The 57,671-nt window shown below is 43.5% G+C and carries 41 protein-coding genes; 17 read left to right on the top strand and 24 right to left on the bottom strand.

Going from position 1 to position 57,671, the window contains the following annotated elements:
• Window positions 1–313: 313 nt before the first annotated feature.
• The 7 genes from AHMF7605_RS17030 to AHMF7605_RS17065 form a co-directional block, all read right to left on the bottom strand.
• Window positions 314–3,379, bottom strand: coding sequence for an efflux RND transporter permease subunit (locus AHMF7605_RS17030; RefSeq protein WP_106931260.1), 3,066 nt, complete (start codon window positions 3,377–3,379; stop codon window positions 314–316).
• A gap of 6 nt (window positions 3,380–3,385) precedes the next feature.
• Window positions 3,386–4,441 carry an efflux RND transporter periplasmic adaptor subunit gene (locus tag AHMF7605_RS17035; protein WP_106931261.1) on the bottom strand — a complete coding sequence of 352 codons (1,056 nt, stop codon included), beginning with the start codon at window positions 4,439–4,441 and terminating at the stop codon, window positions 3,386–3,388.
• Between the two features lie 113 nt (window positions 4,442–4,554).
• Window positions 4,555–5,928 carry a TolC family protein gene (locus tag AHMF7605_RS17040; protein WP_106931262.1) on the bottom strand — a complete coding sequence of 458 codons (1,374 nt, stop codon included), beginning with the start codon at window positions 5,926–5,928 and terminating at the stop codon, window positions 4,555–4,557.
• A 42-nt stretch (window positions 5,929–5,970) separates the two neighbouring features.
• Window positions 5,971–6,591: a TetR/AcrR family transcriptional regulator gene (locus tag AHMF7605_RS17045; RefSeq protein WP_106931263.1), complete on the bottom strand. Its 621-nt coding sequence runs from the start codon at window positions 6,589–6,591 to the stop codon at window positions 5,971–5,973.
• Window positions 6,592–6,858: 267 nt separating this feature from the next.
• A complete protein-coding gene (locus AHMF7605_RS17050; protein ID WP_106931264.1) occupies window positions 6,859–7,587 on the bottom strand; it encodes a PD-(D/E)XK nuclease family transposase in 729 nt (242 codons plus the stop codon).
• Window positions 7,588–7,643: 56 nt separating this feature from the next.
• The gene (locus AHMF7605_RS17055) at window positions 7,644–8,030 is read right to left on the bottom strand and encodes a hypothetical protein (RefSeq protein WP_106931265.1); all 387 of its coding nucleotides are present in this window, start codon (window positions 8,028–8,030) and stop codon (window positions 7,644–7,646) included.
• Window positions 8,031–8,638: 608 nt separating this feature from the next.
• A complete protein-coding gene (locus AHMF7605_RS17065) occupies window positions 8,639–9,295 on the bottom strand; it encodes a DUF6000 family protein (protein ID WP_106931267.1) in 657 nt (218 codons plus the stop codon).
• Window positions 9,296–10,054: 759 nt separating this feature from the next.
• Between AHMF7605_RS17065 and AHMF7605_RS17075 the strand changes: the two genes are divergently transcribed.
• Window positions 10,055–12,427 (top strand): ABC transporter permease, encoded by a 2,373-nt coding sequence (locus AHMF7605_RS17075; RefSeq protein WP_106931269.1) that lies wholly within the window; start codon window positions 10,055–10,057, stop codon window positions 12,425–12,427.
• Between the two features lie 176 nt (window positions 12,428–12,603).
• Here AHMF7605_RS17075 and AHMF7605_RS17080 read toward each other — a convergent pair whose 3' ends face one another.
• The 5 genes from AHMF7605_RS17080 to AHMF7605_RS17100 form a co-directional block, all read right to left on the bottom strand.
• Window positions 12,604–13,365, bottom strand: coding sequence for a hypothetical protein (locus AHMF7605_RS17080; RefSeq protein ID WP_106931270.1), 762 nt, complete (start codon window positions 13,363–13,365; stop codon window positions 12,604–12,606).
• A gap of 9 nt (window positions 13,366–13,374) precedes the next feature.
• Entirely contained in the window at window positions 13,375–14,406 is a 1,032-nt protein-coding gene (locus tag AHMF7605_RS17085) for a hypothetical protein (RefSeq protein ID WP_106931271.1), read from the bottom strand.
• 480 nt (window positions 14,407–14,886) lie between these two features.
• Entirely contained in the window at window positions 14,887–16,440 is a 1,554-nt protein-coding gene (locus tag AHMF7605_RS17090) for a helix-hairpin-helix domain-containing protein (protein WP_199200256.1), read from the bottom strand.
• Between the two features lie 423 nt (window positions 16,441–16,863).
• On the bottom strand, window positions 16,864–18,270 hold the full coding sequence (locus AHMF7605_RS17095) for a PP2C family serine/threonine-protein phosphatase (protein WP_106931272.1): 1,407 nt from the start codon (window positions 18,268–18,270) through the stop codon (window positions 16,864–16,866).
• A 474-nt stretch (window positions 18,271–18,744) separates the two neighbouring features.
• Window positions 18,745–19,383 (bottom strand): vWA domain-containing protein, encoded by a 639-nt coding sequence (locus tag AHMF7605_RS17100; RefSeq protein WP_106931273.1) that lies wholly within the window; start codon window positions 19,381–19,383, stop codon window positions 18,745–18,747.
• A 511-nt stretch (window positions 19,384–19,894) separates the two neighbouring features.
• On the opposite strand from AHMF7605_RS17100, the gene AHMF7605_RS17105 reads away from it, so the two are divergent.
• The 3 genes from AHMF7605_RS17105 to AHMF7605_RS17115 all read left to right on the top strand — a co-directional run bounded on the left by AHMF7605_RS17105 (window position 19,895) and on the right by AHMF7605_RS17115 (window position 23,527).
• A complete protein-coding gene (locus AHMF7605_RS17105) occupies window positions 19,895–20,755 on the top strand; it encodes an NAD(P)-dependent oxidoreductase (RefSeq protein WP_106931274.1) in 861 nt (286 codons plus the stop codon).
• 1,012 nt (window positions 20,756–21,767) lie between these two features.
• Window positions 21,768–22,652, top strand: a complete 885-nt coding sequence (locus AHMF7605_RS17110) for an oxidoreductase (protein WP_106931275.1) — start codon at window positions 21,768–21,770, stop codon at window positions 22,650–22,652.
• 62 nt (window positions 22,653–22,714) lie between these two features.
• The gene (locus AHMF7605_RS17115) at window positions 22,715–23,527 is read left to right on the top strand and encodes a helix-turn-helix domain-containing protein (protein WP_106931276.1); all 813 of its coding nucleotides are present in this window, start codon (window positions 22,715–22,717) and stop codon (window positions 23,525–23,527) included.
• Between the two features lie 662 nt (window positions 23,528–24,189).
• Here AHMF7605_RS17115 and AHMF7605_RS17125 read toward each other — a convergent pair.
• From AHMF7605_RS17125 to AHMF7605_RS17140, 4 genes are all read right to left on the bottom strand, one after another.
• Entirely contained in the window at window positions 24,190–27,363 is a 3,174-nt protein-coding gene (locus AHMF7605_RS17125) for a TonB-dependent receptor (RefSeq protein ID WP_106931278.1), read from the bottom strand.
• A gap of 667 nt (window positions 27,364–28,030) precedes the next feature.
• Window positions 28,031–28,189 carry a hypothetical protein gene (locus AHMF7605_RS29820; RefSeq protein ID WP_158267541.1) on the bottom strand — a complete coding sequence of 53 codons (159 nt, stop codon included), beginning with the start codon at window positions 28,187–28,189 and terminating at the stop codon, window positions 28,031–28,033.
• 116 nt (window positions 28,190–28,305) lie between these two features.
• Window positions 28,306–28,800 carry a DUF4411 family protein gene (locus AHMF7605_RS17135; RefSeq protein ID WP_106931279.1) on the bottom strand — a complete coding sequence of 165 codons (495 nt, stop codon included), beginning with the start codon at window positions 28,798–28,800 and terminating at the stop codon, window positions 28,306–28,308.
• On the bottom strand, window positions 28,801–29,928 hold the full coding sequence (locus AHMF7605_RS17140; protein ID WP_106931280.1) for an ImmA/IrrE family metallo-endopeptidase: 1,128 nt from the start codon (window positions 29,926–29,928) through the stop codon (window positions 28,801–28,803). It lies immediately after the preceding gene.
• A gap of 596 nt (window positions 29,929–30,524) precedes the next feature.
• On the opposite strand from AHMF7605_RS17140, the gene AHMF7605_RS17145 reads away from it, so the two are divergent.
• From AHMF7605_RS17145 to AHMF7605_RS17155, 3 genes are all read left to right on the top strand, one after another.
• The gene (locus AHMF7605_RS17145) at window positions 30,525–31,154 is read left to right on the top strand and encodes a pyridoxamine 5'-phosphate oxidase family protein (protein WP_106931281.1); all 630 of its coding nucleotides are present in this window, start codon (window positions 30,525–30,527) and stop codon (window positions 31,152–31,154) included.
• Complete coding sequence (locus tag AHMF7605_RS17150) at window positions 31,151–31,420, top strand: hypothetical protein (RefSeq protein ID WP_106931282.1); 270 nt, start codon at window positions 31,151–31,153, stop codon at window positions 31,418–31,420. Before AHMF7605_RS17145 ends, AHMF7605_RS17150 begins: the two co-directional genes overlap by 4 nt.
• A gap of 816 nt (window positions 31,421–32,236) precedes the next feature.
• The gene (locus AHMF7605_RS17155) at window positions 32,237–33,358 is read left to right on the top strand and encodes a glycoside hydrolase family 43 protein (protein WP_233219173.1); all 1,122 of its coding nucleotides are present in this window, start codon (window positions 32,237–32,239) and stop codon (window positions 33,356–33,358) included.
• A 696-nt stretch (window positions 33,359–34,054) separates the two neighbouring features.
• Here the strand turns inward: AHMF7605_RS17155 and AHMF7605_RS17160 are convergent.
• A complete protein-coding gene (locus AHMF7605_RS17160) occupies window positions 34,055–34,981 on the bottom strand; it encodes an RraA family protein (protein WP_106931284.1) in 927 nt (308 codons plus the stop codon).
• A gap of 223 nt (window positions 34,982–35,204) precedes the next feature.
• Window positions 35,205–37,112 carry a vWA domain-containing protein gene (locus tag AHMF7605_RS17165; RefSeq protein WP_106931285.1) on the bottom strand — a complete coding sequence of 636 codons (1,908 nt, stop codon included), beginning with the start codon at window positions 37,110–37,112 and terminating at the stop codon, window positions 35,205–35,207.
• A gap of 115 nt (window positions 37,113–37,227) precedes the next feature.
• Here AHMF7605_RS17165 and AHMF7605_RS17170 point away from each other — a divergent pair, with 115 nt between their 5' ends.
• The 5 genes from AHMF7605_RS17170 to AHMF7605_RS17190 are packed head-to-tail and all read left to right on the top strand — an operon-like array spanning window position 37,228 to window position 40,090.
• Window positions 37,228–37,824, top strand: a complete 597-nt coding sequence (locus tag AHMF7605_RS17170) for an RNA polymerase sigma factor (protein WP_106931286.1) — start codon at window positions 37,228–37,230, stop codon at window positions 37,822–37,824.
• Entirely contained in the window at window positions 37,811–38,365 is a 555-nt protein-coding gene (locus AHMF7605_RS17175; protein WP_106931287.1) for a hypothetical protein, read from the top strand. Before AHMF7605_RS17170 ends, AHMF7605_RS17175 begins: the two co-directional genes overlap by 14 nt.
• A gap of 35 nt (window positions 38,366–38,400) precedes the next feature.
• Window positions 38,401–39,180 carry an energy transducer TonB gene (locus AHMF7605_RS17180; protein ID WP_106931288.1) on the top strand — a complete coding sequence of 260 codons (780 nt, stop codon included), beginning with the start codon at window positions 38,401–38,403 and terminating at the stop codon, window positions 39,178–39,180.
• Window positions 39,181–39,229: 49 nt separating this feature from the next.
• Window positions 39,230–39,604, top strand: a complete 375-nt coding sequence (locus AHMF7605_RS17185) for a TM2 domain-containing protein (RefSeq protein WP_106931289.1) — start codon at window positions 39,230–39,232, stop codon at window positions 39,602–39,604.
• A 6-nt stretch (window positions 39,605–39,610) separates the two neighbouring features.
• The gene (locus AHMF7605_RS17190) at window positions 39,611–40,090 is read left to right on the top strand and encodes a phospholipase D-like domain-containing protein (RefSeq protein WP_106931290.1); all 480 of its coding nucleotides are present in this window, start codon (window positions 39,611–39,613) and stop codon (window positions 40,088–40,090) included.
• 12 nt (window positions 40,091–40,102) lie between these two features.
• On the opposite strand, the gene AHMF7605_RS17195 is transcribed toward AHMF7605_RS17190, so the two are convergent.
• The 3 genes from AHMF7605_RS17195 to AHMF7605_RS17205 form a co-directional block, all read right to left on the bottom strand.
• Window positions 40,103–40,495 carry a VOC family protein gene (locus AHMF7605_RS17195; RefSeq protein WP_106931291.1) on the bottom strand — a complete coding sequence of 131 codons (393 nt, stop codon included), beginning with the start codon at window positions 40,493–40,495 and terminating at the stop codon, window positions 40,103–40,105.
• 76 nt (window positions 40,496–40,571) lie between these two features.
• Window positions 40,572–41,894, bottom strand: coding sequence for an amidohydrolase (locus AHMF7605_RS17200; RefSeq protein WP_106931292.1), 1,323 nt, complete (start codon window positions 41,892–41,894; stop codon window positions 40,572–40,574).
• 326 nt (window positions 41,895–42,220) lie between these two features.
• Window positions 42,221–43,492 carry a metal-dependent hydrolase family protein gene (locus tag AHMF7605_RS17205; RefSeq protein WP_106931293.1) on the bottom strand — a complete coding sequence of 424 codons (1,272 nt, stop codon included), beginning with the start codon at window positions 43,490–43,492 and terminating at the stop codon, window positions 42,221–42,223.
• Between the two features lie 739 nt (window positions 43,493–44,231).
• On the opposite strand from AHMF7605_RS17205, the gene AHMF7605_RS17210 reads away from it, so the two are divergent.
• The 3 genes from AHMF7605_RS17210 to AHMF7605_RS17220 all read left to right on the top strand — a co-directional run bounded on the left by AHMF7605_RS17210 (window position 44,232) and on the right by AHMF7605_RS17220 (window position 45,429).
• Window positions 44,232–44,495, top strand: coding sequence for a hypothetical protein (locus AHMF7605_RS17210; protein ID WP_106931294.1), 264 nt, complete (start codon window positions 44,232–44,234; stop codon window positions 44,493–44,495).
• 203 nt (window positions 44,496–44,698) lie between these two features.
• Complete coding sequence (locus tag AHMF7605_RS17215; protein WP_106931295.1) at window positions 44,699–45,193, top strand: DinB family protein; 495 nt, start codon at window positions 44,699–44,701, stop codon at window positions 45,191–45,193.
• On the top strand, window positions 45,181–45,429 hold the full coding sequence (locus tag AHMF7605_RS17220; protein WP_199200257.1) for a hypothetical protein: 249 nt from the start codon (window positions 45,181–45,183) through the stop codon (window positions 45,427–45,429). The genes AHMF7605_RS17215 and AHMF7605_RS17220 overlap by 13 nt, the downstream gene beginning before the upstream one ends.
• Window positions 45,430–45,485: 56 nt before the next feature.
• On the opposite strand, the gene AHMF7605_RS17225 is transcribed toward AHMF7605_RS17220, so the two are convergent.
• The 3 genes from AHMF7605_RS17225 to AHMF7605_RS17235 form a co-directional block, all read right to left on the bottom strand.
• Window positions 45,486–46,565: a formylglycine-generating enzyme family protein gene (locus AHMF7605_RS17225; protein WP_106933514.1), complete on the bottom strand. Its 1,080-nt coding sequence runs from the start codon at window positions 46,563–46,565 to the stop codon at window positions 45,486–45,488.
• Between the two features lie 381 nt (window positions 46,566–46,946).
• Window positions 46,947–48,380 carry a sulfatase family protein gene (locus AHMF7605_RS17230; protein ID WP_233219174.1) on the bottom strand — a complete coding sequence of 478 codons (1,434 nt, stop codon included), beginning with the start codon at window positions 48,378–48,380 and terminating at the stop codon, window positions 46,947–46,949.
• Window positions 48,381–48,794: 414 nt separating this feature from the next.
• Entirely contained in the window at window positions 48,795–49,238 is a 444-nt protein-coding gene (locus AHMF7605_RS17235; protein ID WP_106931298.1) for a RagB/SusD family nutrient uptake outer membrane protein, read from the bottom strand.
• Window positions 49,239–50,324: 1,086 nt separating this feature from the next.
• Between AHMF7605_RS17235 and AHMF7605_RS17240 the strand changes: the two genes are divergently transcribed.
• Both AHMF7605_RS17240 and AHMF7605_RS17245 read left to right on the top strand, forming a co-directional pair.
• Entirely contained in the window at window positions 50,325–56,441 is a 6,117-nt protein-coding gene (locus AHMF7605_RS17240) for a beta-xylosidase family glycoside hydrolase (RefSeq protein ID WP_158267542.1), read from the top strand.
• 670 nt (window positions 56,442–57,111) lie between these two features.
• Window positions 57,112–57,630, top strand: a complete 519-nt coding sequence (locus tag AHMF7605_RS17245; RefSeq protein WP_158267543.1) for an exodeoxyribonuclease X C-terminal domain-containing protein — start codon at window positions 57,112–57,114, stop codon at window positions 57,628–57,630.
• Window positions 57,631–57,671 lie beyond the last annotated feature (41 nt).

Genomic DNA, 57,671 nt, shown 5'->3' on the forward strand with positions numbered 1-57,671 from the left:
ATTACTGTGATTGTTCGTCGGAAGCGCAGATTTCACGGATTTCACGGATTATAAATTGTCAGAATCAGAAGGTAAAGCTTGGAGAGTAGTAGTAAAAAACGCCCTTCCTCAATTGAGGAAGGGCAGGGGTGATTTCTTTCCGGAAGAATTGTTTTCCCAAAACACAGTAACCATTCCAAGTTCATCTCACCTTTCTAAATCATCCGCTCTCTAATTTAACTATAATCTTGGCAATCCTTTAATCAAATAAATCAAGGTTCAGACAATAATCTGCGAAATCAGTGTTATCCGTTTAATCCGCGATTCAGACAAATCAGCTATACTGTAAAACCTGCTTTGTTTTTACTTTCGGCGGAATAAGCTTATAAATAACCGGCGTAACTACTCGGGAAAGTAAAGTCGAGCTTACCAGGCCACCAATTAATACAATCGCTAAAGGCGCAATCAGCGGGTTGGGCGAAATGGCAATGGGTAATAAACCGCCAATAGCGGTTAAAGAAGTTAGAATAATGGGCAAGAACCGCAATTCGCCGGCTTCCCGGATAGCTTCTTCTAAGGACCGGCCTTCTTCGCGTAACTGATTAGTAAAATCGACCAACAAAATAGAGTTTTTTACTTCTATTCCGGCCAGGGCAATTAAACCAATAATGGCCACGAAGGAGAGCGAATTACCCGTCAGCCACAGAGCTATTACGGCGCCCACAATACCCAGCGGAATAACCGATAATACAATTAAGGTACTTTTAAAGGTCTTAAATTCCAGAATCAGTACGGCAACGAATAAGAATACGGTGGCAATAATTACCGTACCGAAACCACCAAACGATTCATTCCGGGATTCTACTTCCCCACCCATGACGTAGCGGTAGCCATCGGGTAATTTTAGCTTATCCATTTGCCCCATTACCTCACTGATGACGTTATCGGCCAGAAAATCTTTTTGCAGAAAAGCGCTCACCGATACTACCCGGGTTTTATCCTGGTGATTGATGACCACCGGCGAGGCTTCCAGTTTAAAATCAGCCACTTGATTGAGTGGAATGGCCACGCCGGCGGCATTATTTACAAATAAGTTTTCCATTACCGCCAAGGTGGCCCGTTCGGCTTTCGGGACCGTCAGGACAATGGCATGGTCGTCGCCGTTTTCGTCGGAGAAATTACCGACGGTTAAGCCCGCTACCGCCATGCGCACGGTGCGGTCGATGTTTACCGTGGGAATACCCAACTGACTCGCTTTTTCTTTGTTAATGGCCACTTTAATGTCAGATTTTAGGTTACTGACTGGGTTATCCACGTAAATAGTGCCCTTGGTATTTTTCAGCAATACTTCTACCCGGCTGGCCAGTTGGCGGAGCGTATCCAGGTTATCGCCTTCCAGCCGTACTTCCACTGGCGCTACAATAGGCGGGCCTTGTTCAAAATTTTTCACTTCGATTTTGGCGCCGGCGTAGGTTAAAAACTTTTCCCGTAAAGTTTGGATAATTTGTAGCTTCTCGTCGGCTCCGGTTTCTTCATCTAGCTGCACAAAAATCTGGGCAAAATCGGTGCGTTCGTTTTCCGGAATAACATTATAGTAAATGCGCGGATTACCTTTCCCCACGTTGGTCGAGAAATAGGCCACATCCGGCTGTTGCTGTAATTCATTTTCCACGTAGCGGGTAACTTCATCGGTTTTAGTAGTATTGGTTTGCAGCGGCGTGCGAATATTTATCAAAAACTGCGGTTTTTCCGAAGCTGGAAATAAACTGAACCCAATGGCGGGCAAAAGCTGCAAAGAACTGATGAAAATTATTGCAGTTATCACCAAGGTAATTACCGGCCGGTCGAGCGCCCGGTTTAGTAAAGGCGCGTACGTTTGATGAATACCTTTCTGCAAGGCGCGTAAGAACAGGTTTCCGGCTACGTGGCCTTCGTGCTGTTTTAAAATCCGGCTCGCTAGAAATGGGATAATGGTGAGCGATACTACCATGGAAGCTAATACGCAGGCAATAACCGCCATGGGTAAACTCCGGATAAAATCACCGGCTCCTTCGGGCAAAAACACCAGGGGCATAAAGGCAATAATGAGCGTAGCGGTACAGCCCACCACGGCCAGTCCGATTTGCTTCGTTGCCAGCAGGGTAGCCTCCAAACGGGAGTAGCCATCGCGCAACCAGCGTTCAATATTTTCCACGACCACAATACTATCGTCCACGAGCAAGCCCAGCGCCACTACTAAACCCACAATACTCAACTGGTTTAAATTATAGCCCAGCAAATTCAGCATTACTAAACCAATAGCCAACGAAAGCGGAATGGAAATCATCACAATCAGAGCGGCGCGACCACCTAATGGTAAGAGGGTAATGGCTACCAGCAGAATAGCAATAATAAAGTCAATGCCTAAGCCACCCAAGCGCTTATTTACGTTTTCGGCCTGGTCGAAATTATGCACCAGGTCGATGTTTTGGGGGAGTTGTTGCTTAAATTTCTCGATTACCGGCAAGTATTTTTTTTGAGTTTCCGAAATATTAAAGCCAGGTTTTTGAGCCGCGGTAATATACACGCTTCGGTGCCCGTTCAAGCGGGTGATGTGTTTGTTTTCTTCGTAATCGGTGTGCACCTGCGCCACGTCTTGCAGCAGGATATTTTTGCCATTCTGGCTGAATACAATGGTTTGGGCAATTTCAGCGGGCGATTGATAATTGCCACTGGTTTTAATGTTAAACGACTTATTTCCCGCTTCTACGCTACCTCCCGGAATATTAGCCATTTCGCTTTGCAAACTCCCGGTAATGGCCGACAGCGGAATATGCATCTGGGCAATTTTTTCTAAGTGCAGGTCTACGCGCACAATCTGCTCCGGCAAACCGGCAATTTCTACGTTTTTCAGGGCCGTAACTTTTTCCAGTTGGTCCTGTAAGTCTTCGGCTTGCTTTTGCAATGCTTCCCGGGAAGCATTTTCCGAAACCAGGGCTAATTGCAAAATATTTACATCCGAAGGCAGCACTTTATTTACCTCGATGCTGAAAATATCAGCGGGCAATTCACTGCGCATGCCGTTTACTTCGCGCACCAGTTCCTGGTATTTATCGTTTACGTTGCTCTCGTATTTGTATTCGACGTTCAGCACCGCTACCCCGTCGTTGATAGAAGTTCGAATGCGTTTAATATCTTCCAGTTCCGTAATTTTTTTCTCCAAAGGTTCTACCACCAAATCTTCTAAATCCTGCGGACTCGTTCCTGGGTAAATAATTACAATCGGGAATTGCGGGGCTTTAATTTCGGGATCTTCGGATCGCGGCATGGTGAGCAAGGTTGTGATGCCGACCACAATGGCCATGAGAAAGAGTACCAGCGTAAACTGGTAGTTTTTAACGGCGTATTCGGATATTTTCATGGCAATTTATTTAATAATGGCGATGGGAGTATTATCGGTAAGGTAGGCACTGCCGGATACAATAAGGCTCGGTACGTTTTCCAAGCCCTGGCTGATAAGTAAGTTTTGATTTTGAATAGCAGCAATAGTAACCGGAATTTTGCGAGCCGTTTTATTATCCGTAGTTACAAATACAAAACCTTTATCGGCATTTCCGTCCAGCAAAGCCTCGTAAGGAATTTGCCATAACGGAGCGGGAGTGCTGGGGTAAATAATAGCTTTGCCAAACATGCCGGCTGCTACTTTTTGCTGCTCTTTAGTCGCAAGCTTAATTTCTATCTCAAAAGAACCGGTTGCTGGGTCGGCTCCCGCCGATTTATTGCTGACAAAACCCGTTAATTTACCCTGGGGAGCGGCATCAGTTTCGATAGTAGCTTTGTCCTGAAGTTTAATCCGGGCCCATTCTTTATCGCTCACGCCTACTTTTAAAATCCAGTTGCTGGTACCTGCTCCGTTCGTCTGCAAAATAGGGTCGCCAGGCTGCACTACCTGACCCGGATTCACAAACTTTTTCAGCACAATGCCATTTTCTACGGCTCTAATATTGGAATAGCTCTGGTTAAACTGAGCGGCTTTCAGTTGCTGCTGCGCTAATTCTAAAGCAGTTTTGGTATTCTGAAATTGCTCCAGGGTGTACACGCTGTCGCGGAATAAATTTTCAGCCCGGTTAAAATCGCGCTGGGCTTTTTCTAACCCGAGTTTGGCCTGGGTAACCTGGGCTTCTATTTCGGTTAAGTTTAAAGTGGCTAATAGTTGACCTTTCCGGACGGATTCGCCTTCCTTTACCAGGATGTTCTGCACGACACCGCCGGTTTTAAAGGAAAGTACGGCTTCGTCGTTGGTCGTAAATTGGCCGGAAACCGGAATAGCTTCCTGGTGGGTTGTTTTCTGGAGGGGCATTACTTTTACCGGCATGGGGCCATTACCCGCCAGGTTTACTTTTTCTTTTTTTTCCGTACTCTGGCAAGCGCCTAAAAGCGCCAGAACCAGAACAGCAACGGACAAATACATTTTCGTTTTCATAATTTAACTTTATTTAAGTACTTCGACGGAATTATCTTTAAATTTTTCTATTAATGGGCTGAATATTATTGCTTTATCTCACCAGCAACTAGCAATTAGCAACCAGCAACTACTTAGTTAGAGATTACATAGGCCGCAGTTTCCCGTTCCAGAGTGGCCGCATTTTGGAGCACTTTGTAGGTTTGCATATTTTTTTGCAGCTGGGCACTGGTTAATTGGTTGCGGGCATCAATAAACTCGATTAAGGAATAAATACCTTCCCGGAATCCAACCTCAATTAATCGGTAGTAGCTTTCGGCGGCTTTCAATTGCACTAATGCCGACTGGTACTCGCGCTGGGCGGCGCTTATATTATTTTGGGCCACCGTAATGGCTAATTGCAACTGTTGGGTTACCTGATTTTCCTGCAAGGTTATTTGCTTCAGGTCCAGGTCTGATTGCTGGATACGGTACTTGTTGCGGTTGCCCGTAAACACGGGAATATCTAATTGTACCCCACCTAAGTAGTAGCGGGCTTTATTATTAAATTTCCAGTCTTGGGTTTGAGTACCCACATCCAGGAACCCACTTACCTGGGGTACCCAGAATTGGCGGTTCATTTCGCACACCGTCTCCTGAATTTGCCGGCCCCGGCGGAGAGCCAGTAGCTCTTCTCGTTTTTCCACGCCGGTTAAGTCAGGAGTATCCGGAACAATCGCTACTGCTTCTGCTAGCTGGTAAGAAGTATCAATGTCAGCGTCGAGCGGTTTGTTTAACAGAAAGTTGAAGTAATGCTGCGCATTTTTAACCTGCGTTTGGGCGGTAGTGAGGGCGGCGTTTACTTTTTCTACTTCGCTGCGGGCCCTGATTAAATTAGCGGGCAAACCTTTCCCGTTTTTTACCAACGACTCATTAACCGCCAAATTTTTATTTACCAGGTTTAAGGTACTCTGGTATACATCTATCCCGGCCAAAGCAGTTAAATAGTTATAGTAAGCCAGCTTAATATCTTTAGTCAGTTCCCGCTTGTAGGTGTTTACTTCGTGTTCCTGTAATTCAATCCGTTGTTTCTGAATATCCCGGTTATAATGCAGGTTCGAATTAACGATGGGCAAAGAAGTCCGCACGTGCGCATCATAAAAGTTACTCGGATTTAAATAAGCCTCTACATTACTTACCTGCGAAAAATCTTTGCTGTCGGTTAACTGATTCAGGGTTTGGTAAACCGGGTTCAGCATATCGCCCAAGGGGAAATCAAAGTAACGTCCGCCCTGGCCGGTGATGTAGCTGGAATTTATTGCCACCGTCGGCAGAAAAGCGGCATTGGCTTCTTTTAAAGCCAGCAAGGCTTTCTCGATACCAACACTTTTTTGTTGTAGTACCAGATTATGCTGAAGCCCTTCTTTTACATAAATATCCAGTACCGTCTGGGCTTTTGCCGGATAAACAAGCGGTAGAAAAAGACAGACAACAAGAGTAAAGGTTAACAAGCTATAATTAGTTTTCATATAATTTTTACTTTACAGTGTTAAGTACAATGGTAAATTTTTTTATGTTTTGATGCTTCTTAACATTTTGCTGAAACCCGCAAAGCCTTTTTCTACAATATCTGCCCGGTTTTCATCGGAAATAACTTTGCAACGCGACCGGGTTTTCAGAGCGCACATGCCATGTAAAGTAGACCAGATAACAAAGGAAGCTACTTCTACATTCTCAAACTTAAAATACCCCTTCTCCATACAGTCCCGTATGGTGCTTTGGAGATTGTTAAAGGCACTTTGTCCTTCGTCCCAGCACAAATCATCGGCTTCAATAAAATCAATGGGGGCCTTTTCTAGGAACATTAAATCGTATAAATCGTAGTTTTTCATGGCGAAATCAATGTAAATGCGACCCATAGCAATTAACCGCTCGAAAGGATCTTCTACGTGCTGCAGCACCCGCATATCATTGTTCAGCAGGTAAAAGCCTTCTAAATGCAAGGCATGAAAAATGGCATCCTTGTCTTTGAAATACAAGTAAATAGTAGTCGGGCTGTATTCTATCCGGTCGGCAATATTCCGGATAGACGTGTTCATATATCCTTTCTCCAGGAATACCTCTTTCGCCGCCATTAAAATACGTTTACGTAAATCTTCTTTTTCTCTTTCTTTCCGCTCTATAATTCCCATTAGTATTTTTTCGTGTAAATATACTTAACAGTGTTAAGTATGCAAAAAAATTCCATAATTATTTTTATAAAAGTTTGGCAAGCCTTGCAATCAGATGATTGTAACATTGTTTTCTTTCCACCAATAGGCTTTAACTGTTAGTTTTATGAAACAGCTTCATGCCTTTTTTATAGTATTTTGTATTTCTTTTGGCACCATTGCTCAAAGTTTTAAACAAATGGCGGTGTCCCAAAATTAAGTAACAATGAATTTATATTATCTGAAACACTATTTCCATACGCAGGTTTTATTTGGTATAGCAAAAAGATAGATCTTCAAGAAGACTTTTTTTATTAAAGCCCAAATTTTCTTAGGATTTAATGCTGAAGAAGGTGGCGATGGAATCACCTTTGCTTTGCAACATTTCAAGTCCCGGTAATATTTCAAGCTATCTTCGTAAGAGCGAACTTGCTCGGGCGTAAATTTAGCTATTTCGGCGGTTTCAAACAGTTTCTCAAAGATGCGTTCTCTTAGTTTCTCTGGCACCTTATCTAGTCGGTTCAAGTTCCGGATCACATACAGCCATTTGTCAAACCGGGTCTCCAATTCGTCCACGGTCTTGTTGAACTTAGGCATTTCCAGGTAAATAAAAGTAAGCTTGTCGTAAAATATTTCTTTGGTTTCGGTGTCTGTTAATTTAATATCGTAACGGAACTTGGTTGGCTCCTTCTTATCCTCCTCAAACACGAAGTCCAGAATAGCGATGGTATAAATTGCTTTTAACTCATAGTTCCAGTCGGCTCGTTTTGCCTGTTCCCTTATCGGGAAAGTAGAATAATAAACGGTTCGGTCTTTAAAGAAATTCTGTTTGGTTTTTTGTAATTCAACGATGAACTTTTCGCCCTTTTCATTTTCACAATAAAGGTCAAAAATGGCTTTTCTATCCAGTTCTCCGGTTCCTAAATGTTCACTTTTCAGGTAAGTTAAATCTTTTATTTCTCCTTGTTCTTCTTTCAGGACTCCGGCCGATGCTGGCGTTTATACGAGACCATTTTTTTTAATTATTATTTTTCTCAATTTTCCACTCTATTAAAGAGATATGAGTATAGTGGCATTACTGCAAATCCAAGCAATATAAACATCCAAGCAAAAAATTTAAATATTTTTGAGTCATATTTTGAATCTTTCATCTCTTCATATATTTGGTTGTATTTTCTTTTGTTAAATAAAAGAAGAAATGCTGCAAAAAGGGCAATAACGCAGGCCAGATAGACAATCGGTTTACTCAATCGGTCCTCATTAACAAGATGGTTTATTAATGCGATGGCAAATAGAACTAAGCCAGCAAGTGAGCAACCTACTATTCCAAAAGCTGTCAAATGGGGAATGTCATTCGAGTAATATCCATCCTTGTAATAAGAATTGTAAATATGAAAGTATACAATTTTAAAAATTTTCATTCAATATATTATTTAATGCAAAGGTCTTAGCTATAAGGCGTTACTTAGCCTTTAGAATAAATTAATAAAGCAATGCCTTATAGCTTTTGCTAGCGGATAACCCTTTAATCACTTTGGTTTTCTGTTTGTTGCTTATTCATTGGAGGGTCCATTGGGTTGTTGATAAACGAAACCAAGATTAAAAACCCTGCTGTTGCTATTGTCACGACAGTTGAGAGAACGCCAAGACCTACTAGTCGCATCCAAACCATCCTCTTGTTTGAATTGTCAGGGAACAGTCGATTTGATAAATAGGTTAGGCAAGGAATACAAACTAACACTCCAAGAAAATTTGAGTAGTAAAGAAACGTAAACACCTCGAAAGAAAGCCAAGCCATAAATCCACCCCAAATAGCTGTCATTAAAGTCGACCAAAATATTATCCTCACTCTTGATAAGCCATTTAATATCAAAAATGTCAATGTCACTATAAAAACACAAATGGTTGGGAAAATTATAAAAGCCTTCATAAATAATCTCGTGTCTTCTTTTTCCTAATAGCTTGCCGCCAACGGTCTCGTGTAAACAGCGTGCGAGGCCGTCGGCCGTAGCACGATATTTATGCCTTTTTAGCTGGCGTATTTCTTTATTTCTTTTAATGCTGTTATATTTTTCTCAAAATGGTCAATGCTTCTTTTTAAGTCCCAATTCTCTTTGTCAGAAACAAAGTCATTCCATTTGTCGAGATGTTTCTTAAGTTCATCTGTTCCATTCTGCTTGTCAAGATAAGCAATTGCGCCCATTGCGGCTCCTTGGTCAAACCTCAGTTCATTTTGTGTTAAGTAATAAGCAAGATACTGGTTTAAATAGTCAATAGAGTTCTGGTTGTTAATATCAGCTAGAGTCAAGCAGTAACTTGTCCCTGCATAACATACTTCACTTTTTAATAATAACCGCCCTATTTCGTCCTGAAATTCTGTGAGATTCTTTATAGCCGCAAAAAAAGCACCAACACTTCTTGTCCTCCAATTGAAGTCTCCAAGTAGAGTTGAAACAACTTTGGAATTTATATCTTTGAATACTTCTTTTATTTCATTTTGAAGTATATCTTTTTTGTTTCCAAGTCCTTTTAAATTGAGGTATATTGGATTAACAAATTTATCGATAAAATCCTTGGTCAAGGTCTTTTCATTTTGCTGAGTTGTTATATACTCAAATGGACTTTTGTGAATCACAGTGGCACCCGCAACATGTCTTTCTAGAGCTTTTTTTTCTTTATCGTCCATTTTTATATGCTACCTAACGTACTGAGCTATAAGGTGGGGCAGCTACCTTATAGGTGTGGTTGTACCACGTTTTGTTTTTTTTAGTAACACTTTTAGCTATGTTTTATTTTGACCACTTTTTTACTGTGTAAATAAATAGCAACTATCAAATGAATCAGTAAGAAGGGTATACCAAAAAAAGTAAACAATAAGGGTGGGAATACCCAAATTAGTCCACTTATTACTAGTAGTATTAGAACCCAATTTTGTAAATTCTTTTTATCTACATAAATGGCGTTCAATGTCACATTCATGATTCCTAATACCCACAAGATGAAAATGCCTGGAAAATTGATGCCTTGTATTTCACTATCGAATACTAATATTAGAATTAAGCCCAAATAGCTTAAGATTAAAAAAGTTAATGAAAGAATTTTTATTTGATTCATTTAATTCTAAATGTGGTACAACTCCCAGATATACGGAGGTATTCCGGTTATTGGTTTAATAGGTGGAAATTCCATCAGTATTATAATTTTGGTAAATGGCAATCAGAGAAATTCATTTCTTTTACGCTTCAGCGCAGTACAAGGTAAAAGTTACGGATGAGCATCTAGTTGCGCTATACAACTTATCAAAAAATTGCCGGTAAAGCTTTTTTAAATACCTAAAAAGCGAGTTTACAGATAATTTTCCTTCCATTTTATGGAAAGCGGGAGGCATTCCTATCCTATTCTTAATAGGAGTAACGTACATCATCTTTATCCAAACTCTACGCGTATGGTCCGGCACACTTTTCTCCTTATTTATCGCCATTTTCTTCGGTTTAAAGGTACTTTCTTCATTAACCTGATTGGCTTGTCTACGGGTTTAGCGGGCGCCATCGCTATTTACCTGTGGGTGTACGATGAGCTGCATTTTGATAAATTTCACGCAAAAGACAAACAGCTTTTCCGGGTAATGGAAAATTGGCAGGACCCCAACGGGATAACTACCAAACCCGCAACACCGCACCAATTGGCGGCGGCCCTGGCCGCCGAGATGCCGGAAATAGAATACGCCACTCCTGTTACCCCACCCGCTTTTTTTCCGAAGTTTACTTTAACGTATCATCAACGGCATATCCGGGCTACCGGCAAATTTGCGGGAGAAGATTATTTCAAAATGTTTTCTTTCCCACTTACCCAGGGCGATAAAAACCAGGTTCTGAAAGATAAAAAGGCGCTGGTTATTTCAGAAGCAATGGCCCACCGGTTAATTGGTACCACCCGAAACGTTATTGGTAAAGTGGTAGAATGGGAGACTATGGGCACGAAGAAAACGGTTGTTGTAACCGGCATTTTTAAAGGTATTCCCGCTAACTCTTCCGAAGAATTTGATTTTGTCTTGTCGTTTGAAGCTTTCGAGAAAGATGTGATGAGCATGGGCGTAAACTGGGACATGCCGGAGCCTTTTTATACCTACGTGGTTTTAAAAAAGGGTATTCGGCCCGAACAGTTTAACCAGAAAATTGCCGGTTTCCTTAAAAGTAAAAGCAGCAAAGCCCAACACCGCACTTTGTTCCTGGAGCCTTATTCCAGCCAGTATTTGTACGGCAAGTACGAAAACGGCGTACCAATAGCTACCCGCCTGAAGTACGTAAAATTGTTTTCCTTAATTGCGCTTTTTATTCTGGTAATTGCCGGCATTAACTTCATGAATTTAGCCACGGCTAAGGCCACCCGGCGCGGGAAAGAAGTAGGCATTCAGAAAACTTTGGGTGCCAGCCGCCAATTTTTAATTTTCCAATATCTGGGCGAAGCTATTTTTCTGGCAAGTATAGCGTTGGTGCTGGCGTTGGTGCTGGTGGTACTATTGCTGCCAGCTTTTAACCAGATTACCGGTAAGCAATTAACTCTTTCGTTGAACGGCCCACTTATTTTGGGGTTGGGGAGTATTACTTTATTTACCGGCTTGCTGGCTGGTAGTTACCCGGCTTTATACCTTTCGGGCTTTAACCCAATAGCTATTCTGAAAGGCAAGCTTAACCGATCGGCCGGCGAAGCCTGGGCCCGTAAAGGTTTGGTCGTGTTTCAGTTTGGGTTGTCCGTTGTTTTTATCGTAGCGGTGTTGGTGGTGTACAAACAAATTGAATTTGTGCAGCACAAAAACCTGGGTTACGACAAAGACCAAATTATCACGTTTGAGATAGAAGGAAAAGTAGAAAAGAACGTAGCCACCTTCCTGAGTGAAATAAAGAAAATACCGGGCGTGGTAAATGCGTCCAGTAAGTTAGATAAATTAATCGGTGGTTTCAGTGGTGCGGCGGCCTCTCCCCTAATCTTAGAAGGTAAGCAAATTCAGGCAGATGAGATTCGGGTAAATTACGATATGATTGAAACTTTGGGAGTACCCTTACTCGCCGGCCGCACTTTCGCCAAAGAATTTAATCCTGACCCAATTAAAAAAATAGTGAACGAAGCTTTTGTAGAAGCTTTTGGCTTGCCGAACCCCATCGGAAAAGTACTACAGGGCAACGGCCAGAAAATAGAAATTGTAGGAGTAGTCAAAAACTTTCATTATAAATCACTGCACGAGCCGGTAAAGCCCTTTCTATTTACTTTAGAGCCCGAAGCGGCTACTACAATTCTGGTTAAAATACAGGCTGGTCCGCAAAAAGAAACCCTGGAGCGGTTGCAGCAATTTTATAAAGCATTTAACCCCGGCTTTGTTTTCGACTACCAATTCCTCGATACCGACTACCAGGCGCAGTACGTGGCCGAACAAAGAGTGGCCGCTCTTTCACGATACTTTGCCGGTTTAGCCATTCTTATTTCCTGTTTGGGCTTGTTTGGCCTGGCTGCATTTACCGCCGACCGCCGCCGGAAAGAAATTGGCGTCCGGAAGGTTTTGGGAGCGAGTGAATTTAGTATTATCTATCTTTTATCCGGTGAGTTTGCCAAATTAGTGCTGCTGGCTATTTGCCTGGCTTTGCCCATCAGTTACCTTATCGTGAAAAAATGGCTGGCTACTTTTGCTTACCAGATAAATTTAAACTCCTGGTATTTTATAGGTGCCGGGTTCCTCGCCTTAGTCGTTGCCTGGCTCACCGTGAGCGTACAAGCCGCCCGAGCCGCTAAAATTAACCCGGTGCATTGTTTGAAAGAAGAATAATTTAGAAAGTTGGTTCGATCCTGTCAAGAAATTTAAATCATACCGGGGAGCCATTATTCCTTTGGCCAATTAAGATTTTGAAATACTTAACACAAAGCGGACTTTGATGCTCGCTTTGTTTTCTAAGTATCTCCAGGTTAGGGCATTCGCTTTAGAATTTTTCCGGATTTTTACCACTAAAAATATTGCGCAATTTTTTGCAGCTCGGTTTGTATTTCTTTTTGCTTTTTTTCTCCGGCCAGCAGAAAAGAGTTTTTAGTAGTATTAAGCTGGTCTTTGGTTAAGTTAATCTCCTGGGTTATCTGGTTGATTTCCGCTTTTAGAGCGTTCATCTTTTGGGTTAAAACTTGTAACTCCTCCGCCTTTTTCTGGATGATTTGCTCTTTGCTCCGGACTTCTTTCAGGTATTGCTGGGCATGGGCACTTTGAAAAGCATTTAAATCCCGGCCAATTATATTCAAATATTCCTGACCGGTTGATAGAAGCTTTTCTTTAGTGAGCCCCGAACTTTTAAGCACATTAAACGCCATTTTATACTTCAAGGCTTCATCCTGAATATCATCAATATCTACTTTGCTATCCACAAACTCTTTAAAATCAGCGCCCTGGAAGAGCGGGTTTTTGGCGTTGGCCTCGTCGATTAAGCGTTCAAAATAGTATTCGTGTTCCGGCATTGAACCGACTAAGGTACCCCCGGGAGAATAAATAGGCGTTTGATTAACCGCCATTACCGGGGCAGGGCTATTTGTAATTAAGGGATGCTGCGCATTTTCGTCGGGTGCTGGAACTGTTGGGTTTACCATGGGTGCAACCGAAGCGGGTGCAGGTGGTGCTGACGTAGCCGGCGTGAGAGGAATAGCAGGCTTATTTTGTTGGGCCTTATTCTTATCGTCCTCAAACTCCACGAAAGGCGTTAATAGCTGCTTTAAAAAACTCATGGTAAAAAATTATTTATTCAGACTAAGTAAGAAGCCAATGGTAAAGTTGGCATCCCAATCAAAAACGAAAGTATCGGTGCCGGTCGCATCGGCAATAGCTTTGTAAATATTTAAGCCAGCTGCCATTTTTTTATCCACCGCTTTGTAATCGCCCGCATTTTTTAAAACGGTATAGCGTTCTTCATCCTTCCGGTGTTGTTTTGCTAAGGTAAAAGGCACCCCGCCCAAAATAAAACCTACATTTCGTTTATTTTCGGGTATTTTGCTTACCTGGGCTTTTACTTCGTTGTATACCTGTTCGTCGGGGATGTTTTTTTCGTAATACTTGGCGCCCGGCAATTCCAAAGATTTTAAAGTGCCGTTTTCTTCCCAGGATATTTTAGTATTGCCCGAGCCAATATCCACTAAAAAAGAATTGTCGGCAAAGGAGGGCGGTACGGTAGCTCTAAAACCAAACTTGCCTTCCTGGTCGGCAGTAACATTATTTACCACGTAGCCTACTTTTTTTAATTCGTTGCTGATGGTGGTGGTTTTAGGTTCTTTTTGAGCCCCGGATGAGATGACAAAGTGCATGTTGTTTTTCGACACGCCTTTATCAAACATGGCGGCCAGGTATTTCTTTAAACCGGTCCGGATATCGTCGGTGGTAGCCAGCCCTTCGTAAGTAAGCGATTCGCCAAAATCTTTGGATACAATTTCCCACCGTTTCTGGTTATCCATGTTTATCACGAAGGAGTTAAAACCGGTAGCGCCTACTTCTACCACCCCGCGCAAGGTTCCGTTCTGCGGCTTTTCGGGCGTATAATTAAATTCCCGGCTTTCGGTATTTGCTGTTGTTGTGGTATTGCTTGCAGAAGGGTTAGAAGTGGCCGAAGGAGTTAAATTGCCGTTATCCGTACCCGCATCTGTGGCAGGGGGAGTAGTAGAAATCTGGCTAGAGTTTTCTTTCTTTATCTCGGATAAACGGGGGCTAATCGCAAAATAGCCAAGGGCTCCTATTATCGCGAGTATAACAATTATTCCGGCTGGTTTAAGTTTCATTGTATATTTTCAATTTTTAGTTGGTTGTTCTTTTTAATTAAAATAACTTCTGTCCTTCAAGAGGAAATTAATTAACTACGTAGTTATAATAGATTACATCTTACTTAAGCCCTATTAGTAAATGTAATATTAGCCGTTTGTTATTGGAGCCGGTTTCCGTCTCCAGTTTATGGTGCTGATGCGGCTAGTTCCGTAACCTGTTTGCCTCATGGCCGGCGGGCCTCGTTTGGCTCTTCCGGGCTGGTCTAAGCTTCCTTTCCTCCTGCGTCGGAATTCCGCTGCGCAGAACCGGAACCTTAGAAGGCCCTCCACAGCCAAACTGCTGTCAATTATCCTTAGCTACTGTCTATCTAGTATCTAATAAAATTTACTAAATGCGTCTTAGTCTTTTCAAATTAGTGTTGAAAATTTTAGCATCAAATAATTCTTAGCTTTCACTTTCGCACTTCTCTTAATCATTTGCGCACTTTGCCAACAGCTTTACTTATTCGCCATAGATACCACTACTACCCGGCCGCCTTCTTCTTTGGATAATAGTAATCTTTTGCCATCGGTAATATCTACCATGGTATTAACGGGAATTTCTTTGTTTTCGGTTAAATCTTTGAGCGAGGTTAATTTTTGATTCACGAACACCCACTTGTTTTGATGAAAAGTAAAGTAACCAACCGGAATTTTTTGCTCAGCGGTAAGCTTTTCATTCCGTACTACATGGCGGTTTACGTGCCATTGAAACAAATACTGATTGTGGTACACCATTAACCGGTGATTTTCGGGCTTCCAGATAGTTGGTTTAAACTCAAAATATAAATCCAATACGGGTACGGTTCCTTTAACGGGTGTACCGCAGAACGGACATTTTGGGGAAGCGCTGTTATCAAAAACAAACCATTTCTGCTCGCAATGGGTATTACTGCAAGGCTGCATTAAATCTGTGGTTTTAAGCAAAGCCTGCTCCCAGGTGTCGGCATTTGGCCGGAGAATAGGATTATGCAAACCCGTTACAAATGCTTGGTCGAACAAAGTTCTTAAATACGGACCGGTAAGCGTGTAGGGTAATTTAGTTACATCGGCCCAGGGCAAAGCCCATTTAGAAACCTGGTCTAACTTCGGCCGGTTAGACGTATCTGTGGAGTGCTCAATAAACAAAGCTTTTTCACCCATCGACAGTAAATCGTCTTCTTCGGTATCTAAGGAATTAATTTTCCCTCCTTTTAACGGGTGCCGGTACAGCAGGTACATGTAAATCATGACGGCCAACGCGTGTAAATCGGTGGTGCGGTTGGCATGTTTGCGGCTCGGGTCTCTTAGATTCAGGTGTTTGGTGGCTAATACTTCCGGGGCAATAAAATCAGCGGTACCAATTACATCCGGCGGATACAAGCCCGGCACTACCAAACCATCAATATCAATAATAGTAGCTGATTTACTTACCGGGTCGATGAGGACATTTTTATAGGACAAGTCGGAATGAGCCAGACCGGCCGCATGCAGGCGTTTTACCCCCCGGGCTATGCGTACGCAAATCTGAAAGTAGCTTAACCAGTTACCCAACTCGCTTTCGTCGAGCCGTAAGGTAAATTGCTTGTTCCGGAATTTGGCGGAGGCAAACCACAAACCCTGCTTTTCTTTCCCCTTTATGCCTTCGCTGGTAGCGTATCCTTTTTTAAAAAAGAAGTTCTTGTTATAGGCCGGAACAACTAATCCTACTTTGCCGTCTACCTCCACCATATCCGTGGGCCAGCAGTACAGTTCTTTGTAATAATCACCACCTTCGCGGTTAAAAAAACTGTCGTAATATTGGGTAACCAGTTTCTTTAGTCGTTCGCGGGAGTTATAGTCTTGTTTGTCGCGGTAAAAAGCCACCACGTACGATTTGTCCGGCCCGAAATAAACATCCTTCATCCCGCCCCGCATGGGCTCGCCATTATCCACGTACGCGTAGGTTTTACCAGCATGAATAACCGACGGTGCCGATTTCACATTCGTTCCGGGACCTGGATTATTAGAAAAAGTGCCTATTATACTTTGCACAGGTTTGTTATTTTAAGTAAGTAGTTTATTAGTAAGTAAAACGTTTTAGGTTATTAATTTAAACGTGCTTCGACCCCCTTTGGAGGGGTAGGGGGAGGATGCGTATCTATAGATAAACATTCATTCTCTTTTCACTTTTGATTGTTTTTGAAAATTGTTTGTGTAATAGCTTTTTCTACTAGAATTATCCTCCCCCCTACCCCTCCAAAGGGGGACAACCCAAAACTTGCATTACAGCTTTTTTAGGTATCCTTTTTTTAGTTCTGCTACCGCGAGCGTCTTCGCTTGTCGTTCCCATTGGCTGGCCAGAGGCCAGCGTAGGCGAGACGCCTACCCATATTTATCACGAGCGAAGACGCTCGCGATATTTTTTAGTAGTTACCTTTCACTTCTTCTCATTACATTTAAAATGCCTTTAATAGCTCAAAAAACAATGGCTAAGGTGCGGTCATCGTGGTTGCCGGGGCTCCAGAAATCCATCCAGCGCGAGAACTGGTTTTCTATTTCTGGATTTTCAGGTTTTAGCTCTACCACTATGCCTTCTTCGTTTTGGCCATTTAAATCAGCCAGGAACTCCTGCCATTTTTGAATGTTGGGTAAGTTGGCTTCTACCACAAACTTGGGGTCGTAAATACCATCCGACATTAACATTAAATACGAAAAATCTTCAAGCAGTTTAAAACCGAACCGGGTCGCAAATTTCTCATTCTGGAAAACTTCCGGCATGGTAATAAATCGGGTACCGCCGCCAAATTCGCCCACGTCGAGCCAGTTCATCAAGGTTACTTCGGTTACGTCTTTATTTAAAACAGCAATGGGGCAATCGCCTACGCCAAACGAAAGAAAGGCGTAACCGGCCTCGTATTTCTTGAACAGGGTAAAGATTAAAGTGCTGCTTAGATCTTTTAAAGTAGCTCCTTCAGCAGCGGCAAATGCTTCCAGTTGCTTATGCACCTGAAAAGCAGCCTTGCCCAAGTTATTATACACCAAGCGATTTAGTTTTTTTTGCGTGTCGTCGCCGGTGCTACTAATATGTTGCTGTAATAACTCGTCGAACTCCGCCATACTTTCTACGGACGAAGGCTCCTGAAAATAGGTAACAATGCCCTGGCACGCCATAGCCGAACCTTTACGGGAAAGCCGGGCACTGCCCGCTCCATCGGCTACTACCACAATACTCCAGCCATTCGCCAAATCCTGAAAAGCAAAATCATCTTCCCGGAACGAGCCCATATTTGCATGAGAACGGCCTCGCTTGGAAGAAACCAGAATATGCCGGTCGTTTAAAGGGGCAAAAACCGTTAGGTTATCTTCTTTCCAGTAAGGGTCGTTCTTATCACTTTCCAGGTTTTTCCATAAACTTCTCGGGTCCGGATTAATAATGATGGTTACCGGTTTATGGTTAAAAGCAGCATCTTCTGGCTGTTCTGCTAATTTAAATTTAAAAAGTAGTTTTATATCGCCGCTTTGGGTGGGCACCCCGGTAATTTGCTTGGTAGTGGCATCGTAAGTTAAGCCAACGCGCTCTAATCCATCCCACTCAAAAGCAGTAATATCCTGCCAGTTAAACTTTTCTAAATCAAAGTCGGCCTGATACGGTTTACCAACGGTACCATTGGCAATGCGCAAAGGCTGCTGCATAATTTCGGCTATTCTGTCTTGCAGTTTCCACTTAGCCATAAGCTCATTTTGATTTTGGATTAGGGTATTAATAATACTTACGTTCTGTTCATCCTGCAGAAATTTCTCGAACAAAGGCCGCCGGTTTTCCGGTATGGTAATTTGGTTGCATTCGAAAAGTTGGGTAACCAATTGTTTTACACTACTCATTCCGACCCGTTTATTTTTATTTCCACCCGCATCTAAGCCTTTTTTAAATTTAAGTTGAGAATGTATTCTAATATCCTAATCTATTAGTTACTTTTTAATTAGAAGCGGCTCATCATCCCCCTACCCCCTTCGAAGGGGGACACTCTTAATATTACCCGATTAACTTCACTTAAGAACATTTAGTGTGTTACCCAGGCGCATACATCTACTGTAGAGGAGGGAAAGAAGATTTTAAAGCAATTTCTTAACTCGACTTTAGCATTTTTTAACTCTAATAGATAGCTTAAATTGTTCAGAAAAGTTATTTTCTAATTTTTGCATGTCCTGAAATTAATCAGACAAATAGAAAATGAACCTTATCAATAGCCCACATTGCTTGTTTTCATAAAAAAAATGCTAAAGTCAAGCTTAGAACAAACGGATGTATCATGTATTGCACCGATGGACCGTCGTCTATTGACCATGGACTAAATCCTAAGTAACAATGTTTAATTCAGATGGAGGAGGAGGCAACTCACCCAAGCCAGTAACTTCTTTACCGGCGTCTTCCACCTTGGTAGAGGTAACCCCAATGGAGGCAGAAACCCAGGTAAAGAACTTGGCAATACTCTGGCTATCGGCAGTATCGAGGCTTACCACATTTTCGGTAATTTGCTTTAACAAGTTAGAATCGGCCGCACTACCAGCTGCGCAAGCTACCGTGTAGGCAGTTTTACGTTGCTTAAATTCAGCTAATCCGCTTTGCCAATCGTCCGTCGGGATACCATCTGTCATGATAAAAACCAGTGGTTTCCAGTCGCCTTTTTGTTCGGTGGTGGTTTTCGTTACTTCGTTATCAATACAAGTAGAAACTAATTTTAAAGCTTCGCCTAAACTGGTGGTGCCGGTAGCCTTAATATCTACCATCTGGAAAGAAGCTAAATCGGTTAAAGGGACTATTTGTTTGGCTTCGCTATCAAAAGTAATAATGCTGATAAACGCTGTTTCAATGGCCTGTGGGTTTTGCCGTAAAGAACTAATCATTACCTGCACGCCATTTTTTACCGCTTCAATGGGCTCGCCGGTCATGGAGCCGGAAGTATCTAATAATAAATAGACGGGTAGTCTTCTCATAGTTTTAATTATTTGAAATAAGGTTATACATTCATCACGCGAAAACCGCCAAAATCTTGGTAGCTGTAAAAACTCTCCCCGAATTTTTATAGAATTCAAATCTTTAACGTAGGCTCTCGTTCAAAGTTTACTACCCGAGTGTTAGTTTTGGGCTAGCGTTCGGTAGAAGCCGGTTTTAGTCGGTAAATTTAAATTCCCTAGATAACTATATTATTTGGCGCTTATAGAATATAAAATCTCGTACCTGATTAAAATTAATACACCCCGGAAAATTTAAATAAAATAATTTCAAACGTTGCCGAAAAGGTTAAGTAGAAGGTAAAGCAAAGGCAATTTAATCCGGCTATTCGAATCTCGGCAGTTATCGCCGGTTACTTAAAAATAACTATTTCAGTAATAATTACGAATGACAACTGTAAAGCTCTGTTGGGATTTGGTAAAACAGGTAGTTACCAGCTATCCCAAAGAAATAAGAGCTTAAAGAAAGTATAGTTTTCGTAAAATTTAACGTATGGATTTAAAAAATATTGGTTGGATTGGCTTGGGGAAAATGGGCATTCCAATGGCTCAAAAATTAGTAAATGCTGGTTATTCTGTAACAGTTTACAATCGAAGCAAGGAAAAGGAAGAAGCATTGCGCTCCCTGGGAGCTAATACTGCCGAATCTCCGGCTCAATTAATGCAACAAGCCGAGGTAATCTTCCTGATGGTATCCGACGATGAGGCTACCCGGCAAATTTTTACCGGCGAACAAGGTTTGCTCAGCGCTCAAACTACCGGTAAAATAATTATAAACATGAGTACCGTTTCGCCGGGTGTGAGCAAACTAATGGCGAGCTTATGTCAGGAAGGACAAAATCATTACCTGGATGCACCCGTATCGGGCAGTGTCAAGCAGGCCGAAGAAGGGCAGTTAGTAATTATGGTGGGCGGCGAAGAAAATATTTTTACCCAGGTAAAACCCATACTGGACCAGCTTGGCAAGTTAACGCTGCGGGTAGGTGAAACAGGAGCCGGAAATTCGGCCAAACTAGCTATCAATACTTTACTTGGCTTTTATGCCCAAGGCCTCGCCGAAGCCATAATTTTCGCGCAGCAACACGGCATTCAAACCCAGGATTTGCTTACTCTTATTGGCAACAGTGCCTTAGGCAATATTTTTACGAAAATAAAAGGCGAAGCTATTCTGGCAAATAATTTTCCGGCGGCTTTTGCCTTAAAGCACATCGCCAAAGATTTGCGATTAGCGAAACAAGAAGGCTCTAATACTCCGTTAGCGGAAGTAGTGCAAAACACCTTTCAGGAAGCGGAGTCTACTCTGGGTGAAGAAGATATTATTGCCATCATTAAACACTTAAATCCCAGCATTTAGAAGCAATTGTAATAACTAAGATTTTCGCTAGTAAAACGAGTTGGACTGTTAATTCTTCCCTAACTACAAATAAGATTCATTTTTCTTTATCTGGCGTCCTTCCGTGGAGCCTATTCAAGTCTCCAAGTTGGGGTGCTGATGCAATTTTAAATTTCAAGTTTGTCTCCTGCTCGGCGTGCCTCGTCGGGACACTCGGGCGGGCTACTTTTCCTTTCCTCCTGTCGTCGAAATGCCTGCGGCACCAGAAAACCAACGCCCGCCCTCGCTGTCCCGCCTGCTGTCTCTTATTCTTAGCTACCGCTTTTCTGGCTTTCTTGTCTATTTATTTTACTTTAGTGTCCTGAGGGTAGCCAAGTAGAGATAGAGATGTTCCGTTCTATTGTTAAAAGTGGGTATAACCTTATATTTAAATTTAGCGAGCGTCCTCGCTCGTGTTGCTCAACGTCCGGCCTCTGGCCGATAAGAATTTGACTTCACTGCTTTCAGGAAGGTATATCCGTTCGCCCGGCCGGAGGCCTCCCAGATAGTAGCCACGAGCGAGGACGCTCGCGCCAGCAGTATTTTTAAAGAAAAGAAGGTAATTAACAGAGTTTAGCCAAGAAATTAATAAAATAATCAGGACGGACTTATCCGTGGCAAAGCAGGAACTACTAGCAACTGACACCAGTTTGGCTGTGGAGGGCTTTCTAAGGTTCCGGTGCTTTAGCATTCCGACGTCAGGAGGAAAGGAAGCTTAGACTAGCCCGAAAGAGCCAAACGAGGCCTGCCGGCCACGAGGCAAGCACGGACCGTTAAGGCCCATCAGCACCGTAATATTGAGACTGGCACAGTCTCAACGGATAAAAAGCTAAAAATACGTCTTGGAATTCAGCATAATCCTTACCTGTATTTAAGCCGTGTTATTTAATTCTAAACTTTCCGTGACCTTTTGAACAAAGCAACTTGAACTTTTGAACAAACCTGCCAGCCCAAAATTGAACGACCTTTGTCTAAACTTAAAATTAATAAGACAATGGAAAAAGTTTGGTTTATTACCGGCAGCTCCCGCGGATTGGGACGTAGCCTCACCGAAGCAGTATTAGCCTCTGGCGATAAAGTAGCGGCCACCGCCCGTAAACCCGAAGTACTGCAAGATTTAGTAGAACAATACCCTGACCAGATAGTACCACTTGCTTTAGATGTTACCGATAAAACGCAGATACACGCCGTAGTGGCAAAAACAATAGAGCTTTTCGGGCGAATAGATGTATTGGTAAATAATGCCGGTTTCGGAATTATCGGCGCTGCTGAAGCCTTTACAGACGAGCAAGTGCGCAGCCAACTGGAAACGAACTTGTATGCGCCCATCGAAATTACCCGGGCCGTATTGCCGTACATGCGCCAGCAAGGTTCTGGTCGTATTCTGCAAGTAAGTTCCATTGGTGGTCGGGTAGGTAACGCAGGAGTAGCCATCTACCAGGCAGCTAAATTCGGGTTAAGTGGTTTCACCGAAGCTTTAGCCCAGGAAGTAGCACCGTTGGGAATCCGGGTAACTTCGGTAGAGCCAGGAGGTTTCCGGACCGATTGGGCGGGCGATTCGATGACCTATGCTTCACCAGTGGAAGGATACGAAGCAACGGTGGGTACGCGGGAAAATTTCTTTAAAAGTGGTAATTTTATTCCGGTCGGCGACCCGGATAAAGCGGCTCAGGTAATGGTAAAATTAGTCCAACACCCGGAACCACCCGTACACCTGGTATTAGGCAGCGAGGCGATTGGGTTCCTGAAAAGTGCCAATGCTGCTCGCGAAACCGAAATGGAAAAATGGTTGCCGGTAAGTCTTTCTACGGACGCCGATGATGCCATAAATTTTTTGGAGACAGAAGACGCCAAATTTTTCTTGCGTACGAAAAATTAAAAATAATTTAGTTGGTGATGGTTTAAATAAGCCATTGCCAACTATTTATAAATGGAGGTTCTATGACAGACCTGAATGAAAAAGCTTCCCGTGCCTTTACTTATTCCTGTTACCATAGCCGCAACCGGTCGGGGGAACAGTTTATCCCGGAGCATGTTTTTAGTTACCAGATTGCTGGCACTCTTACTGTTCAAGATGGCAATCAAACCTGGACTTTCCGGGAAGGGGATTTTAGGTTAGTCCGGCGAAACCATTTGCTTAAATTTTTGAAAGAACCACCGGTCGGAGGCGAATTTAAAAGTGTTTCGGTATTCCTCGACCAGAAAACCTTGCGAAATTTTAGCATGGAATACAACTACAAAGCCGAAAAAAGCACGAATTCCGAGGCCATTATTTCGCTTAAGTCTAATCCGCTTTTCAGCAATTTTTTAAATTCCTTAGGCCCTTACCAGACTTTAAACGAGCCTGGCAACGAAAACCTGTTGAACCTGAAATTAAGGGAAGCTATTTTAATTTTATTACAAACCAATCCCGAACTGCAAAGCGTTTTGTTTGATTTCTCGGTGCCCGGTAAAATAGATTTAGAAGCTTTTATGCTGCAAAACTTTCATTTTAACGTAGAGCTAAAACGCTTTGCCTATTTAACCGGCCGCAGCCTGGCAACCTTTAAACGCGATTTCGAGAAGATTTTTCACCTTTCGCCGAGCCGCTGGTTACAGCAACGCCGCTTGCAGGAAGCGCATTATTTAATTAAAGAAAAAGGCAAAGCGCCTTCCGAAGTTTACCTGGACTTAGGTTTTGAAGACCTCTCGCATTTTTCTTTTGCTTTTAAGAAAATGTTCGGCGTGGCCCCTACCAAAATGCTGCTGGCTTAAAAGAACAGGGTAAGAAAGAAGCCTTTAATTATACATAGCTCTCTGCAAAATGAGGTTCCGGAAACGTAACCAGTTTTCAGCAACCAAGATTGCACCTATAGCTGCTGTTGAACTTGAATCCCCCATAGCTGCCATATAGGTGTTCTTAGGTATTGTTCATTTTTCTAAAAAACAACGAATACTTTGAAAGTTTCTTTCTGTTGATTTTCAATATAACAGGCTAATGTTAAACCTTCTGGATGCAGTTGGTCAATAAAATAGAAAGAACCTTTATTAAAGATTTCAATTTTTACCTTTTCCTCTTGTTTAAGTAAATAGAGAGCCCTTCTTCTTTTCACTATTCGCATCTATTAATTTTATTCCTATTAAATCAATGCCAATCATTTCTTCAAGGGAATTTCAATAACCAGCTTAAACAAATTTAAGTGATTTTACATGCCGTTTTTTTTAAGTAAATGATTGACTTGTTCTAGATGCTCCAAATCACCTATATTTTTAATTATACTAACTACCCGGTATTTGGTAACCAGAAATAACGTAATGCCCGATATGTAGTTTTTCTGTATTATTTAGAAAAAAGAAGCACGGTATTAAATTTATAAATAAAAAATGCCGGTGTGCTCCACCGGCATTTTTTTTTAAATTCTTAAGCTTAATTAAAATTAAAACGCATACCGCAAGCCCAACTGAATCTGGTAAGGGTTACCGTTACCGCTTAGACCAGGTATCCCAGCTGATTTGTTCACGTTGTAAACAAACCGTTGCGCGGTTGGATCGAAGCTCTTAATGGTGTATAGGTTTTGCTTGCCCAGATTATAACCCACGCCCCAGTCTTTCTTCAACAGGTTGGCTACGTTGAAAACGTCAATGGAAGCTTCCAAACCGTGATTACCAAAGAAGCTGAATTTTTTGGCTAATCTGGCGTCAAACACCCCGTAAAAACCATTGATACCCCCGTTACGCTCCGCTATTTGACCCGCATTCCGGCGAATATACTCTTTTACACTTTGCTCGGCATTTGGATTGTCCAGGATAGCCTGGATACCTTCCCGCAGGTATGGCGGCGTTTCCGGGTCATTCGGATCGTAGATGAAGGCCAAATCGTTAGAATCAACAAAATCTCCGTTGGTGTTACCGCCCACGGCCATAGAATAGCGCGTGCCACCTAAACCGGAATAGCGCACGCTGAAGGTAGTACCCCAAACGGTAGGGGCCGTTCCATAGACTACTACCTTGCTGCGGAACTGGTTGTTGGCATAGCTCATGCGGCTTAAATCCCGGGGGTCATCGGCTACCATTAAATCCAAAGTAGCAGTATTGGCCACGTTACCGTTGTAAGAAGTATTATCTTTCGAGTCGTTCCAGGTATAAGAAGCGGTAATTTGTCCGTCGCGGAAATACCGGAAAGTTCCGTCAACTACCAAGGCGTACTGGTTTTTCCGGCCTCCGCTGATTAATTCCAATACCCGTCCTACCTGGGTAGTTTTGCGGCTGTTTACCCAGTTAACTATTCCCTTATCCGTAATGGTCGAAGCGGGAACATACACGCCGCGGTTGGCTTCTTCTTCCATTCTAAAATACGGTTGGTCCACCATGTTACGGTCTACGTACATGTAGTTGTTACGCGCCCAGGCGGCAAATCCACTTACCCCTACCCGCAGGTTATCGTTAAAAAAGTGGTTGATGGAGAAGTTGGTTTTGTAAACTACCGGCACTTTGGCATCGGGGCTGTTGGTGTTAATGGTTACTAATTTTGGAATGCCCGGATTGTTAAACAGTTCGGAGCCCGGAGCCGTGGATGGGTCGGCGCGATAGCCCGGGAAATTGGGGGTGGGTACCAAGGCCCCCGAGATGTCCACGGAAGCTACCTTGGTGCCATCGAACAACATGTTGTTGATCATGGAGTAAGGGTTCAAAGCCGAACCAAATACCCCGGCTCCCACCCGGATGATATTCTTACGCTCTTCGTTCACGTCCCAGGTAAACTGCACGCGGGGCTGCAATTGGGTGGTATTAATCTTGTTATTGGTACGGATACCCAGTTCGTTAAATACCACCGGGGTAAAATTGGCCCGGTTCAAGTATTGGGTATTATCTAACCGCAAGCCCGCCATTACTTCCAGGCCGTACGCCAGTTTCGTGTCCATTTGAGCATATACGCCGGAAGCGATCGAATTTACCACGTTGCTCTGGTCTTCGTTTAAGTAAATTTCCCGAACGTACCGGTAAGGAGTCAGGCTATTGAAGCTTTCCAGGCCATTAAAGAAAAAACGACCGTTCATTTCGCTACCGTAGCGGGAATGCATGCGGTTATATAGTACGTCTACGCCGAAAGTAAAATTGATCTTACCGGTATTGTAGTAAAAATTATCTACTAACTGCACCACGTTGCCTTTAAACCATTCCGGCGAAAAACGCTGCCCACCAATCTGAATCGAAGAATTAGTGTAGGTTTTGGTAGTATCAAAACTTGATCGGGATAACACATTTTGGACGATGGCGCGCGGGATACCGGCTGCCGGAAGTTCCGGGCTCGGTTGAACGGCTTCGTCCTGGTAGAAATGTTGTACTTTCAGCTCGTTGGTAATCCTTGGGTTCAGGATCGTCCGCAACGACAACAGCAAACTATTGTCGAATTTCTTGCGGTTGATGTACGATTCGTAGGCATCAATCACGGAGTTATCATCTTCCGATAAAGGGTCTTTTTCGCGCACCAAATTGTTCCGCAATGTCAGTAAGTTTTTAGAATTTAATTGCCAGTCGATGCGGGCAAAAATAGCGTCGGTACCTTTTTTCTTGCCAAATGAACCAAATTGTGGATTGTTCGATACCCCGTATTTAGCCCGGGCAATGCTTAAAAAGTTATCCAGCGTGGCCTGGGTAACCTGGTTAACGGCTTCGTCATTGGGTCCCTGGATGTTGGCAATATAAACCGGACGAGCATCGGCCTGGTGATCCCAAGCTACGAAGAAGTGGGCTTTATCTTTAATAATGGGCCCGCCCAATGAAAACCCGTATTGGTTGGTATTGTAGTCCTGCACGCGTTTGTTGCCTCTTAAATCGTATGGACTCGCCAGCCAATCGGTACGCATAAAGTTAAAAGCGCTGCCCGTTAGTTGGTTGGTACCCGATTTGGTTACGGTGCTGATAGTACCGCCACCACTCCGGCCCATGGTCACATCGTACTCATTGGTTACCACTTTAAATTCGCGAATGGCTTCCATGGAAATGGAATACGCGCTGGAGGTAGAACCACCGGCAATGGTACCGCGCGAGGTCATCCCATCGATGGTAAAGTTGGTGGAAGATGCGAGTTGACCGCCCAAACTCGTACCGCTACTCAAGGGCGACAAGTCAATGAGCGAAGTAAAATTGCGGCCGTTTACCGGCAATTTGGCAATATCTTTCGCCGTAATAGGCGTAGAAGCGCCTAAAGTGGGAACCGTGTTTTTTAAGGAATTAGCTACCACTTCTACCGCTTCCAGTTCGGTGGCGCTGCTTTGTAAAGCAAAATTTACCCGCAACTGGTCGCCTTGGTTCAGGGCGAAACCGGTTTTCTTTTGTTCGCTGTAACCAATAAAAGATACGGTAATGGAATACGGCGAGCCTAAAGGCAATTGTTTAATAATGTAGTCGCCGTTTACGTCGGTAACCGTACCCGCCTTAAAACCAGTAGACTCATTCCGGACCAGAACAGTGGCGCCAATAATGGGACTGTTATTTACTTCGGCAACTTTTCCGATAATCGTTGCTTCATTTCCTTGTCCGTACGTGGAGAAGCAGGAAGCCAGCAACAGGGCCAAAAATGCAATACATCCTGTAAATAATTGTTTCATTTTTTGTTAATTAAGTAAGAAATAGTAGTAAAAAGCGGGTCTGATTTCTTTTATAACCCCTCTGAAAATCTGGTACAACGATGGGGCGAGAGCAAGCTCATCAGGTTTAGGAATAAAGCCCGTCGGCTTCCTCCGTACAAATGAGCACGACTGAAGTCAGTTGCGTTAAGCGTTCCACCAGTATGATCAAAGCTATTTTTCAGAAGAAAGAAACCCGTTTTTTCTGTCCGCGAAAGTAGAGCGGGAATGTTAAGGCGGTGTTACCGCTTGGTTAACATACTGTTTCTTTTTTGATGGAGCTTTTCTGCGGGCGGGATTTGGCCGGTTGACTGGCGCGTGAGAGGAACCAATAAAGCCAGTCAAAATTTACTATTTTTATCCGCCAGCCGTACGAGGTAGGCTATTCGGATGTAAAAGCGTTTCGGGAAGTATTCCGGAAAGTTATCGGCCTATCGCTGCTGGAGTACCGGAGGAAGTACAATAAAGAGGCGGTGGGATAAAGAAATTAGAACTATACTTGCTATCCAGAAAATAAAAGCACGCTATCCCTGCTATCCATTCTCTTCCGGAATAATCTTATTAAAATCGGCCAGCCAGATTCTTCTGAAATCCATTGAATTTTAAGGAATGACCGATTTAGATAATTTATGCCCGATTTAAACAAGCTTTAAGCCTTAGTTTTACCCAGATCGTCCGATTTATCACTACTTTTAGGTTTGTCGGGGTTAGCTTTTTTGGCTGCCAGCAGGCGCTTCTGGTGTTCTTTTTTCTCCTTGAATTCCTTTTGGCGCTGTTTCTTTTGCTGATCTCCGGATCTGGTTCCCATTGCCTGGTTTGATTTTGTTATATGCAGTTAGTGGCCTATTAGCTTTTACCTGATTTAGCTAAGCGGTATGCTTTATTAAAATGCCTTAACTATATGCACAATAGAACAGCATATATCTAAAATCGCTCGCCAAGTTCTCTAAACATATCTATAGTATTAATAAAACGAACCCCGCGAGGTAAACAAACATCAGGAATTTTGATTCTTCGTTTACTGCTAGGATCGCTAACTTCGTGGGTAATTATAGTAACACTATTTGTTAAAGCATAAGCGATGAGCCACGCATCTGCTTCATCTTCTCCTAAAAATTCTGTAATTGCGGCTGGACTATAATGTGTTCGTTTACTTTCAATCCAATTAACAATTTGGGCATAAGCTGTTAGAACTTCAGTAGTATCACGAAAAAAGTTCTTAGGTAAATTATCTTTACACCAGTTGCTTAAAAGGTCTCCATTTGGATAAATCTCATTTTTAACTTTATCAATACTAATAATTTTACCATCGTGGGCAAGCTGCTTTACTTTTTCCCAAAATCCAACGGCAATATCTAAAGGGTAAACACTACGATGAGCTTGAATAAAAAAGTTGCTATCTACAACGTAAATACCCATCTATTGATAAAGTTTATTCATAAATGTTTGATAGGTATCTCCCTTAAGTCCTGTTAAGCGATATGCATCCCTATATAATAAAGCATTTCCTTTTATTGCTCTATCTACATAAGCAGCAAATGTAGGGCTTATCTTTTTCTTAGCAGATGCATAAAAATCGCCACCACTACTTTTCTTTTCCTCTTTCTTAGCTTTCAAATCTTCGATATAATCATTATAAAACTTGAAGAATGATTGTTTACTAACTTTCCTTAAATCTAAAGCACGTCTAGCAATAACTAATTGACTAACTTTAAAGTGTTTTGCTAATACAGAAATGCTTGGAGTATTATCCCAAACCTGGTTAAAAGAATTCTCTGGAACAAGAAATTCAGCAGCTACTTTGTCGCATAATAATTCAATAGGTGCATCAGCTGGTTGCAATTTTCTAAAATCAAATCCAGCGCTTTTTCCAATCCAAATGTGCGCTAACTCATGAACTATAGTAAATAATTGAGCTGCCTTTGCGTCCGCAGAATTTACAAACATAAAGGGCGCGAATGCATTTACTAAAACAAATCCTCTACATTCGTTAACAGAGATAGGTCTAGTATTATTTGTGCCTACAACACTATTAAAATTTATAATTATACCAATATCCTCAATTTTGCGCGTAAGAAAATCCAAGGTATCCTGAAATTTTGAAAAAGAGCTTGCCCATTCATTTTTAAGACCTAAGGTGTTGTGTATATCTTCAACAATTATTTTAAAGTCTGTATTTTCATCGAACTTACCTACAAATGGTAGTGGTTCATAATTGTTTTCCTCTAGAAACTCGATTAACCACTCTTGCCTTCTTTGGGTCAACAGAATGGTATCATAAACATTTATACTAACCTGTTCAGTTTGGGATCTTCCAGTACGGAAAAACGGGAATGGTAAATTTTCCTTTGGAGGTTCCTTTAAAAAAAGATATCCAAAAGGAATATGTACTTTATTAGAAAATTTTTCGAGTTGCTTTACTGTGGGTCTTTTCTTATTGTCAAGCCAATCTTGTATGGGAAACATTGCAAATTCTTGCAATTCATAACCTGCCCGAGCAATTGCCCAAGTAATTATGTCTGCATTAAAATTTACTTCTGTTTTCATTTAAATTCAAACTATTATATCTTTGATTAATTGTCGTATTAATTTATTAAGTCGATTTTTATTTAATAAATCTATTTATAAAACGAAAATAACGGTTTTTTAATTTAAAACATGATTTTTAATTTTTTATAATAATTGTAAGTTCTCCCTATTGTTCTATATAAATTCAGTTACAAGTAGAGTTCATTTAGTTATAGGTTGAGTTTGCGCGAACGGCTTCCACCTATTCTCTGTGGAGCTAATCTCTGGTTGCTGAAATAGGGTATTCTGGTAAAAGCCAATCTGAGATTGGCTGCCCAAAAAGCACTCAAGTGCTTCACTATTACTAAGCTCAACTTCGATTGGCTTTATTATAAGTCGTAGAATACTAATCTAATTCTACACTAAACAGCGTAATTTTAAATTTCTCTACTTTTATCCATTTTTTAAAGGGAATTACTAGCTTAAAGTTGATGCATTTAGCTCTATGACTCCACCATCGAAAATTATCAGCATACCGGTTTATGCATAAATCTAATGCGCAAATGCCCGAACAACAGCCAATAAACAAAGCATAATACTAGCCTGTTTCAATAATGCCTTTAATTGCGAATAAGATGAACTATAGTCAATTAGCTTTTTCTGATGCCGCCAAAGAATTACAACAGGAATTTGGGAGCCGGCAGATTTACGAGCGCGTGGAAAAATACCATGTGGTAGATGGCCTAACCGAGAATGAAAAGAAGTTTATTGCGGAACAGGATCATTTTTACATGGCTACCATCGGCGAGAACGGCTACCCCTACATCCAGCACCGCGGCGGCCCCAAAGGCTTTGTAAAAGTACTGAACGAGCAAACGCTGGCCTTTGTCGATTTTTCGGGCAACCGGCAGTACATCTCCGTTGGTAATATCGAGACGAACTTCCACGTAGCGCTCATTCTAGTTTCGTACCCGCACCGGGCCCGCCTGAAAGTATACGCCCAAGCCAAGATAGTACAACTCACCGACGAGCCGGAACTGTTTGCCCAAATAGACCCCGCCGACTATAAACACCGGCCCGAGCGCATGTTGGTACTTACGGTTCAAGCCTACGATTGGAATTGCCCGCAGCATATTACCCCGCGCTATACCGCCGAAGAACTGGAACCTGCCTTTGCGGCCCAACGCCAACAAATCGCCGACCTGGAAGCAGAAAACCAAAAGTTAAAAGCCGAACTGGAAAACTTAAAAGCTCTCCCCAAATGATCACGATTTATTATCCGTCCAATAGCCATTTGATTAATACCTGGCAGGAGCGTTTAAACCAGTTAGCTTTTAAGTATGCGTTAATCCAGGAAGATGCGGCTACGGAACCGCGCCTCATAGACGGAGACGAACAGGCCGAAGGAATACCGGCCATAGAAGCGCATCTGGAAAGCCTGGAACAGTTCAAAAAAGATTGGTACGATTCCCGCTGCGACCGCTACGACTTTGAACCGGACGCACCAGGTTACGGCTTCACTAAAATTTAACCCGCGTAAAGAGTTACCTAATAGGCTGGTTGATTTGCTGTTAGTTACGTATATTTTTTTTAAATAAATTATACCAAATCGCTTCAAGTAGCTGCCATAACGAAGGATATGAAACCCGGCGGGTTTTGAAAACCCGCCGGGTTAGAGCAATTTGTTAAATCAACCTGATGGAAGGTGACTAATACTATTTGGTATTAATTCTAAATCTTCCTGAACTAGAAACCAGTATCCAGTCAGGAATAAATCTAATTATTTGGTCATTCAGGAGGAACCTATTTAGCTACGTAGCCAAATAGGTTCCTCCTGAATGACCTTTTATTTATGGAATTTATAAATTGGGGAAAATGCGGATTTATCTTACTCGAATTTCCTCTATTTGCTTTGCTATGTTTATCTACTCCTTTGTAAGAAATAACAGTTGATTAAGTCTGACGCTCAAGCAGATTGGCCTTAACGATTTGTACAGTGCACAGCCCCAAGGGCACCCACAATTTCGGCCGGCAAATGGCTGAAAGTAGGCGAAACAGTCCGGATTGGCAATTGGTCACTCTGCGCAAAGTTACCAGCAAAGATTCTGTGTTCTGCATAGAATAGAGTTAGTGAAAATAAACACTTTACGTGAATGAACGAGCCTAAGGAGAAACTACAGCCGGGCGAGAACAATAAACTCAGCTTTCTTATGGCGGTTCGTTCCACTAAATTACCTGGAAAAATGATGGTAGTATTATATACAAATAGGTACCTTTATTTCGGATAAACTTACCCTTTACCATGAAAAACATTCTGCTCCTATTTTGCTGTATCTCCGCATTCTCCATGCCTTCCGCACTAGCCCAAACCGCCGCTCCGGCGGTTGCTCCCGCGAAGGTTACCTATACGAATCCTTTAAAGATACAATTTGGGGACCCTTATGTGTTACACACCGGGGGAACGTATTACATGTATGGTACGGGAGCGGGCGCCGACAAAGGGTTCGCGGCTTATTCTTCCAAAGACCTGGTAAACTGGAAACGAGAAGGGCAGGTATATTTTCACGATAACAAAAATGGCTGGAGCGACCCGAAAGCCAGTTGGGAGGGAGCGTATTGGGCACCCGAAGTATACGAAGTGAAAGGGAAGTTTTACTTGTTTTACAGCGCTCAATGGAAAGAAAATCCGACCAAAGAAGTAGAAAATTTTAAAATTGGCGTAGCCGTGGCCGATAAACCTACTGGCCCTTTTACAGATTTGGCCAACAAACCGGTTTTTGACCCGGGTTATCCGGTAATTGATGCCAATGTGTTTTTCGATACCAACGGCAAGGCTTACTTATACTACTCGCGGGCCGCCTACAAGCACCCCGTAGAAAGCGAAATAGCGGATTGGGCCCGGCAGAAAGGCTGGTACAAGGAAATTGAAGAAAGTTGGGTATACGGCGTGGAACTGAAACCGGATTTTTCCGGAGTTATTGGCGAACCGGTTTTATTGCTGCGGCCACCCGTTAAACTCAGCGACAAACAAGCCGAATGGGAAAGCCGGTCGGTTACCTCTAAAGAAGTAAATCGCCGCTGGACCGAGGGTTCTGTTACCTTTAAAAAAGGCCGCACCTATTACATTATGTATTCGGCGAATTACTTTGGCGGCCAGCATTATGCCGTGGGGTACGCTACTTCTACCTCACCTTTAGGTCCGTTTAAAAAAGCCGCCAATAACCCAGTGTTGCAGAAAAACTCGGCGAAAGGCGGTACGGTAACGGGTACGGGGCACAACAGCATTACCTACTCCCCGGACGGCAAAGAAATGTTCTGCGTGTACCACGGCCGCACCACCAAAACCGGAGACGAGCGCGTAATTTTCATTGACCGCATGGAGGTAAAAGATGGCGTACTAAAAGTTTACGGCCCTACCACTTCTCCGCAAAAGCTACCGTCTGGTGTTAAAACTACGAGTAAAAAGTAGAGGAAATTGCGTTTATTACTGTAGTTCTTTGGAGACTTTTCAAGCCTCCAAGCGTTGGTGCTATCTAGTTGGAGAAGGCTGAGCTGGCTCCCGGCCGCGGGGCCTCGTTTGGCTCTTCCGCACTCGCTAGCCTTCCTTTCCTCGCTTGGCTGCGGAATACTGCTCCGCAGTACCGGAACCCTAGCAGGTGCTCCACAGCCAAACTAGTGTCAATTACTCTTTGCTACCGTTCTTACTTGTTTAAAGTAGTGGAATACCCAAAGCATAAGAAAACCAAGCAGCTTAGAGTAAAACAGAACCAAGAAGTTGGATTCAACTAATTCTTATAGTTGGTTGCAATCCGTGGAACTAATTACTCCATTGCTCCTTCTTATCAGATGAGCCAGAAAAACCACCGATAAAAGTAAACGACATCAGTTTGGCTATGAAGGGCCTTCTAAGGTTCTGGTTCTGGTTCTGCGCAGCAGAAGAATTCCGACGACAGGAGGAAAGGAAGCTTAGACCAGCCCGGAAAAGCCAAACGGGGCCATGCGGCCAGGAGCCAACTGGTTACTTCTCCAACTAGATAGCACCTGAGCACGGAGATTTGAAAAGTCTCCAAAGAATTACTCTTCTTAATGGTCTACTCTACTATGGATTATCTTAGTTTACTATTTGGAATAATTCTTAATTTTTAATTGAGCGAAGCACCAGAGGCTACCATGTTCTTTTACTCATTACTTTATCCAGTTCCGGGCGGGTCATTTTGCCTAGTTCCGGGTGTTTTTCGAGCCATTTTAAGAAATCAGATTTGATTTGGTCCGGCCATTGACTATCAATTTCCCCGGTGCTGTATTTACCGGTACGTACCATCTCGAAACCGAACTTATCTTTCCGGATGACAAATTCCGACGTACTGACTACCTGCTCCGCCAAGTGAGCCGGCACAAAAAGCACACCTTCCGGTTGTACAATCACTAAATCGCCGGGTAGAACTACCGCTCTGCCAATCCGGATAGGAGTATTCAGTCCTTGCAAGACCATTTCTTCGGTATAGGAAGGATGAAAATCGCGCACTACGGCGTTAAATCCTTTAATCTGGCGAAGTTCCTGCAAATCGCGGGCCGCCCCGTCGAACACCACGCCGTTCCCTGATTTGCTGATAATCGAATTAGCCAAAGTAGCCCCCATAATACCACCCCCGCTGATTTTGCCGAAAGCATCGGCCACGTATAAATCCCCTTTCGTGAGAATATCGATGGGCCAGGCATTCGTGTTACCTTTTCGGCCTTGTTTAGCGCCCCGGTCTTTAATGTGTTTTTCCAGATCGGGCCGACTCGGCAAGTACACGGCCGTCATGGCCCGGCCCGTCATGGGCATATCGTTTACGCTTTTCCAGTTACCTTCAAACTGATTTACGTAGCCTTCGTTTTTTAAAACGCTCCAGGCATCGTCGATCATAATGTGCTTAGCCCTTTCTAGTAGATTATCCGGAATTTTTGGTCGCCCGTCCGGAAATCTTTCGCCTTGCCAATCGGAGGTAAGATAGGTGAGCTCTTCTTTGGAGATGGTTTGCGCGCTGAGCGGATTGTTAAAAAATAAACTGCTTAATACAATTAAAATAACAGTACTCTTTACTTTCATAGGTTAACGGAAGGAGATTTATTTAAAGTTGTCAGAAACAAATTTCTAAAAATAAGGAATGATAAATCAATAATTGCCATATTCCCCGTTTTCAACCTATTTTTAATGCTTAACCAGCTTATGCTATTTACGCGATGGCGCGGATTTACTTTCGTGCCTTTCTAAAATATTAGGTTAAAAAAGGCTCCCAGGAATAAATTTTCTTCCCTACGCCGTTCTAGAGTTACTTCTCTCTTGGTACAACCTGCGCTTCCGGCACGGCATTATCTAATAATTGCGTGGTTTTCACTAAGCGAATAAACTCGGCCCGATAGCCTTCCGCATCCTGGCTTTTGGCTCCTTCTGCTAAAGAAACTACCTGGGCGTAAGTCGCCTGACCTTTGTGTTCGGAATCGCGGAGCAGCATGCCAAATTCGGCAACAGCCGCCGCAAACCGGAAATTCTCCGAAGGTTTAGCGGTACGATTAGTGGAAACTACTTTTTGAAACAATTTACTGGTAGTACCATCGGGAGTTTTGTAGCGCAGCTTCAGAGTTAGTAATTCGTCCGCGAAAGTAGTAGTAGTATTCGTTTTTACCTGCTGGTATTTGAGTTCGTCTACTCCGTTTAGTAAAGAGGAAGATTTTTTACTGCTAACCGGAATAATTTCGTAGAGCGCCGTTACCGTATGCCCCGCACCTAAATCACCGGCATCTTTTTTATCGTTTTTAAAATCTTCGTTACGCAAAGTTCGATTTTCGTACCCAATCAAACGATACGCTTGTACGTAGGCCGGGTTAAACTCCAGTTGCAGTTTTACATCTTTGGCAATGGTAAACAAAGTACCGCCAAACTCATTTACCAATACTTTTTTCGCTTCCTGAATATTATCCACGTAGGCGTAATTACCATTCCCAATATCGGCTAGTTTTTCCATGCGACTGTCTTTTATATTGCCGGTACCAAAACCCAAAACCGTTAAAAATACGCCGCTTTCCCGTTTTTCCTCAATTAACCGTTCCAGTTCCGAAGTACTCGATACACCCACGTTAAAGTCGCCATCAGTAGCTAAAATTACCCGGTTATTACCTTTATCCAGGAAGTTCTCTTCGGCTATAGAATATGCCAGTTTAATGCCTGCGCCGCCGGCCGTAGACCCACCCGCTTCCAGCTTCTCTAAGGCCGATAAAATAACTTCTTTGCGGTTGCCGGCGGTAGGCGGAAGTACCAATCCGGCAGCTCCGGCGTATACCGCAATGGCTACTTTATCCTGCGAGCGTAGTTGGTTCACTAATAATTTAAAACCAGCAATCACCAAGGGTAATTTATCCTCAGACGCCATAGAGCCGGATACATCAATCAAAAAAACCAAATTGGCGGGCGGCAGATTATCGGTAGGTATGTTTTTGCCTTGTAAACCAATATGCAGCAACTGATTATCTGGATTCCAGGGGCAGGCAGCCAGTTCGGTTGCTATGGCCAAAGGATCTTCTTCTACCGGCTGCGGATAAGTATACTTAAAGTAGTTTACCATTTCCTCAATGCGAACGGCATCTTTAGGCGGCTTCCGTCCATTATTTAAAAACCGGCGCACGTTGCTGTACGAAGCCGCATCCACATCAATCGAAAAGGTAGAAAGTGGGTTGCGGGTAGTTTCCAGGAAAATATTTTCTTCTACCCGGTCGTACTCTTCGGTATTATAATTAACCCGGGGTAAATCAATCAGTATACGCCTGGAGTTCATCGGACCAACGCTCGCTTTTATTTGAACCCTGCTCATGACATTCGCCGCTGTTTTTACGACCTGCTCGGCCTGATCGAATGCCACTTCTACTACTTCCTGTAACGGGTTGGTATCGGGCTGTAATTTAATATTCAATTGCTTTTGAGTACCCAGCCTGACTTCCTGGGTAAGGTAACCTATCTGGCTCACGACCAGCGTGCGGGCAGTAGCGGGTATTTGGATCGTAAAATTGCCCGCTGAATCGGTGAGGGTACCCAAGCTGGTTCCTTTTACCGTTAGGTTTACTCCGGCTAAAGGCTGATGATGGCGGGAATGGATTACTTGTCCGGAAATTTTCCGGTCTTGCGCCAAGCTCCGGCAGGAGGTAACCAGCAACAGGAAAGCGAGCAGATAAAAGTAGTTTTTCATGGCCGTAGATCGTGAATTTCTTCCATGATGTAGTTACTCAAAGAATTACACACGCGGGTTGGTATTTTTTTCCGGAATAAATGCTTTTATTTAGGATAGTTTTACGCTGCCGGATATGTTTCTTAAGTTCTTTTCGAAAAATTCACAACCACCCAACGACCTAGAACTGGTACAGCGCTACCAGGAAACTGGCGACCTGGCGTACGTAGGAGAATTATTTGAACGCTATACCGAAATGGTTTATCTCATTTGCCGGAAGTACTTACCCGACGAGGACGCCAGCAAAGATGCTACCATGCAAATATTTGAGCAGCTAATTGAAAATTTAAAAAAACACCAGGTTACCAATTTTAAAAGTTGGCTGCATTCTACGGCTAAAAACCATTGCTTAATGCAGTTGCGGGCGCAAAAAAGCAAACCTACTATTTCTTTAGATGCCGATCCCATATTATCTATGCAATTGAACCCGCATTTGCATCTAGGTAATAATGAGGTCGAAAACCAAGAGCAGGATTGGCAATTGCTCGAAAAAGCCATGGCCGAATTGCCCCCAGAGCAACGTTTTTGCCTGGAATTATTTTACCTGCAGGAGAAAAGTTACCAGCAGATTGCCGAACAAACGGGTTACGACCTAAACCGAGTGCGCAGTTACATTCAGAACGGGCGCCGGAATATGAAAATTTACGTGGAGAAGCATCATGACCCAACCTGATACCTTAAAATGGCTTTTACCCGACGACGGACATTTTTCGTTGGAACAGCTCCGGCTGTACCAGGAAGAGAATTTGTCAGCCCCGGCCCGGCATCAGGTAGAAAAACACCTGCTGGATTGTGATTTATGCGCCGATGTACTGGCCGGCATGGCTGTTTCTAATCGTACCCAAACGCAGGCGGCGGTAAGTCAGTTAAATCAACGGCTGAAAAGTAAGATTCAATCGGAATCTCGCCTTAAAGTTCGGCCTTTGTACGGACCAACTCTGCGGATAGCCGCGGGTTTTTTAATTTTGCTCGTGAGTTTTGGCCTATTTCGCTACTTGCAACAGCCCACTACAACAGTAACTTCGGAAAAAACGGTGGCTCAGTCTTCCTCAACCAAGCCTGAATCCGTACCCCAGGTGGCTCTTTCCGCTCCCCCCGACCCCATTATAAAACCTGCTGAACCAGAACCAGCCACACCGGCAGCAAGTAAAACTCCTTCTCCAACCCGGAAAACCATAGTTGCTAAATCAACAAAAAAGAAAAGTCGGCTTTAGCTGCTGGTTCAGACGCGAAAGACACCCTTTTCCCGGTGGATACGGCGGTAGTATTAGATGCCATGGCGGTTACGTCTACGGATAAGCCGATGGTGAATGAGAATGTTCCACTGCCAACTACCATAGCCCACAGCAACAGCTTGTTAGCAAAAAAATTAGTAACCGGAACCTCGCTAACGGCAAAATCCGTAAACGGTATATCTTTACAAAGTGTCCCTGCTTATACTGGTCAAATTGTTACTGGGAAAGTGCTGGATGCGGCTTCTGGCCAAGGCTTGCCCGGTGTAAGCATGCGCGTAAAGAACACTACGCTGGACATGGTTACCGATGCCGATGGCAATTTCTCGTTCACGGTACCAACCGGAAAAAATGAATTAATTATAAATTATGTTGGCTATTCTACTCAAAAAATCAAAATTAAACCAACAGATAAACGACTAGTCGTGCAACTAAAGCCAGATGCTAACCAGTTGAGAGAAGTAGAAGTGAGCACTTTCAATAAAGAAAACATCCCGGCAACCATAATACCTACTAAACCTGAAATAGGACAAAAGGCTTTTTACCAGTATATCCAACAAAATCTGCATTACCCTGAAGAAGCCCGGCGGCAAAAACAGGAAGGCTTGGTAGAAGTTGGTTTTACTGTAACGGAAGCCGGTGAACTAACGGATTTTAAAATTTTAAAGAGCCTTAATGCGGCTTGCGACGCTGAAGCCATTCGGGTAATTAAAGAAGGCCCACCCTGGCAACCTAGCTTATTACAGGGCCAGCCTCAGCCGGAAAATGTGCGGGTAACCATACCGTTTAAGTTATAAGAAGTTACTAAATTATAAAGCCCATTATCTTACCAAAAATTTACTAATTATGGCTAACGTCTTAAACTACTTACCCCATTTAGAAGCCGATGAAATGGCTTTTATCCAAGGCTTTTTTCAAAATTTAAACGACCAGCAGGCGCAACAATTCACGGATATTTACCGGACGCGCCGCAAAACGCCCGAACTTATTTTATTTACTACTTTACTGGGCTTTGTGGGGTTTGCCGGCATTCAACGGTTTGTGGTGGGCAGTATAGGGATGGGAATTCTGTACTTTTTCACGGCCGGACTTTGCTTTATCGGTACTATTATCGATGCCATTAATTACCGGCGAATAGCTTTTGAGTATAATATAAAAGAAGCGCAAAAAGTGCAGATAATGGTAGTGAGTCAAATGGGTGGTCCGTACACGGGGCGATAAAGGTATATGGTAAATTTTTCGTCGCTTTTCCGGAAACCCGAAAAAGTAGTTCAGCAGGTATATTTTAGTCCGGGTACCGATTGCCTGAACGCCATTCTGGAGCAGATTGAAACGGCGCGTACTTCTCTTAAAATATGCGTTTTCACCATCAGCGACGATCGGATAACCCAGGCAATCTTACAAGCTCATCGCAGCCACGTTGCCGTTAAAATTATAACCGATAACGAAAAGTTGTTTGATATGGGCTCTGATATTAAACAATTGGCGCAGGCGGGAATTCCCATCCGGGTAGATAATACGGCTAACCACATGCACCACAAATTTGCGATCGTGGATAATGGGCTAGTTTTAACCGGTTCGTATAACTGGACCCGCAGCGCCGCCAAGTATAATCACGAAAATCTGGTTATAACTTCTGCCAAAAGTATTGTAACGGATTTCGGTTACGAGTTCGACCGCTTATGGGAAATTATGGTACCTCTTTAAATGACTTTCTTCTTACTCCCAAGTACCGGCAAACAGTACCACCCGCCAGCCATCCGGATCTTCAAAAGTAAGGCCTTTATCCTGCCAGTAAGGATTTTCGGGCGGAACCGGAAAGTACCCCAGATTTTGCAAGCGGCTCACTGCCGCATTTAGAACAACTTGGTCCGGAATGTAAAAAACCAGTAGATTATCCTTGGTGGGCGCCGGACAAGGACTACCGGCTACGTGTTGCGTAAATTCCAGGTGATACTCCCGCCCCGGCAAACCCAACATAACACCATCATAGCCCGCGTGATTAGCAAAAGAACTTAGCTTTTCTAAGCCTAAACCTTCGGTATAAAATTGAATTAATTTGGCTAATTGATCGGTTGGACGGGCAATCCGGACTTGGGCGAAAGAAAGCATAAAACGGTTAACTTAGAATAAACTATAGGTTTACTAGGGTGAAAGCGTACTACCTAACAATATCTCGGCCTGTTCGTTAATTTCCACCTCCAGAATTAACCTGGCCCGGATAATCCAGAACCAAATTACATAAAGTTCTTACGCCTAGCTTAAAACCACTTTCGTCGATGAAGAAGTCGGGAGTATGGTGCGAAGGCGCTTCTTCGCGCTTTTTGCCTTTGGGCATGCCCCCCAAAAAAACAAACAAGCCCGGTACTTTTTCCTGGAAGAAGGAAAAATCCTCGGCTCCCGTTACGGCCGGGCGTAATTCTACATTTTCGGTGCCCGCCGTACGTTGCAGCGTAGGCAGCATTTTTTCGGTTAAGGCCGGTTGATTATACGTTACCGGATAATGGATGCTCAACGGAATTTGTACTTCGGCGGTGGCACCGGCGCTTTCGGCCGTTTTAGTGGCGATCTGCTTAACGCGGGCAATAATCATTTTTTCGTCTTCGGCGCTTAACGCCCGGAGCGTTCCCGTCATTTCTACTTGTTCCGGAATAATATTCGACCGGTTGCCGCCCTGAATAGTGCCAATGGTAACAATCCCCGGATTCTCGGTTACATTTAAATTGCGGCTGACAATGGTTTGTAAATTATTTATAATTTGAGCCGAAACCACTATTGGGTCGACGGAAGACCAGGGATAGGCGCCGTGCGCTTGCTTGCCTTTTACCGTAATTTTCATGTCGTTCACGCTAGCCATGGTGCCGCCCGGCCGGTAAGTTATTTTGCCCACTTCCGTTTGCGAATTAATGTGCAGGCCAAAGGCTACCTCCACTTTCGGGTTTTCCAACACCCCTTCTTTTATCATTAACTCCGCCCCGCCCTGCTCGCCAAAAGGCGCACCTTCTTCGGCGGGTTGAAAAATAAATTTTACGGTACCCCTAAGCTCATTTTTCATTCCCGAAAGTACTTCGGCTACGCCCATTAAAATAGCCACGTGCGAGTCGTGGCCACAAGCGTGCATCACTCCCACCGGCTGCCCGTTATAGGTAGATTTAACTTTAGAAGCAAAAGGCAAAGGCACCCGTTCGGTTACCGGTAAGGCATCCATATCGGCGCGTAAAGCCATAACCGGCCCTGGTTTGCCGCCTTTTAAAACGCCTACTACCCCGGTTTTGGCTACGCCGGTTTTTACTTCTATCCCTAAAGCTTTCAGGTGTTTGGCTACGATGGCGGCCGTTCGTTTCTCGTTATTGCCCAACTCCGGATTCTGGTGGAAATCGCGCCGCCAGGCAATTACTTTTTGTTCAATTTTATCGGCTCCCTGATCTACTTTGGTACTAAGAGGATTTTGCTGGGCTAAAGTTGGTAGCGCAAGCATGGAGGTGAGAAGTAGGGTGTAGATATTTTTCATAAAATATGGTTTCATTTTAGTTAAACTTGTTATACCGTAATGCCAATTCCCTGATCAATTTCATTAAGTTAAGCAGAGTAAATATAAAAATCCTTTGGCTAGTGCGAGCTTGTAGCTCGTACTAGCCGCAATTAACTTAGGAAAATAGTACGAGTTACAAGCTCGCACTAGCCCTTTCTCTTAACTTAATAACATTGATCAGGAGATTGGCTATCCAGAAAGGCGTAGAGCACTTCGTTAACTCTACGCAGAACGGCAATTTAGTGGTTTAAAAATATTAAATCCGTTAAGCGTAAAATACTTTAACTCTAGCTAGCTTTTGTTACTTATTGCTTATAAATAACCCCGTCTTTCATTACTAGTTTCACCTTCCGGATTTGAGAAATAACAGTTTCGGGATTTCCTTCCACCGCAATAATATCGGCCAGTAAACCCGCTTTGATCCGGCCAACAGAGTGGCTTAAACCAAATACATCCGCGTTTACGGAAGTAGCGGAACGCAGTACGTCCCGGTTTTTCATGCCGTAAGCCGCCATTAATTCCATTTCGCGGGCGTTGTCGCCGTGGGCAAAAACGCCTACATCGCCGCCCATAATAATGGTAACGCCGGCTTGCAAAGCGGCCGCGAAACTTTGCCGTTTCTTTCTGATACGCTCCGGTTCGGGTTGGCTCGTTTTGTTCCAGCCCGAGTATTGAGCAATAGCGTCGCCGGCGGCTAAGGTGGGGCAAAGCGCTACTTTCTTTTCTTTCAGGAGCCGGTAAATTTCCGGGGTAGCCTCGTCGCCGTGTTCAATGGTACTTACGCCGGCCAGAATGGCGCGGCGCATGCCCTCGGGCGTAGAAGCGTGGGCTACTACCGGGCGGCCGCTGCTAGCTGCTACTTCTACTATTTTTTTAAATTCATCCAATGTAAATGTAGACTGTGCCTGGTTATTCAATCCCCAACGGTAATCGGCGTATACTTTTATCAGGTCGGCACCTTTACCAATTTGCGTGCGCACTTCTTTTATGATAGCATCTATTCCATCGGCTTCGGCCGCCCCTATCACCGAATCAATATCATAACTCAAGGCTTTAGGACCGTAACTACCCGTGGCTACTAACGCCCTGGTGGCTACCAACATTCGGGGACCGGGAATTATTTTCTTTTCAATGGCTTGTTTTAGACCCACATCATCGTAACCAGCGCCTTCCGTACCTAAGTCGCGAACGGTAGTAAAGCCGGCTAATAAGGTATTTCGGGCGTGAACGGTAGCGCGAGCCAGGCGCTCGGCGCGGGATTCTTTGAGTACCTGGTCGTTCCAGGAAGTTTCATTGTAAGGATGCAAAAATAAATGGCTGTGGCCTTCGATTAAACCGGGCAGTAAGGTAGTACCGTTTAAATTTATTATCTGGGCATTGGCCGGGGCATTTACTGTTTTCCCGACGGCTTCGATGCGATTATTTTTTACTAAAACTTGCCAACCTTCCTGTATTTGTTCGCCATCGAATACGCGGTCGGGTTTAAGTAAGTAATACGTATCCAAATTAACGGATTGGGCCCGCGTGGCCGGACACGTAAGTAAGATAAGGCCCAGTAAAAACAGGAAGTAACGCACAGGTGATGGCTTTTTAAAATTATGGTTTAATATAAGGATGAATTGTGAAATGCGGTACTTGATTCTTATTTGTATAGCGGGTACTCTTTCTTTAACTGGCTATTAGCTGATTATCGTTCGCATAGCTAGTTGAGTATTATTTCTTATGAAGCTGTTTCATGGCGGAAGAATTGACCCTTCCGCCATGAAAGGCACCTTTCCTAAAACAGGGAAGGAGAAGCGGCTTTTTACATGTACCAGGTACCATTTACCAGTTGCCTTTTACCATTTATCACTTTAAGGTATGAGTTTACTTGCTTGCATTGCTGCACTTTGCTTAAGTATTACGGCTTCTTGCTTGTTTCATTCCAGGAAGTAGCAGAAGTAAAGTATGGCTTGGATTTACGTTCGTGCCTTTCCGATTCAAACACTACCTTGATTAAATTAGATTTAACCTCAATTTAAAAGAAATAGCCGTATTTGGCAGACTCTTATCAGATAATGGATAGACAGTAGCTAAAAATAACTGACAGCAGTTTGGCCATAGAGGGCCTTTAAAGATTCCGGTACGGCGCAGCAGCATTCCGCAGCATAGCGAGGAAAGGGAAAAAATAAGAATAGCCACCTCTCCTCCCCTGTTTTTAGCTTGCCCGGAGGGCGAAGGGGTCAAACTAGGCCCGCCGGCTTCAACAACAAACAACTATTATTACTTTTACCAAAAATTTCTTATAAATTTTGTATACTACAAACGAAAAAACGCATGGACGAAGACTTGCCACACCTCACCCCAGCAGAATTGATAGCGGAAGTAATAAAATTGCGGGCGGGTATTCGGGCGCACCGCGACAGTACCAAGCATGAATTATGCTGGCACCATCCACAACTCTGGAACCTATTGCCCGAGAAAACCACGCCTGACATTGCCGTACCCGCCTGGCCGCAATTCCTGCGGGGCTGTGTGCATTACCGCGAATCTTTAGACGTACAACGACCGGAAGCTCCGCGGATAGAAGAGGAATTTTAGATTGCTGATTCACGCAAAAAGCCCCTTATTCTTAAAGAGAACAAATAGCTAATAGATAAAAAAAACCAGCAACCCGCCTTATCCTGGAGGAAAGAAAAATATTTAAAAAAATTAAAAATTAAAAAAAGGGGCTGCCATAGGGTTGTCAGTGGGAGGGCTTAGCTTTGTTCTATATCAATCGTTTCACCCCAAAAACCTAAACCATGGAGCAAGCATTCGTAAAAAACCAGACCGCAACCTTTATTACCGCCGCCAACTTATTGGAACATTGGCAGGGGCACCGGGGCTTAACCCGCCGGGTAATAGAAGTTTTTCCGGAAAAAGATTTTTTTGAGTATTCCATTGCCGGTATGCGTCCGTTTGCCAGCATGGTGCAGGAGTTACTGGCCATTGCCGCACCTGGGCTCCGGCAAATTGTGGGAGGAGACACCGAACAACTAAACGAACACCTGGACCACCAAAACAGCAAAGCGCATTTGCTGGCTTTATGGGACCAAGCCACCGCGGAAATTAACCAATTGTGGGCGCAGATTCCGGAAGAAAAATTTGAGGAAACAATTCTGGCTTTCGGGCAATACGAAGGCACCGTGTGGTCTACTATTTTTTACTTTATCGATAACGAAATTCACCACCGGGCGCAGGGTTTTGTGTATTTGCGTTCGTTGGGCATAGAACCGCCTTATTTTTGGCAAAGATAACTAAAGAGACTTACATGAAAGAAGTACTGGTATTTCAAACATCGGTAACTACCCACCAGCGGGTGAATCAGGTAAAACCTGTATTGGATAACCTGATGCACTCCGGTGAAAAGTGGAATTTTGATCTGGAGGATTGCGACCACATCCTCCGGGTCGAAGCCATTCGAATTCAAGCCCCTGCCATCATCCAAAGCCTGAACAAGGCTGGCTTTATCTGCAGAGAACTAGAAGATTAAGTTTAAACTAAACCTGTCAATCTAGGGTAGGACTAGACAATTTCTTACCTCTTAACTTAATTTACCACATCCTTCACGCAGCGAAAGCCCAAATTATCAGAACTACTGGTTACTTCGCCTTTGCCGCGGCTACCGGCTTTGTACCGGATGCAGTATTGGTCGCTGCACAGGAACGAGCCGCCGCGCTGCACGCGCTTTACTACGTTGGGTTCCTCGGGGTCGTAGCTGTCGGCGGGGCCTTGGGGATTTTTAGCAGGGCTCTGGCGGTAATAATCCGGTCGGTAAAAATCGCTGCACCATTCCCACACGTTGCCATCCATATCGTACAAACCGTATGCGTTCGGCGGGAACGATTTGATGGGGGCTACGCCCAAAAAGCCATCTTCGCCAGTATTTTTATCCGGGAAATTGCCTTGGTAAATATTGGCGACCCATTTATTATCCGGCTTTAATTCGCTGCCCCAGTAGTATTTCTGTTTTTCTTTACCACCCCGGGCGGCGTATTCCCATTCAGCTTCGGTGGGCAAACGTTTACCGGCCCAGCGCGCGTAAGCCAACGCATCTTCGTAAGAAACCTGCACCACCGGTAAATTTTTTAAATTTTTCGTGTCCGTAGGCTCAGCAGGGCCTTGGGGCTGGAGCCAGTTAGCGCCCGGCACGTATTGCCACCACTGCAACGGATTGTCCAGAGAAACTTCCTGCGCGGGCGTGGAAAACACCGCTGAACCGGGCACTAGTTTATCCGCCGGAACGCCGGGGTAATCGGCCGGGTTTAAAGCTCTTTCGGCCACGGTTTTGTAATTGGTGGCTTTCACAAATGCGGCGTATTGCCCGTAGGTTACTTCGTGCTCATCCATCCAGAATCCATTTACGGTTACGGCATGTACGGGCTGGGCATCCGGGAACTCGGGTTCGTTTGAACCCATCTGGAAAGTACCGCCTTTAATCCAAACCATTTTGGTTTTAGCGGTATCGGCTACCTGGTTTAAATCAACGGTTGCTTTTTGCGGAACTGCTTGCGCTGGTTCTTTGGCTTCGTCCGCTGTTTTTTTCTGACAACCTGTACTTGTAATAGAAAGTACCAGCAGAAAGATAAAACCAGGCCTTAGCGGGGAGTGAGATTTATTAGAATTCATAAACAAGTAAAACGGGCAATCAACAGTTTGCCTTCAACTTTAAAATTACATTGTTTTAGGGCTTTCTCAAAAGGTGAGTTCAAAACCTTAAATATTTTCCTACAACATGATCATTAAGTTACCAAAATAGCGCGAGCGTCTTCGCTCGTGAGTTCTATCGTCCGGCCTCTGGCCGGCAGGAATTTATTGCTGACTTGCTTTTAATGGATGTTTACCGGTTCGCCCGGCCAGAGGCCTCCCTAATAGCAGACACGAGGCTAGAGCCTAGCGCCGGTTTTAATATAGAATGAGCGTAATAATTCTGCCTAAGAAAGGAAATTTCTTATCGGCAGATATTTGTGTTCAAAATTATAAGCCAAGTAAAGCAATTCTCTAATAAGGCTAGTTCTGGACAATCACCTTATCTAAGTTGCTTTTCACCGGCTCCACGGTGGCTTGGTGTTTTTGCGCGAAGGCTTCCAGGTCTTTTATAATATCCGGGTGATTAGCGGCTACATCGTATTTTTCGGAAGGGTCTTGCTGTAAGTTAAACAATTGGTAGGCTTCCAACTTTTCAATTTTCTCGGGGTAGCCAATGGGGTTATTTTTTAAAAAATACAGTTTGTAATCGCCTTTCCGGACGGCGAATAATTTAGAACCGTGGTAATAAAACATTTCTTTCCGCGGGCTGGCTTTTTCTTCCCGTAACACGGGGGTTAGGTCATACCCATCCAGGGTACGGTCAGTGGGTACTTTGGCACCGGCCAGTTTGCTTAAAGTGGGTAATAGATCCAGGGTACTGCCCATTTGGGTGATGATAGCGGGTTTTATGCGGCCAGGCGCCCAGAAAATAGCGGGTACCCGCACCCCACCTTCGTAGCTGGTACCTTTGTTGCCGTACAAACTACCCGCGCTGCCGCCTTGCTCTTTGTACAAAGCCCAAGGGCCGTTATCGGAAGTAAATACCACGTACGTGTTTTTGTCCAAGCTTTCTTTTTTCAAAGCATTTAATATTTGGCCTACACTCCAGTCAATTTCCTCGATTACGTCGCCGTACAAGCCGCGGTCGCTTTTGCCTCTAAACTCCGGCGACGCAAAAAGCGGAATGTGCGGCAGCGAATGCGCTAAATACAGGAAAAAAGGCTTTTGTTTGTTAGCCGAAATAAACTTCACGGCTTCCTGGGTGTAACGTTTGGTAATGGTGTTCTGGTCGGCGGGTTTTTCAACTACTGCGGTGTTGCGCATTAAAGGCACCTGGTAGGTTTCTATTTTGGGATTGATAGCGGCCTCTATCGCGTTTATGGCCGGGTTGCGGTCCATGTCGTTGCTGTACGGAATGCCGTAGTACGAATCGAAACCGTGGCTGGTGGGCAAATAAGGTTTTAAGTGGCCTAAGTGCCATTTACCAATAGCCGCAGTGCTGTAGCCCGCTTCTTTTAAAATTTTCGGGATGGTTTTTTCCTGGGTAGGTAAACCGCCATCAGAATCCGGGAATAAAACGCGTCTTTTCTCGCCTTCCATGCCGTTTCTTACCGGCAACCGGCCAGTGAGCAAAGCCGCCCGAGAGGGCGTACACACGTTAGCCGCTACGTAAAAGCTGGTCCACTTCTGACCTTCGGCCGCCATTTTATCCAGGTTAGGCGTTTTAATCGTCGGGTTACCGTAGCAGCTTAAATCGCCGTAACCCAAATCATCGGTGAAAATAACGACAAAGTTTGGCTTGCTGGAAGTAGCCTGGGCACGCACCTGTTCCGCACCGGCTACTTCTAAAAAGAAAGCAGCCAACGCCAGGAATAAATAAGTTTGTTTTAGTTTATGGGGCATCAATCTTTTCATAGGTTAAAATTTAAAATTTTACGGATTATCATAGGTTTTTGAGAACCTCATTTTAAGAAAGTTGAAAGTCAAAACTTAAAAATTAAAAAACATTTATTGATTTAGGTATTTAAAACAACTTCTCCTTTGAAAACAACCCTCTCGCGAGCGTCCCGCTCGTGAGTATTATCATCCGGCCTCTGGCCGGTTGAAACTTGATTCAATTACTATTATGAAACGTCCATCTGTACGCCCGGCCAGAGGCCTACCAGATGGCAGACACGAGGATGGAACCTCGCGCCAGGAGCTATTTTCAAAAAACTTAATGGCTCATTTATAGGATAATTTTCTAAAACAAAGCATATGGCGGAAATGCTTTAAAAAGAAGGTAAACTTCATCTCTAATTCCTAATTTTTAATTTGGCGTTGCCCTGGTTAATACCCGTCGTTCTGTTTTAAATTCGGATTCGCGTTGATTTCGGTAATGGGAATGGGATAGAGTACGTGAAAGGGCTGGGCGTTTTTGCCGCGGGCTTTCGCTAAATCGATAAACTTACCTTGCCGGATTTGGTCTTGGTGGCTGTGCATTTCGGCGTAAAATTCCCGGTTTCTTTCTTGCAGCAAACGGTCGCGCAGCGATTCCTTCGTAAATCCATCTTGTGTTGTCAACGAGGCTCCGGACCGGGCTCTAACCAAATTAATCAAATTAATGCTTTCCTGGGTAGAGCCGTTTAACTCGTTCAAAGCTTCCGCGCGGGATAGTAAAACAGCGGCGCAGCGCCCTACCGGTATGTTACTGCCTTGTACCGCGCCGGCAGCGTTGGGGTCGAACTCAAATTTACCGGATAAAATCAGCTCATCCTCGATGGCTTTAAATATTCTTTTTTGGGAAGGTTTGCTAAACTACTTACTCTTAAGTAACCTTCTGTGTCTGGTGTAAATGTCGATCAGCACCGAATAACTATCTTTTAAAATTTCCTTAAATTTACAGGTAACAATTTGTCGATTAATGGGATATACAGGTGAAGCTACGGAATAAAGGTCCTTATTTAAACTAGTTACAATTGCCTATTGATCCAGGAAAAAGCAATCCGATTACCCAAAAACAGGATAAAAATCGTACTATCCTCATTTTTCGGGATTGCATTACCCGAAAGTGCAACACAGTAGCTGAACCATTTGGAAGCCGCCGCTCCGCCTGAATGCGGCTAGCTAAACAGCCTTATTTCATTATCTGTTTTTGACCAGCTACACCTCCACCCCCTACGAAGAGAACTTCTTACTTCTTCCTAAGTGTTTCCTTAAATGAATATTATTGCCCCTTAGTCTTTACTTGCTGATGAGGAAACTTTTAAATCACTTCGGACGCTTATCAATCGCTGGAATTAAATCAGCGAGCAACTGCCTTCAAGTAAAACCTTTTCTAACGTTAAGCAGAGTAAATTCTTTATAGCCAATCACTTCTGTTTTACGTAATTTAAACGTTTACTGCTTTAGTGCAATATTAAAATTACCCATGCTAGGTTTGCTTCTTTAATAATAGTTTAAATTTGTAAATTACAAGCTAATTCAAATAGTAAAATTATCAGTAATTATATAGAAATTTAAATATACATAAGAAAACATTTCCTCACTTTAATAAGTAAGAATACTTAGAATATTATAATATTTTCTTTTCATCCCTGCAACACTACCATGAGGAAATCTATAATCAAATTAGCCTACTTTCTATACTTTAATAGACGGAATAATTCTGGTTATAAACCTTACCCATAACTTCTAAACTTTTTATAAAAGTTTAAGTATCCGAGCCCTTCTATTTTCTCTTACAATTGAAATTAGCGAAAGCTTTTTTCAAAAAATCATCAACCTGTTTACCTAATGAAAGCAACTTCTACTAGTAACTATATTTTCTTTCTGTTTTTTTGGAAGAAAAAGTATTTTACCCTTTGCCTATTGGGATTTATGCTTCTTATCCCACCAGCTACCTGGGCCCGGATTCTTACACCAGACTTAACCTCTCCCGAGATAGCAACGAAGGTTCCCTCTTCTATTTTTGCCGATTCCTGTTCCTCCCTGAGTACTTTACCTTGCGCTCAGTTACAGGTAAGTTTGCCGTATAAGTTAACCTTCGACGCTCCCATACCTAATACTCTGGCTGATAAGGATACGGCGGGCACCGGTTTCACTTTAACCCTGCCTTACTCCGGTACCCGTCTTCCGGAAGATAGTGCCGTCAGCGTTCCGACTGTTCCCGGCTACGAGCGAGCTAAGTTAACTCTTCTTAACGGCACCTTACAGGTAGTTACTAATAAAGGTTTTGCCCGCAACACCAACAATAACCAACTTAATACCTTAGGCGTACAGGTCGATAGCCGTAACAAACTGCAAATAGAAACTACTCTGCTTAACCCACATAACGGGGTAGATTCTCAGCAAGCCGGCCTGTGGATAGGTTTATCCGATAAAATGTACCTCCAACTGGTTGTCTCCGGCAACAGAATAGAACTGCGTCGGGAAGTAAACGATGTTTCCAATGTAGATGACCAACTAACGACCGATATTATACCAGGATTAGATATTCAAAAAGTACGCCTACGGCTGGTGATTGATCCGGTTACCAATACGGCGGAAGCTTTTTATTCTACGGACAGCGTTACTTATTTTAACGTAGGAGCGGCCTACCCTACTACCTCCTTAAGCATTGCCAGCATGGGCCTGACGGCTAGCCGGGTGTATACCGGCATTTTGGCTTCTCACCGAAATAGCGCTGCCCCGGTTACTTATTCGTTTGATGATTTTGCGATTAGTTTACCCGGCACGCCGCTGGCGGTACAGGCGCCAGTTGATCAAGTATTACCCGGCGATAGCACTTTTAGCCTTTCCGTTGGCCAGTATACCGACCCGGATGGGCAACCTTTAACCTATACCGCTACTTTACTGGATGGTAGTCCCTTACCTACCTGGATCACTTTTGCCAGCCGCAATCTTACTTTTAGTGGAAGAACCCCAATTGAGGGCGCTAGCTTAGCCGTTAAAATAACAGCTATCGATCCTTCCAGTCTTTCCGTAACTACTTATTTTAACCTGAAGGTGTTACCAGTTGCCTGCTCGCCCCGAAGTATTTTAGCGTGTTCCAAGTTAGGGGTGAGCTTGCCTTATATTTTAAGATTTAATACCCCGAAGAGTAATACTTTACCTGACCAAAGCGGTTTCGGTTCGGGTTTTACCATGGTTCTGCCCTACTCGGGTATGCGCCATCCAGAAGATAGTGCCGTCTTTAACCCAATCGCACCGGCTTATGAACCCTCCAAAATACTTTTAAATAATGGCTTCTTGCAGTTAACTACTACCAAAGGGCTAATTGATACCACCCATAACAATCAGCTTAATACCTTAGGAGTACTGGTAAATGGTCGTCAGAAACTCAAAATAGAAACCACCCTGATTAATCCTTACAATGGTACTTTTAATGAGCAAGCCGGCCTTTGGATAGGCCGCACCGATAAAACTTACCTGAAATTGGTTGTGGTGGGTAATAGAATAGAGCTGCGCCGGGAAGTAAACGATACTACCAATCTGGAAGACCAGCGGTTGACCAGTCCTATTCCCGGATTAGACAGCCAAAAAGTACATTTGCGGCTGGTTGTAGACCCCTTTACCCATACCGCCGAAGCTTTTTACTCGACGGATAGCGTCACTTACTTCAACGTGGGGGAGGCCTACGCCACTAAAGCCTTAAGCACGGACAGCATGGATTTGGCCATCAGCAGGATTTATGGAGGTATTATGGTTTCTCAAGGCAATAGTATTACTCCGGTAGTTTACGCTTTTGATGGTTTTAACGTGCAGGCATTTAGCAATCCGGTAAAGCCAAAATTAACTTTTCTGCCGGACCATTTAACTTATACTATTGTTCCCGGCGGCTCTATCATCGACCAAAATACGGTGCTTTCGGCTAATGTCGGTGCTCCGGCGATAAATTTAACGCAAGAAACCACGGTTGACTGGCTGAGCTTACCAACGGCCCAAACCGGTATTCTCACTTTTGGTCCTAGTCAGATTAATTCTAACCAGATTACTCCTACCCAAATGCCGGGTAGTTACCTCACTTCGGTAATTGCTCAGGCCGAAGGGTATCAGTCCGATACTCTTGTTATTCAGGTTACGGTTAACCCTCCGCTCCCGGATTTGATGGTAAATTTCCAGGACTCCGCTACCGTTCCACCGGCCGGTTGGCTAGCGGATTTTGGTCAGGCTTTTGGTCCGCGCACGGGCGTTAATCAAGGCAGTAATTTAACGTATGGCTGGAAAAAACGCAGCGATCAAACCCCTTTAGATTTATCAGGGGGAGGCACCATGCCAGGTAATGGACGGAACCGTAATACTCCGCCCGATGTACGCTTAGCTACTTTCCTGCACATGCAGGCCGATGATATAAGCGGTTCTTTTGACGGCATAAAAGAGGAGGGTTACTGGGAAATAAAAGTTCCGAATGGATTTTATGATGTTACCGTAACCGCCGGCGATGCCATTATTGAACCTAATGTCCCGGAAAGCCATAGTTTAAATGTAGAAGGGGTACAAGCCATAAGTAATTTTGAACCAAGTGGCCTGGAGGGTTCTCTCACCCGGTTTAAGACGGCTACCGCCCGGATAAATGTAAAAGATTCCTTATTAACCATTACCGCCGACGGGGGCATTAATACTAAAATAAACTCCGCCAGCATTGTTCCGGTAAGTACCGGGCCGTATGCCTTCTGGTCGACGGATGCGCAGCATATTTCCATCAGAAAAGATTATTTCTTATCCAGAACGTTCTCGTTGGAGCTCAATAACTCTTCCCGCGTAACGGATGTAACCTATACCCTAACGGCCACCTACGACGCTGGCGTTAAAGATTGGTTAAAATTTAGCGCCAGCCACGTTGGTACCGAACCGAATGTTACCTTTAATTATACTGCGGCCAGAAACTTACCTCCCGGCACTTACACCGCCATCGTTTCGGCCTCCACTCCGGATTTTGTCTCTGCCCTGTTAACGGTAAAAGTTACCGTGCTGGATGTGGAAAGTATTTTGCCCTATGTAGTATCCTCCACGCCGGAAAACGGAGCTACTCATGTAAATATAAATACCGTTAGCATTGCCGCCAACAACCTTTATGTGCCGGAAGTACCCGGATTTAGGGGCGGAGTAGATAATTCTACCTTGAATACCTCTACAGTTAAATTATTTAAAATTACAGATACCGAAACTACCGAAATTGTAGGAGTAGTACAAGGTACCGGTGGTGGGGATGCCATCAGCTTTTCACCAACTTATGCTTTAGAGCCCAATACTCATTACAAACTAGTCATCACCAGCGGGGTAAAATCCAACAGCGGCCAGTCCTTCTTACCTTACGAAGCTGATTTTACTACCGGCGGAAATAGCAACGGCACGGCCGGTCCGTCCAGCATAGCATTTACGAAAGAACCTATTGCCGGCACCATTGGCAAACAGTACACGAGTGTAACCATAGGTCCGGACAGAAAATTTTATGCCTTACGGATGAGCGGCACCATAGAAAGATTTACGATTAATCCGCAGGATGGTACCTTAAGCAATATGGAGGTAATTTCTACTCTGGAAGATAAATACGGCGAACGAACTGCCATTGGTTTAACGTTTGACCCCACCTCTACGGAAACTAATCCGATTGCCTGGGTTACGCATTCCACGGGTGGTTTTACCAACGTTGGAACATTCGATGGTAATTTATCGAAACTGTCTGGCCCCAATTTACAAGAGGAACAATTAGTAATTACCCGGTTACCGCGCTCCACCAAAGACCACTTAACCAATAGCGTTGCATTTGGCCCGGATGGCGCTCTTTATATTAGTCAGGGCAGTAATAGTTCCATGGGGGCGTACGATAGAAGCTGGCAACAGGAGGAAAGTTTATTAGCCGGCACTGTTTTACGCCTCGATTTAAATAAACTAACCAACTTTACCCTGCCCTTAAACGCCCGGACTACTGCCGACCAAAGCCTAATTAATACCGCGCCCGCCGAATCGGTGTGGCTAATAGATGGTACGTATAATCCTTACGCTACCAATGCCCCGCTTACCATTTACGCGTCGGGAGTAAGAAATGCGTACGATTTAGTTTGGCATAGCAACGGGCAGTTATATTTACCTACCAATGGTTCCGCCGCCGGTGGTAACTCGCCTGCTTCCGTACCCGGCACCCGCCGCCCGGATGGTACTTTTTATGACGGGCCTGCTGTTGCGGCTACCACTGGGGTACAGGTCCAAAACGATTGGCTTTTCCGGGTGAATCCCCAACGACCGCTCGGCTATTTTGGGCATCCTAACCCCATGCGGGGGGAGTTTCTGGCGTTCCGGGGCTTTAAAGACAATAACTTGTACCCCGTTGGCACCGGCTCCGATGCTAACTTTCGCGGGGCCGCCTTTGATTTTGAGCTAAATAAATCGCCTAACGGCATTATTGAATATAAAAGTGAAACCTTTAACGGCGCTTTAAAAGGGAAATTGTTTGTATGCCGGTTCAGCGGCGGCAGCGATATTGTAATTTTAGAACCAGGCTCTAAAGTATATGACCCCGCTATTTCACCGGAAAACGACAAGAAATACGATATTGTAAAGGTTCAGTCTGGTTCGGGCCTTTTTGGAATAGAAGGTTTATCCGGCTTTGCTAATCCGTTGGATATTACCGAAGACGTACAAACCGGAAATTTGTATGTAATTGAATTTAACTGGAATAATAGTCGGGATAAAACTTCCCAGATTACGTTATTACGCCCCAAAGCTATTACTACCAAAGCGCCTATTGCTACCGTAACCCCAACTAAAATAACCGAGAATGATGTGGTGGATGAAATACCCGGTGAAAAGAATACGATAACGGTTGGGAACAGCGGCAATGCCGATTTAAAAGTTACGGGTATTGTGCTAGAAGGAATGGATAGCAATCAGTTTGAGTTAAGCGGTGTTCCGGACATAAGCGCGGATTCCCCTTTGGAGGTAGCGGCCAATACCGCCTTTACCTTTAATGTACTCTTTAACCCCGCCAGTACCGGTATAAAAACCGCCACCATTAAAATTTATTCCGAAAATTACTCCGTTCTAGAAGTAGCATTAAATGGCTTAGGCACTGCCGGCGAAGGAGGCAGTAACGAGCCATCGTTGCAAGTAATTGTAAATGCTCATGGTTTTAAAACAAATATTGGCGACGATGATATAAATACGGCAATTATTCATAGTACTCAAGCTAAGGCAGCTCTCTTGGGCGCGGAAGTACCTGTTCAACAGTTTGTATCGGCTACCAATGCCTTAGCTTCCGTGGAACCACTGGCTGTTTTCAGTAATCCGGATGCCAGTGGCATTATAACGGCTTTAGGCTGGTATGCTTTAGGCAATCCTACTTTAACAAAAGAATTATTTACCGTAGCCAACAACCGGAGTCAAACCTTAAACGTGCAAGCCACCGGTAAGCTAGTTTTTAGGCCGGGCAGTGCCCCTTTCGGCTTTTATACGCGTTGGCCTTCTTTAGCCCACCCCCAGATCTATAGCAAAGATTCTTTAAATGCCTTCCCGAATGCTATTCCGCACCATTTCCGGGTATATCCTTTAAAGGATCAGAACGATTCGGTTGTAACAAATGCTTACCTTGTAGCCGTAGAAGCCGTAGCGGACGATCAGGATTATCAGGATTTGGTCTTTATCGTGCGCAATGTAAAACCATTCCCGGCTATTCCGCCCGACGTGTTAGGAGTGGACCCATCGCCATCCGCCCCCGCAGACGATAATTCTGGCCTGGTACTTCAAGCATACCCCAACCCTAATCCGGGAGAAAAAATAGATATTACCTTAAAGAATTTTGCCCGCAAAGAACACGTAAACCTAACCCTTTATGACTTTGCCGGCCGCTTGATTCTCGCTAAAGATATAATAGTCGATGGGCAAGGAGCTGCCCAAACGCAGTTCTCTCAGGAGCGTTCCTTAAGCCAAGGTATGTATCTCATAAAAGCGCAGGGCCTTTCGGGGGTAGTTTACACCAAACTTTTAGTTGAAAAATAAAAACCGCCAAAATAAAAAGAGGGCGTTATAACATTCGCTCTCTGTTTATTTTGGCGGTTTAAAACAAGATTTAGGCAAGCCTTCAATCTAAAGGCAAATTTGCCGTAACATCTAAATCTATTCCTAATGCCGGTCGGACAAAGATTTATTTTTTAAAACAACAACTAACCAGAGAACTGATATAATTAAGCCGGCGGTAGAATATACTAAAATTGCTAAGGGATTCATGAAAAAGAATAAGTAGAGAATACCATAAAAATACAATTTTCACAAAGCAAATTAAGATCCAATTATCCTACTAAATAAAAAATAGTTATTCGTACTTTAAAACTATCCTAAAATCAGCTGTTCTTCTCTGGTTTGCTCTCCGTTCTGCGTAGAACGCTGCGCTAACTCTACGCAGAACGGAAAGTTTAAATAATTGATTAATTTATATCGATTTTATTACTCCGCCTATAATTGAATAAAAATTGGTCAAGATCTTAATATAAATTGAAGTGGTTTAATTATCTTTTTACGAAAGATAAGCTCTGGAAATTAATTATAAACTATAATCTTTAATAAAATGCGCGTAGAAACGATAGATGATTACCTACACTGTATGTCTAAAGGAATTGCTATGTAGGTTAATAACTCAAATATTGAGTTGATGTCCTTTATTGTTCAAGACATGAAGAATGGGACAGTAAACACATTAAGACAGCGGTACAAAATTAATACTCGCAATGATGAGTATTTCTACACAGAAAATTCTATTCTGCCTTTTGGTAAACATAAAGGAAATACTATAAAATGCATCTTTAAATGCGAAACCAATTATATTGAATGGTGTTTAACAAATGCAGACTCCTTTTGTATTAACCTTGACACTTTAAAGATAATGCAAATAACTAAACCTTGGATTTCAGATGATTTAGATTTTTTCCAAAATTCTGAAGAGTTCATATTAGATATTAGAACCTTTGAAAAAGACAAAAATGGATTTCCATATTCTAATAGAATCCGAGAAGCAAACTTCTCGTTTTCAGCAAATGCTTTAGAAGAAAACAGAATAAAATTAGCTACAAAACTAAATGCTTATAATGTTTTGCGTGGTGGAGATTGGTCAAGTTCTAACCCAATTTCTTTCAAAGGAACAACAAAAAAAAATAAAAATACTCTTCGATTAAACCAGTTCGGCTATACGTAGAGTTAGCAAAGCGCTCTATGCAGAACGGGACAGCCAATCTC

Origin of the sequence: Adhaeribacter arboris, from assembly GCF_003023845.1 — a bacterium.
Classification (GTDB): Bacteria; Bacteroidota; Bacteroidia; order Cytophagales; family Hymenobacteraceae; genus Adhaeribacter; species Adhaeribacter arboris.

Excerpts from the sequence above, each read along its gene's own strand:
- AHMF7605_RS17030 (WP_106931260.1), bottom strand. The coding sequence starts at position 3,379 with ATGAAAATATCCGAATACGCCGTTAAAAACTACCAGTTTACGCTGGTA.
- AHMF7605_RS17035 (WP_106931261.1), bottom strand. The coding sequence starts at position 4,441 with ATGAAAACGAAAATGTATTTGTCCGTTGCTGTTCTGGTTCTGGCGCTT.
- AHMF7605_RS17040 (WP_106931262.1), bottom strand. The coding sequence starts at position 5,928 with ATGAAAACTAATTATAGCTTGTTAACCTTTACTCTTGTTGTCTGTCTT.
- AHMF7605_RS17045 (WP_106931263.1), bottom strand. The coding sequence starts at position 6,591 with ATGGGAATTATAGAGCGGAAAGAAAGAGAAAAAGAAGATTTACGTAAA.
- AHMF7605_RS17055 (WP_106931265.1), bottom strand. The coding sequence starts at position 8,030 with ATGAAAATTTTTAAAATTGTATACTTTCATATTTACAATTCTTATTAC.
- AHMF7605_RS17065 (WP_106931267.1), bottom strand. The coding sequence starts at position 9,295 with ATGGACGATAAAGAAAAAAAAGCTCTAGAAAGACATGTTGCGGGTGCC.
- AHMF7605_RS17075 (WP_106931269.1), top strand. The coding sequence starts at position 10,055 with ATGGTCCGGCACACTTTTCTCCTTATTTATCGCCATTTTCTTCGGTTT.
- AHMF7605_RS17080 (WP_106931270.1), bottom strand. The coding sequence starts at position 13,365 with ATGAGTTTTTTAAAGCAGCTATTAACGCCTTTCGTGGAGTTTGAGGAC.
- AHMF7605_RS17085 (WP_106931271.1), bottom strand. The coding sequence starts at position 14,406 with ATGAAACTTAAACCAGCCGGAATAATTGTTATACTCGCGATAATAGGA.
- AHMF7605_RS17095 (WP_106931272.1), bottom strand. The coding sequence starts at position 18,270 with ATGAGTAGTGTAAAACAATTGGTTACCCAACTTTTCGAATGCAACCAA.
- AHMF7605_RS17100 (WP_106931273.1), bottom strand. The coding sequence starts at position 19,383 with ATGAGAAGACTACCCGTCTATTTATTATTAGATACTTCCGGCTCCATG.
- AHMF7605_RS17105 (WP_106931274.1), top strand. The coding sequence starts at position 19,895 with ATGGATTTAAAAAATATTGGTTGGATTGGCTTGGGGAAAATGGGCATT.
- AHMF7605_RS17110 (WP_106931275.1), top strand. The coding sequence starts at position 21,768 with ATGGAAAAAGTTTGGTTTATTACCGGCAGCTCCCGCGGATTGGGACGT.
- AHMF7605_RS17115 (WP_106931276.1), top strand. The coding sequence starts at position 22,715 with ATGACAGACCTGAATGAAAAAGCTTCCCGTGCCTTTACTTATTCCTGT.
- AHMF7605_RS17125 (WP_106931278.1), bottom strand. The coding sequence starts at position 27,363 with ATGAAACAATTATTTACAGGATGTATTGCATTTTTGGCCCTGTTGCTG.
- AHMF7605_RS29820 (WP_158267541.1), bottom strand. The coding sequence starts at position 28,189 with ATGGGAACCAGATCCGGAGATCAGCAAAAGAAACAGCGCCAAAAGGAA.
- AHMF7605_RS17135 (WP_106931279.1), bottom strand. The coding sequence starts at position 28,800 with ATGGGTATTTACGTTGTAGATAGCAACTTTTTTATTCAAGCTCATCGT.
- AHMF7605_RS17140 (WP_106931280.1), bottom strand. The coding sequence starts at position 29,928 with ATGAAAACAGAAGTAAATTTTAATGCAGACATAATTACTTGGGCAATT.
- AHMF7605_RS17145 (WP_106931281.1), top strand. The coding sequence starts at position 30,525 with ATGAACTATAGTCAATTAGCTTTTTCTGATGCCGCCAAAGAATTACAA.
- AHMF7605_RS17150 (WP_106931282.1), top strand. The coding sequence starts at position 31,151 with ATGATCACGATTTATTATCCGTCCAATAGCCATTTGATTAATACCTGG.
- AHMF7605_RS17155 (WP_233219173.1), top strand. The coding sequence starts at position 32,237 with ATGCCTTCCGCACTAGCCCAAACCGCCGCTCCGGCGGTTGCTCCCGCG.
- AHMF7605_RS17160 (WP_106931284.1), bottom strand. The coding sequence starts at position 34,981 with ATGAAAGTAAAGAGTACTGTTATTTTAATTGTATTAAGCAGTTTATTT.
- AHMF7605_RS17165 (WP_106931285.1), bottom strand. The coding sequence starts at position 37,112 with ATGAAAAACTACTTTTATCTGCTCGCTTTCCTGTTGCTGGTTACCTCC.
- AHMF7605_RS17170 (WP_106931286.1), top strand. The coding sequence starts at position 37,228 with ATGTTTCTTAAGTTCTTTTCGAAAAATTCACAACCACCCAACGACCTA.
- AHMF7605_RS17175 (WP_106931287.1), top strand. The coding sequence starts at position 37,811 with ATGACCCAACCTGATACCTTAAAATGGCTTTTACCCGACGACGGACAT.
- AHMF7605_RS17185 (WP_106931289.1), top strand. The coding sequence starts at position 39,230 with ATGGCTAACGTCTTAAACTACTTACCCCATTTAGAAGCCGATGAAATG.
- AHMF7605_RS17190 (WP_106931290.1), top strand. The coding sequence starts at position 39,611 with ATGGTAAATTTTTCGTCGCTTTTCCGGAAACCCGAAAAAGTAGTTCAG.
- AHMF7605_RS17195 (WP_106931291.1), bottom strand. The coding sequence starts at position 40,495 with ATGCTTTCTTTCGCCCAAGTCCGGATTGCCCGTCCAACCGATCAATTA.
- AHMF7605_RS17200 (WP_106931292.1), bottom strand. The coding sequence starts at position 41,894 with ATGAAAAATATCTACACCCTACTTCTCACCTCCATGCTTGCGCTACCA.
- AHMF7605_RS17210 (WP_106931294.1), top strand. The coding sequence starts at position 44,232 with ATGGACGAAGACTTGCCACACCTCACCCCAGCAGAATTGATAGCGGAA.
- AHMF7605_RS17215 (WP_106931295.1), top strand. The coding sequence starts at position 44,699 with ATGGAGCAAGCATTCGTAAAAAACCAGACCGCAACCTTTATTACCGCC.
- AHMF7605_RS17225 (WP_106933514.1), bottom strand. The coding sequence starts at position 46,565 with ATGAATTCTAATAAATCTCACTCCCCGCTAAGGCCTGGTTTTATCTTT.
- AHMF7605_RS17230 (WP_233219174.1), bottom strand. The coding sequence starts at position 48,380 with ATGAAAAGATTGATGCCCCATAAACTAAAACAAACTTATTTATTCCTG.
- AHMF7605_RS17240 (WP_158267542.1), top strand. The coding sequence starts at position 50,325 with ATGCTTCTTATCCCACCAGCTACCTGGGCCCGGATTCTTACACCAGAC.
- AHMF7605_RS17245 (WP_158267543.1), top strand. The coding sequence starts at position 57,112 with ATGAAGAATGGGACAGTAAACACATTAAGACAGCGGTACAAAATTAAT.